Source organism: Flavobacteriales bacterium, assembly GCA_021739695.1.
Taxonomy (GTDB): domain Bacteria; phylum Bacteroidota; class Bacteroidia; order UBA10329; family UBA10329; genus UBA10329.
This window is the reverse complement of the sequence record JAIPBM010000026.1, coordinates 1-57671: the sequence shown is the minus strand read 5'-3', so window position 1 is coordinate 57671 and position 57671 is coordinate 1. Positions and strand designations below refer to the sequence as shown.

General features: G+C 45.3%; 46 protein-coding genes and 1 tRNA gene (1 of these 47 running past the window's edge). 16 read left to right on the top strand and 31 right to left on the bottom strand.

The features are described 5' to 3' along the window. Nucleotides 1-507, bottom strand: the 5' portion of a protein-coding gene (locus tag K9J17_14660; GenBank protein ID MCF8277972.1) for a CPBP family intramembrane metalloprotease. Its footprint begins 120 nt before the window's first position; the window shows 507 of its 627 coding nt (coding positions 1-507); its start codon is at nucleotides 505-507; the stop codon falls past the left edge of the window. Between the two features lie 122 nt (nucleotides 508-629). Here K9J17_14660 and K9J17_14655 point away from each other — a divergent pair, with 122 nt between their 5' ends. Beyond that, entirely contained in the window at nucleotides 630-2081 is a 1452-nt protein-coding gene (locus tag K9J17_14655) for a DUF5723 family protein (protein ID MCF8277971.1), read from the top strand. Between the two features lie 289 nt (nucleotides 2082-2370). Here K9J17_14655 and K9J17_14650 read toward each other — a convergent pair whose 3' ends face one another. From K9J17_14650 to K9J17_14635, 4 genes are all read right to left on the bottom strand, one after another. Next, on the bottom strand, nucleotides 2371-3105 hold the full coding sequence (locus K9J17_14650; GenBank protein MCF8277970.1) for a sulfite exporter TauE/SafE family protein: 735 nt from the start codon (nucleotides 3103-3105) through the stop codon (nucleotides 2371-2373). 233 nt (nucleotides 3106-3338) lie between these two features. Further along, on the bottom strand, nucleotides 3339-4295 hold the full coding sequence (locus tag K9J17_14645) for a multidrug transporter (GenBank protein ID MCF8277969.1): 957 nt from the start codon (nucleotides 4293-4295) through the stop codon (nucleotides 3339-3341). Between the two features lie 107 nt (nucleotides 4296-4402). Further along, entirely contained in the window at nucleotides 4403-5089 is a 687-nt protein-coding gene (locus K9J17_14640) for a hypothetical protein (protein MCF8277968.1), read from the bottom strand. Between the two features lie 37 nt (nucleotides 5090-5126). Then, nucleotides 5127-5804 (bottom strand): hypothetical protein, encoded by a 678-nt coding sequence (locus K9J17_14635; GenBank protein ID MCF8277967.1) that lies wholly within the window; start codon nucleotides 5802-5804, stop codon nucleotides 5127-5129. Nucleotides 5805-5995: 191 nt separating this feature from the next. On the opposite strand from K9J17_14635, the gene K9J17_14630 reads away from it, so the two are divergent. Next, the gene (locus K9J17_14630; GenBank protein MCF8277966.1) at nucleotides 5996-7804 is read left to right on the top strand and encodes a tetratricopeptide repeat protein; all 1809 of its coding nucleotides are present in this window, start codon (nucleotides 5996-5998) and stop codon (nucleotides 7802-7804) included. Nucleotides 7805-7810: 6 nt separating this feature from the next. On the opposite strand, the gene K9J17_14625 is transcribed toward K9J17_14630, so the two are convergent. From K9J17_14625 to K9J17_14605, 5 genes are all read right to left on the bottom strand, one after another. After that, nucleotides 7811-10120 carry a TonB-dependent receptor gene (locus K9J17_14625; GenBank protein MCF8277965.1) on the bottom strand — a complete coding sequence of 770 codons (2310 nt, stop codon included), beginning with the start codon at nucleotides 10118-10120 and terminating at the stop codon, nucleotides 7811-7813. 48 nt (nucleotides 10121-10168) lie between these two features. Continuing rightward, on the bottom strand, nucleotides 10169-10741 hold the full coding sequence (locus tag K9J17_14620) for a type 1 periplasmic binding fold superfamily protein (GenBank protein MCF8277964.1): 573 nt from the start codon (nucleotides 10739-10741) through the stop codon (nucleotides 10169-10171). An 83-nt stretch (nucleotides 10742-10824) separates the two neighbouring features. Then, the gene (locus tag K9J17_14615) at nucleotides 10825-11229 is read right to left on the bottom strand and encodes a hypothetical protein (GenBank protein ID MCF8277963.1); all 405 of its coding nucleotides are present in this window, start codon (nucleotides 11227-11229) and stop codon (nucleotides 10825-10827) included. A 9-nt stretch (nucleotides 11230-11238) separates the two neighbouring features. Further along, nucleotides 11239-12066, bottom strand: coding sequence for a UTP--glucose-1-phosphate uridylyltransferase (locus K9J17_14610; protein MCF8277962.1), 828 nt, complete (start codon nucleotides 12064-12066; stop codon nucleotides 11239-11241). Then, a complete protein-coding gene (locus tag K9J17_14605; protein MCF8277961.1) occupies nucleotides 12063-13070 on the bottom strand; it encodes a hypothetical protein in 1008 nt (335 codons plus the stop codon). Before K9J17_14605 ends, K9J17_14610 begins: the two co-directional genes overlap by 4 nt. A 93-nt stretch (nucleotides 13071-13163) precedes the next feature. Here K9J17_14605 and K9J17_14600 point away from each other — a divergent pair, with 93 nt between their 5' ends. Further along, nucleotides 13164-13736 carry a 1-acyl-sn-glycerol-3-phosphate acyltransferase gene (locus K9J17_14600; protein MCF8277960.1) on the top strand — a complete coding sequence of 191 codons (573 nt, stop codon included), beginning with the start codon at nucleotides 13164-13166 and terminating at the stop codon, nucleotides 13734-13736. A 12-nt stretch (nucleotides 13737-13748) separates the two neighbouring features. On the opposite strand, the gene K9J17_14595 is transcribed toward K9J17_14600, so the two are convergent. Next, nucleotides 13749-16118, bottom strand: coding sequence for a metallophosphoesterase (locus tag K9J17_14595; protein ID MCF8277959.1), 2370 nt, complete (start codon nucleotides 16116-16118; stop codon nucleotides 13749-13751). Nucleotides 16119-16261: 143 nt separating this feature from the next. Here K9J17_14595 and purT point away from each other — a divergent pair, with 143 nt between their 5' ends. Both purT and K9J17_14585 read left to right on the top strand, forming a co-directional pair. Beyond that, nucleotides 16262-17428 carry a formate-dependent phosphoribosylglycinamide formyltransferase gene (purT, locus tag K9J17_14590; GenBank protein MCF8277958.1) on the top strand — a complete coding sequence of 389 codons (1167 nt, stop codon included), beginning with the start codon at nucleotides 16262-16264 and terminating at the stop codon, nucleotides 17426-17428. 3 nt (nucleotides 17429-17431) lie between these two features. Beyond that, complete coding sequence (locus K9J17_14585; GenBank protein ID MCF8277957.1) at nucleotides 17432-18223, top strand: methyltransferase domain-containing protein; 792 nt, start codon at nucleotides 17432-17434, stop codon at nucleotides 18221-18223. A gap of 3 nt (nucleotides 18224-18226) precedes the next feature. Here K9J17_14585 and K9J17_14580 read toward each other — a convergent pair whose 3' ends face one another. Next, nucleotides 18227-19315 (bottom strand): GNAT family N-acetyltransferase, encoded by a 1089-nt coding sequence (locus K9J17_14580; GenBank protein MCF8277956.1) that lies wholly within the window; start codon nucleotides 19313-19315, stop codon nucleotides 18227-18229. Continuing rightward, nucleotides 19284-20135, bottom strand: coding sequence for a polysaccharide deacetylase family protein (locus K9J17_14575; protein MCF8277955.1), 852 nt, complete (start codon nucleotides 20133-20135; stop codon nucleotides 19284-19286). The genes K9J17_14580 and K9J17_14575 overlap by 32 nt, the downstream gene beginning before the upstream one ends. Before the next feature lie 76 nt (nucleotides 20136-20211). Here K9J17_14575 and K9J17_14570 point away from each other — a divergent pair, with 76 nt between their 5' ends. From K9J17_14570 to K9J17_14560, 3 genes are all read left to right on the top strand, one after another. Then, complete coding sequence (locus K9J17_14570; GenBank protein MCF8277954.1) at nucleotides 20212-21186, top strand: putative sulfate exporter family transporter; 975 nt, start codon at nucleotides 20212-20214, stop codon at nucleotides 21184-21186. A gap of 194 nt (nucleotides 21187-21380) precedes the next feature. After that, nucleotides 21381-21977: an FKBP-type peptidyl-prolyl cis-trans isomerase gene (locus K9J17_14565; GenBank protein MCF8277953.1), complete on the top strand. Its 597-nt coding sequence runs from the start codon at nucleotides 21381-21383 to the stop codon at nucleotides 21975-21977. 1 nt (nucleotide 21978) lies between these two features. After that, on the top strand, nucleotides 21979-22680 hold the full coding sequence (locus tag K9J17_14560) for an FKBP-type peptidyl-prolyl cis-trans isomerase (GenBank protein ID MCF8277952.1): 702 nt from the start codon (nucleotides 21979-21981) through the stop codon (nucleotides 22678-22680). Here K9J17_14560 and K9J17_14555 read toward each other — a convergent pair. From K9J17_14555 to K9J17_14525, 7 genes are all read right to left on the bottom strand, one after another. After that, a complete protein-coding gene (locus K9J17_14555) occupies nucleotides 22670-23779 on the bottom strand; it encodes a hypothetical protein (GenBank protein ID MCF8277951.1) in 1110 nt (369 codons plus the stop codon). The genes K9J17_14560 and K9J17_14555 overlap by 11 nt on opposite strands. A gap of 26 nt (nucleotides 23780-23805) precedes the next feature. Next, nucleotides 23806-24879, bottom strand: coding sequence for a M42 family metallopeptidase (locus K9J17_14550; protein MCF8277950.1), 1074 nt, complete (start codon nucleotides 24877-24879; stop codon nucleotides 23806-23808). Between the two features lie 174 nt (nucleotides 24880-25053). Further along, a tRNA-Lys gene (locus K9J17_14545) sits at nucleotides 25054-25126 on the bottom strand. A 112-nt stretch (nucleotides 25127-25238) separates the two neighbouring features. Further along, nucleotides 25239-26462: a bifunctional 3,4-dihydroxy-2-butanone-4-phosphate synthase/GTP cyclohydrolase II gene (locus K9J17_14540; GenBank protein ID MCF8277949.1), complete on the bottom strand. Its 1224-nt coding sequence runs from the start codon at nucleotides 26460-26462 to the stop codon at nucleotides 25239-25241. 47 nt (nucleotides 26463-26509) lie between these two features. Further along, nucleotides 26510-27781 carry a dihydroorotase gene (locus K9J17_14535; GenBank protein ID MCF8277948.1) on the bottom strand — a complete coding sequence of 424 codons (1272 nt, stop codon included), beginning with the start codon at nucleotides 27779-27781 and terminating at the stop codon, nucleotides 26510-26512. A 3-nt stretch (nucleotides 27782-27784) separates the two neighbouring features. Continuing rightward, complete coding sequence (locus K9J17_14530; protein ID MCF8277947.1) at nucleotides 27785-29815, bottom strand: BatA domain-containing protein; 2031 nt, start codon at nucleotides 29813-29815, stop codon at nucleotides 27785-27787. 111 nt (nucleotides 29816-29926) lie between these two features. Beyond that, complete coding sequence (locus K9J17_14525; protein MCF8277946.1) at nucleotides 29927-31996, bottom strand: HDIG domain-containing protein; 2070 nt, start codon at nucleotides 31994-31996, stop codon at nucleotides 29927-29929. A gap of 110 nt (nucleotides 31997-32106) precedes the next feature. Here K9J17_14525 and K9J17_14520 point away from each other — a divergent pair, with 110 nt between their 5' ends. Together K9J17_14520 and K9J17_14515 are read left to right on the top strand one after the other, a co-directional pair. Next, entirely contained in the window at nucleotides 32107-33285 is a 1179-nt protein-coding gene (locus K9J17_14520) for an acetyl-CoA C-acyltransferase (protein MCF8277945.1), read from the top strand. A gap of 95 nt (nucleotides 33286-33380) precedes the next feature. Then, nucleotides 33381-34097, top strand: a complete 717-nt coding sequence (locus K9J17_14515) for a C40 family peptidase (GenBank protein ID MCF8277944.1) — start codon at nucleotides 33381-33383, stop codon at nucleotides 34095-34097. Here K9J17_14515 and K9J17_14510 read toward each other — a convergent pair. Next, nucleotides 34094-34495, bottom strand: a complete 402-nt coding sequence (locus tag K9J17_14510; GenBank protein ID MCF8277943.1) for a hypothetical protein — start codon at nucleotides 34493-34495, stop codon at nucleotides 34094-34096. The genes K9J17_14515 and K9J17_14510 overlap by 4 nt on opposite strands. A 117-nt stretch (nucleotides 34496-34612) precedes the next feature. Between K9J17_14510 and K9J17_14505 the strand changes: the two genes are divergently transcribed. Then, a complete protein-coding gene (locus K9J17_14505) occupies nucleotides 34613-37438 on the top strand; it encodes a histidine kinase (protein MCF8277942.1) in 2826 nt (941 codons plus the stop codon). A gap of 116 nt (nucleotides 37439-37554) precedes the next feature. On the opposite strand, the gene K9J17_14500 is transcribed toward K9J17_14505, so the two are convergent. Next, nucleotides 37555-39075, bottom strand: coding sequence for a hypothetical protein (locus K9J17_14500; protein ID MCF8277941.1), 1521 nt, complete (start codon nucleotides 39073-39075; stop codon nucleotides 37555-37557). A 189-nt stretch (nucleotides 39076-39264) separates the two neighbouring features. On the opposite strand from K9J17_14500, the gene K9J17_14495 reads away from it, so the two are divergent. The 3 genes from K9J17_14495 (at nucleotide 39265) to K9J17_14485 (ending at nucleotide 44487) form a co-directional block, all read left to right on the top strand. Then, nucleotides 39265-40050 carry a LytTR family DNA-binding domain-containing protein gene (locus tag K9J17_14495; protein MCF8277940.1) on the top strand — a complete coding sequence of 262 codons (786 nt, stop codon included), beginning with the start codon at nucleotides 39265-39267 and terminating at the stop codon, nucleotides 40048-40050. 146 nt (nucleotides 40051-40196) lie between these two features. Next, on the top strand, nucleotides 40197-43031 hold the full coding sequence (locus tag K9J17_14490) for a T9SS type A sorting domain-containing protein (protein MCF8277939.1): 2835 nt from the start codon (nucleotides 40197-40199) through the stop codon (nucleotides 43029-43031). A 184-nt stretch (nucleotides 43032-43215) separates the two neighbouring features. After that, nucleotides 43216-44487 carry a DEAD/DEAH box helicase gene (locus tag K9J17_14485; GenBank protein ID MCF8277938.1) on the top strand — a complete coding sequence of 424 codons (1272 nt, stop codon included), beginning with the start codon at nucleotides 43216-43218 and terminating at the stop codon, nucleotides 44485-44487. 3 nt (nucleotides 44488-44490) lie between these two features. Here K9J17_14485 and K9J17_14480 read toward each other — a convergent pair whose 3' ends face one another. Then, the gene (locus K9J17_14480; protein ID MCF8277937.1) at nucleotides 44491-46278 is read right to left on the bottom strand and encodes an acyl-CoA dehydrogenase family protein; all 1788 of its coding nucleotides are present in this window, start codon (nucleotides 46276-46278) and stop codon (nucleotides 44491-44493) included. A 71-nt stretch (nucleotides 46279-46349) separates the two neighbouring features. Between K9J17_14480 and K9J17_14475 the strand changes: the two genes are divergently transcribed. Together K9J17_14475 and K9J17_14470 are read left to right on the top strand one after the other, a co-directional pair. After that, nucleotides 46350-47753, top strand: a complete 1404-nt coding sequence (locus K9J17_14475) for a hypothetical protein (protein ID MCF8277936.1) — start codon at nucleotides 46350-46352, stop codon at nucleotides 47751-47753. A 139-nt stretch (nucleotides 47754-47892) separates the two neighbouring features. Further along, complete coding sequence (locus tag K9J17_14470) at nucleotides 47893-49341, top strand: ankyrin repeat domain-containing protein (GenBank protein MCF8277935.1); 1449 nt, start codon at nucleotides 47893-47895, stop codon at nucleotides 49339-49341. An 82-nt stretch (nucleotides 49342-49423) separates the two neighbouring features. Here the strand turns inward: K9J17_14470 and K9J17_14465 are convergent, their stop codons facing one another. The 8 genes from K9J17_14465 to crtI form a co-directional block, all read right to left on the bottom strand. Further along, nucleotides 49424-51448 (bottom strand): hypothetical protein, encoded by a 2025-nt coding sequence (locus K9J17_14465; GenBank protein ID MCF8277934.1) that lies wholly within the window; start codon nucleotides 51446-51448, stop codon nucleotides 49424-49426. A gap of 278 nt (nucleotides 51449-51726) precedes the next feature. After that, nucleotides 51727-52152, bottom strand: a complete 426-nt coding sequence (locus K9J17_14460) for a hypothetical protein (GenBank protein ID MCF8277933.1) — start codon at nucleotides 52150-52152, stop codon at nucleotides 51727-51729. Then, nucleotides 52131-53378: a glycosyltransferase gene (locus tag K9J17_14455; protein MCF8277932.1), complete on the bottom strand. Its 1248-nt coding sequence runs from the start codon at nucleotides 53376-53378 to the stop codon at nucleotides 52131-52133. The genes K9J17_14460 and K9J17_14455 overlap by 22 nt, the downstream gene beginning before the upstream one ends. Beyond that, nucleotides 53375-54052, bottom strand: a complete 678-nt coding sequence (locus K9J17_14450) for a lycopene cyclase domain-containing protein (GenBank protein ID MCF8277931.1) — start codon at nucleotides 54050-54052, stop codon at nucleotides 53375-53377. The genes K9J17_14455 and K9J17_14450 overlap by 4 nt, the downstream gene beginning before the upstream one ends. A gap of 82 nt (nucleotides 54053-54134) precedes the next feature. Continuing rightward, nucleotides 54135-54599: a sterol desaturase family protein gene (locus tag K9J17_14445; GenBank protein ID MCF8277930.1), complete on the bottom strand. Its 465-nt coding sequence runs from the start codon at nucleotides 54597-54599 to the stop codon at nucleotides 54135-54137. 118 nt (nucleotides 54600-54717) lie between these two features. After that, a complete protein-coding gene (locus K9J17_14440; protein MCF8277929.1) occupies nucleotides 54718-55197 on the bottom strand; it encodes a hypothetical protein in 480 nt (159 codons plus the stop codon). 2 nt (nucleotides 55198-55199) lie between these two features. Further along, nucleotides 55200-56054, bottom strand: a complete 855-nt coding sequence (locus K9J17_14435; protein MCF8277928.1) for a phytoene/squalene synthase family protein — start codon at nucleotides 56052-56054, stop codon at nucleotides 55200-55202. 6 nt (nucleotides 56055-56060) lie between these two features. Further along, a complete protein-coding gene (gene crtI / locus K9J17_14430; GenBank protein MCF8277927.1) occupies nucleotides 56061-57542 on the bottom strand; it encodes a phytoene desaturase in 1482 nt (493 codons plus the stop codon). Nucleotides 57543-57671 lie beyond the last annotated feature (129 nt).

Genomic DNA, 57671 nt, shown 5'->3' with positions numbered 1-57671 from the left:
GAGACTATTAATTGCCAGTTCCAGCATTGGCTGCTGCTGAACGATGATCCACGAAGGTAAATGAAACAGCATGAAGCAAGTGGCCGAGATCGGAATGGACAACCATGCTGATCTCGTTTTGAGTTCCTGCCTCAGCACAATTCCACGAAAGAACACTTCTTCGGCAAAGGGAGAACCGATGACCCAATTGAGCCAAATGGCAGCAGCCGTTGGTAGCCTTGCTTCAACTGGAATCATGTGAGTGAAGCGATGAACGAGATAGAGCGCCAAGGCAAGCAATCCGCCAACAAGGATGGAGCGAATCAGATTCCCTTCCTTTCGGAACTCAGGATTGAACCAAAGGAACAGGGCAGAGGGAATGAGCAGTGCCGCTATTCGGGCAATTCCTCTGGAATAACTCTCCGTAGTGGAAATCTCAGGTTGATAAAGCATCACCACGCTCCAAGCCGTCCATAAAGCCATGGAAAGCAGGAAATACACGAAGTAATGCGTCCGCCTGAAAATCATCGTGTGTTCTTCAAAAGTTGAAGATATGTTGCAAACATGCTACATCATTAAATCAAATCGCAATTCTGTAATACTTTTTAATGCGCATCTGAGGTTCTTGTATCAACCAAAAACACCGAACCATGAATGCCAAGAACCTCCTTCAAGTTGCTTGCGTCTTAGGTGCAACAACTGCTTCGGCCCAAGAGCGCTTAGGGCTGGCCAACAGTAATTATGCAGGAACCACGGGAATGCCGCTCAATCCATCGAGTATGGTGGATAGCAAGGCGTGGTTAGATATCAATCTCGTAGGGGTAGATGTCTTTGCTTGGAACAACTTCGTCTATCTGAGTAAAGACAATTTCTATTTCTGGAAGAATGTTCCGCAGAATAATTACCCAACGCCACTTTATAGGATGAACGGAAAGGAGAAGCATGGCGTGGTCAACGCGCGTGTGGATGGACCTGGTTTCACCTTGAGTCAAGGCAAGAATGCTTTCGGATTCCATACTGCCGCACGCACCTTCGTTTCGTTCGAGGATTTCTTAGAGCCATCGGCAGTGTACGTGTACGAAGGCTTGGATTACAATCCGCAGCAGGGCATTACGTATTCGCAGCAAAAGATGGGTGCCTTTGCCACGGCTTGGGCGGAGATCGGTGCGAGTTATGGCCGCATCATCTATCAGCAAGGCAAGGACATGATAAATGTGGGCGGAACGGCCAACTACCTGATGGGAATTGGCCACATGAGCATGTATTTGGATGAATTGGACCATACAGTGGTCAACGATCAGGATTGGAACATCAGCAACCTCAATGGTCAGTATGCCATTACCGAACCTGGCTTTGCAAACGGACATGGGTTTTCGGTCGACCTAGGGGTGACCTACAAACGCATGTTGGAAGAAGTAGGCGATTACGCGCCACACACGGCACAATCAAACTGTGGAACCATCGATTACAGGTACAAGATAGGAGTGTCTGTTCTCGATCTGGGCGGCATCAGTTTCAATAAGAATTCGCTCATCCGCACCTTACAGAATGCGAGCACAACATGGACCGATTACCCGAACGCAGAGGTGAATGGCATCGGTGATATTGATGCTTTGATTGCATCGCAGTTTGCTTCAGATGCTGGAAGCATGCGAACGGGAACGCGTTATGGTGCAGCCTTGCCAAGTGCGGTTTCCGTTCAGTTCGATTACAATCTTGGGAAGAAATTCTATATCAATGCCACGTGGGTCCAAGGCTTCAAACTGAATACCACAACCACTGGAATCAGACGAAGCGTGATTGGCATTACCCCACGATTCGAGTCAAAATGGTTCGAAGCTTCGTTGCCGATTTCGCTCTACGATTACCGTTCGCCACAGCTCGGACTAGCATTCCGATTCTACAGCGTCACCATCGGTTCGGATAATATCCTGCCATTCTTCGTTCCGATGAACGTGAATTCTGGAAACATCTACGCCAGTGTGAAGATCACGCTATTCAAGAATCCTGCCTGCGGAAAGGGAAAAAGGAATTCGGGAAAAACGAAAAACGGTACCTACAAGCGAAAGGGAAGTGCGGTTGATTGCCCTGCGTTTATGTGAACAGTCTAGGTCATGCTGAACTTGATTCAGCATCTGTTTAGAACCTGAACCGAGCTTGCGAACTCACGACCTATGGGAGTAAACAAGTTCAGGGTGATGCTAGATCTGATTAGCGAATAACGAACTGTGATTGACGATTTATGCATTCAGCAAGTTCAAGCATACTGATTACCAATGGAGTGATGATCTTTAACGGTGACAATCGCAATTCGTTAATCGATAATCGTTCTTCGCCAATCCAAGGGGCTATAGCGCTCATGACAGAATTACACTGGAAGGGTCTTAATGCTTACACAAAGTCATAAATAACCTTCCCAAGAGTGATGACCCCGGTGATGAGAATCAGAATAAGAACGGTTGATTTGAATTGCTCCTGAGAAATACGTTCCAGAATCTTCTTGCCGATGTACGTTCCAAGAATACTCACCACCAGCAGGATGGGGATGAGGTAGAGGTCGTGAAAATGCACGTAGCCGTTGAGCGTGTAAACCACACTTCGGCTGGCATCAATGCCAAGGTCGATGATGGCAGATGTGGCAATGAAAACCTCTGTCTTCATATTAAAGGCTGCAAGGGTTATTCCACGGATGGCGCCACCAGTGCCGAGCACGCCAGCAACAAGCCCCGAAAGCACACCGCCACCAATGGAGTTGGCTACCGTTGGTTTTACCTCTAACTTTTTGAATATGAGAAATGTAAGGCTGGTTCCTATAAGAAATACTGCCAGTGCTATTTCAAGGATTTCGGATGCCAAAAACTTGCTGATATAAGCACCGATAATCACGAACAGTACTGCCGGAATGCCAAGTGAGAGTATCACTTTCTTGTCAAATCCTTTTCTAAAGAAGGCAATTTTGGTGATGTTGCTGGACACATGGAATATGGCCGTAATACCGAGTACGGAATGGAAATCGAGAAAGTAGCTGGCAATAGGCACGAAAAACAAGGACGAACCGAAACCGCCAACTGTGCCAAGAATTTCGGCTAGTAAGGCTAGGAAGATGAAAAGGGGTAGGTATTCAATAACCTCCAAAGGCTTCAGATTGTGTTCTGACGAAGGTACTTGAAGATTAGATTGAAAGATTTACGATTCTTGAAACGTACAAGCAATCTCGTCTGTCATGCTGCTTGTCCTAAGTTTTACCGAAGGAACTGAAGCATTTCTTTTAATCGAGCAATAAGATTCCTCGTTCCGCGGAATGACAAATGAGGGAGCCTCCGAATGACAAGTGTGCAGATTCTCGATTAACGAGCTTCTTAAAGCGAAAATCCATTCTCTGAAGGGATCGGTCCGGGAATGTCCGTATCGTTGATCATTTCGCGCATATCAATCTCAATACCACGCGAAATGGTCGTGATCGGCACATCGTTGTAGGTTCCTTCGAACGGGTTTTCAGAATAATCTCCGATCTTTTCCATCAGGAAGAAAATCCAAGTGACCAATCCTACAATGAACGGGCACACCCAGAATGCCGCACCACTCATATCGTGGAAAACATCCATAATTCCGAAAGGGAGCAATCCACAGAATACGAAGGTGAGCCAAAGGGCAGTAGAAGCATACTGACGGGGGAACGGAAAGTTCTTGATCCGTTCCGACTTGCCTTGTCCATCGTAGAAGTTTGAGATCAGATGTACCAGTTCCATGTGTCGGAAATCTTCATACAGACATTGGTCCTTCAAGTCTTGCAAACGCTTCGATTGCGTGACCAATATCTGCGTGGCAGTGTTTGCCTTGCCTTTGTACTGCTCAACCTCAGATGGCGGAAGAAACTTGAGTAATTCTCCATCAAGATTTTCTATGTATTCTTCGCAAATGTTGGGTGCAAATTTTCCTTGTATCCGATCTTCGGTATGTTCCCATTCTCGGCTCAATCGTAATTGATAACGAAGGGCAGTGAGCCAAGCAACGTGACGATAGATCAATTCCTTCTTGATCGCGTCAGCATTCTCTCCTTGCACAAAGGAAACCACCTGTGCACCAAAAGATCGGCTATCGTTTACAATTCCACCCCAAATTTTGCGTGCCTCCCAGGTTCGGTCGTAGGAGCTATTGTTTTTAAAGCCAAGATAGAACGCCACCGCAATACCGATAACACTTATCGGCTGCCATGGCAATGCAAAATGAATGTCGAATATGGCATGGGCAGTACATAGCGCCAAAGCATAAAAGAAACCTACAATGAATGGCCACTTTGACCACCTGAAGGTCATTGAGAAGCTGTAATTCCGTTTTACGTACATAGATGAATCTTTGCTAGTGCAATCAGCACTGCTTAACCGAACAAGTGTATGAAATGTTTAGAGAATTACTTGAAGCGCTACTTTGGTTCAACCAAGTAATTTCCAGAATCACCACAATCCGTAGGACATGGCAGTTGGCTTTTTAGAAAATTGGCTTCCAACGCAGTTAGTTTACCACCATCAAGCGCAGCGGCACAGATCATCATTGTGCTGCCTCCAGAAAGCTCTCCGGGGATAACCATGATACCGGTCATTCCGCTAACAGATATTCGCTCTTTGAGAACGGCTTTGCTGAAGAATACTTTTTGGTAATTGAGGCTTGAGTTGGTAATGTTCTTGACGCAACCCACTGCTTTGCTTTTTCCGATTCGCCTTGATGGACAGCTTTGATTCTCATCGTACGATTTTGCGTTCAAATATTTAGATGTTGAACCTATCTCTTTCCCATTCTGGTCTACGGCCACAGCGATGATGTCAGAATTCTGCTGGTCTGAACTTTCTTTTGCATTGTAGATTCGAATACCTACGCAGCTACTGGGAGAAAGCAGTGCTTCCAGGTCTTTGATTGAAATATAGGCTTGGTTGTATCCGCAGGTTTTGCTTACTGATGTGGCCTCGCTGATGGCATCCGATTTTTTTACCTGTATTGGGCTTTGCTCCGTTGGTTCTGGCGAAGAGTACATCGGAGTTTGTGCTTGTGCAATTCCGATGGAAATAGACACACTTGCCAACATGAGTATGCCGAAGTTGCGTAGTGTTTTCATTACTTGGATTGATTGGGTTAGTATTCGAAAAAGTGGTTTAACGATTCCAAAGGATGTAAGGATCTCCTCCGCAATCAACAGGGCATGGCAACGAACTTTGCAGGTAATTACCTCCCACGTCCTTAACCTCTTTGTTTTCATATTTAACGGCTCCAAAGGCCATGGTTCTAAGCGTGTCGTATCCGGACGAATAGATTCGAATACCCGTAGCTCCCGGAGTGTTTAAAAGTGCATTGATGCTTTCTACTCCAAGATATGCAGCATACGGTGTAAGGCCTGCTACGCCATCTCTCAAGTAGTAGACGCATTTTTTGGCTGAACTCAGATTCATCTTCACAAATTCATCAGGATAATGGTCATCCAAGGGTCTTGCCAAGTGGTATTTTCTTTCCAAGAAGTCACCGATTTCCTGTCCGTTCGATTTGATGGCAACTGCTATCACCGCTGCAAATCGTTGTTTCGGATTTTCCATTGAAACGTAAAACCGAATTCCCACGCAGTTTTTCACCTTCATCAGCTCCTGCAGGTCACTGGTTTGGATATAGGCGCTACTGAATCCGCAGGTAGGTAAGTAGGTCTTGGTTTGCTCCAAAGCATATTCGGGCGTCATATTCCTAGGGCTGTCCTTTACAGGGAATATGGTCTGTGCAGTAACGCTAAGGTTTAAGCTTATGGCAGTCGCCACCATTAGAAAGGAAAGGAGAGTCTTTTTCATTGGTTTTTATTGGTTTTGAAATGTAGTCATTGTTTATAAAATAAATTCGTTCAATGCCCCTATTTGATTGTTAAATTAACACTTGCTATCGGCAAATTCGGTGATTATTTAGCGATTTAAGATAGGAGGTAAGCCAGATCGTTCATGAGAATCTTTCTCATTTCGGGCTACATTTACTGTCCGCTAAGCTCATGATCAAAGCACTGTTGAATAAACTTACTTTGAGTTCGCATCATCTGGTCTTCTTGGTCAGTTGCTGCTGGTTATTGTTCGCGCAGCCAGGTTTGGTTTCTGCTCAGCAACATGTGGATGAAGAGCTGTCCGTCAATATTTCCGAGATCAAAACGCTACTTGCAGATGGGAAAAGTCAGCGAAAAGCTGGAGGATATGATGTCTCCTTCGAATCGCTTTCGAATGCACTTCATTTGAGTAAGCTTTCTGGTAACCGACCGCTAATTGCAAATTCATTAAGCGAATTAGGAGTCACTCGAATGTACCAGGGGAGATATTCGGATGCGCTTGAATTTTTTCATGAAGGCATGCTTATTCAGGAAGCAATGTCCGATTCTGCTGGCATGGCAGATAGCTACAATTACATTGCCTCTGTGCATCATGCTCAAACAGATTACTCGATTGCCATCAAATATTACAACAAGAGCCTTTCAATCCGCGAGCATTTGGGCGATTCCGTTGCATTAGGCGTACTCTACAACAATTTAGGAACGCTCTATGCCGATCAAGGCGATTTTGACCTTGGCTTACAATATCATACAATGAGTATGAGTATTTGGAAAGCAGTGAAAGACACCTCGTGGATAGCCGTTTCGTTACGGCACATTGGCGATTGCAGCGAGGGCCAAGGCAAGATTGAAGAAGCACTTGCATCTTATAAGGAAGGTTATCGCCTCAGCGTTCAAAAAGGCACACGGATGAACGTGATAAAAGCTTCCATGCCCATTGGCAATCTCTACCTGAAAATGAATGAGCCTGAAAAGGCGTTGGAGTGGTGCGATCGGGCCTATTCGCTTTCCTTAGAAGAAGGGAATAATTACGGTATTCAAGAAAGCTGTCTCTGTCTTTCCGAAATATTTGATGGCTTGAATAAACCAGACAAGGCGCTGGATTATTACCGAATGTCCATCAAAGCACGCGATTCTATTTACGGTCATGCAAGGACGAAGGAATTGACCCGATTGGAGATGAATTTTGTGTTTGAACGACAACAATTGGCCGATAGTCTCAAGTTTGTAAAAACGCAGATCATTCAAGAAAAACATATCCAGAACCAACGTATCGGTTTGGCTTCCATCGGATTTGTGCTGTTGATGATGGGAGCGTTGGCAGTTGTCATTTACCGCGGAAAGAGAAAGTCCGATCACCTGTTACTGAATATCCTTCCAGCGAAGATTGCGGAAGAGTTAAAAACATACGGAACGGCTAAGGCAAAAAGGCTTGATAATGTGACGGTGCTTTTCACCGATTTCAGCGGTTTCACCTCACTTTCAGAATTAATGAGTCCTGAAGAACTTGTGAACGAAATACACCAGTGCTTCAGTTATTTCGATCGAGTGATGGGCGAATTCGGAATAGAAAAGATCAAGACCATTGGCGATGCGTACATGGCGGCAAGTGGCGTTCCTAGTCCGAAAGAAACGCATGCACAGGATGCAGTTAGTGCTGCCATCAAGATTCAGAAATTCATGCTTGATCGCGAAGCGGAGAAAAAAGCCAAAGGCGAGCAATTTTTCCAGATGCGCGTGGGCATTCACACGGGAACGGTTGTGGCTGGTATTGTAGGCCAGAAAAAGTTCCAGTACGATATTTGGGGCGATGCGGTGAATGTGGCAGCCAGAATGGAAAGCAGTGGTGAAGTGGGGAAGGTGAACGTTTCGGAAACCACTTACCAGTTACTGAAAGATGATGCTCAATTCACCTTTGAAAGCCGTGGGAAAATAAAAGCAAAAGGCAAGGGAGAAATGGAGATGTATTTCGTGGTATAGTTCAGATCAGAACGAGCAGTTCAGCTGTAGATTCACATTCCACCCCGTTTCATCTGCAAAATAGCGCTGTCTGTTCATGTAATCGCGATAGGCGGTATTCAACAGGTTTTCGCCCGAAATAGAACAACGCAGTTTCGCTTTCTTCAATTTAAAAGTGGTGCCAATGTTGGCGCCCAGCAGAAAATATCCGTTCGGAACAGCCATGAAATCCTGATCGGTATTCAGGTGCGTTTGCTTAAAAATGTATCGGCCATTGATGCTGATGGAAGGATTTTTCATCGTTTCCCCGTCTTTGAACGAGTAGGACAGGGAGCCGAATAGGTTATTTGACGGCATATAGACCAAAGGCTTTTTATTTCGCACATCATCGCCCTGTAAAAACGAATATTTCGCCACAAGTCGGATGCTTTCGATGGGCTCATAAGAAACCAAGGCATCCAGTCCAGCAATCGTTGCATCTGTTTGCTGATAGGTGAACAATGGAAACGCTCCGCGGATGGTCAATCTGAATTCATCTTCTGGCTGTAGGTAGATGAAATTGCTGATGTACTGAAAGTATCCGAGCACTTGCACGAACAGTTTTTTCTTCAAATTCCAATCGGCAGAAAGCACGGCTTTCGTAGAACGTTCGTTCTTGAGATTTCTGTTTCCTTCCTCAATTCCGCTAACGCCTTGATGCAAGCCTGCGCTATAAAGCTCATTCACTTCTGGCGATCGGAGCACGTGCCCAAGGTTTAGATTCAATTTTACCTGCGGAAGAATCCTGTATCGGACTCCTGCCGCCAAACTGTAATTGTTGAATGTGTGATAGTGCCGCTCAATCTCTCTTGGAAGGGAAGTGGAGATGGCCACTACTTGCAGATGGTTCAGGTCGTAGCGGGCACCAACTTCATACAGCATCCGTCTTTTTTCTTCTTGAAATATGGCAAAGACGCCAGTTTTATACGCTCGATAATCTGGAATTAGTGGAAGTATTCCAGTTTCAGAGCTGTTGGTATTATCAGTCATCCTAAGTTGAACGCCTGTTTTCAATTGTCTTCCGTGATCGAAGAAGTGCTTGTAAACACCTTCGAGGTATTGATCCCATTGCAACAGGCTGAGCGCAGGAAGTGTGCTGCGGTCTGCTCTTCGCACGTCAAACTCTTTCCGATTATTCACCTGTCCGCCATAGGTAAGGCTGAGACTTTGATGTTCGTTGAAAATATGCTGACTTTCCAGCTTCAGTAAGTGATGCTGAACGGTTTGCCGAGGTTCGCTGATGGCGTACGAGAAATGATCTTTTGTAAAGAAAGGAACGTCCTTTCCAATGGCTTCTTCAAGGTCGCTTAGGTTGCCAATATTGGAACCTCGCAGAATAGCAATTTCAGTGTTGAAAAGGCTATAGTACAGCTTCATTTCCCACTTCGGACTAAAGCGCTTTTCAAGTTGCGCAGCCACGTTGTATTCCCTTTTTCCTGTATTGGTCAAGTAATAGTCCGGTGCTTTTCTGTCACCAATGACCTTGGTTGTAGCTGAAACGCGCCAAGCAGCCCATTTGCTGTGCTTCTGCAAACGGGCGTTGAGCGTATGTCCCAAACCATTGCTCTGAAAAATGTAATTCACATCGCCATGCAAATGTGGGTCGTTGCCAATGGCGTCTGGTTCCACCAATATCACACCACCCAACGAACCGCCAGGATAGGCAAGGGCAGAGGCGCCTTTTACCACAGAAATGTGTTCGGCCACGTAGGGATCAATTTCAGGTGCATGATCATTTCCCCATTGTTGACCACTTTGCGCAATTCCATTGTTCAAAATGGCTACGCGATTTCCCGAGAGTCCGTGGACCACAGGTTTTGATACGCCCGAACCTGTTTTGATGCTACTCACTCCCGTCATTTGCTCCAGCATTTGAGAAAAATCCTTGTTGGCTTCTTCCTTAATGGTGTTCTGGTCGATGGTTGAACTGGCGGCCGTTTCGTTCTGCGATCGGTGGTCATGCACCATTACTTCATCCACCAATTCGCTATGGTGGTGCATGCTTATTTGAACGACCGTGTCTTTAGAAAGAGAGACGTAAACTGTATGCGTTTCGCAACCGATATGGTTGAAACGTAGGTGATAATCGCCTTTGCACAGATTACTCAACTTAAACGTTCCTGTGCTGTCTGATGCCACTCCAGACTGTATTTCTTCCACGTAAATGGTTCCATAAGCCATCGGAATGCCTGTGCTTTCATCCACCAGTTTCCCAGAGATGGAAAGCGAGCATTTCTGAGCATTTACCCAAAAGGGAAGAAGGAAAAACAAGAAAAGGAAAAACGTAAAGTGTTTCATTGGAAGAAATGACCTCCGTTCGGTTTAAACCGAACGGAGGTCAGGAATTTACTGAACCACTACATTGAATGTGACTTCAATATCCGTTTCGCCACCAGCATTTTCAATAAGTCCGAGATCAACTCCAGCGGCATCCTTATCTGGTTGGTGCCTAAGGGTAATTGTGAGGTTGAGCCCAGACTGGCTGTCAGGTGTTTGAAACGTTGTGATCAAACCGATCGGATTCCCATTGGCATCGGAGTCAGCATAATCAAATCCACCCGTTAGAAAGAAAGAGGAGAACTGATAGAAGAACTGGTGGTCCTCCGCTTCCTCTTCCACTTCTTCTGTGATATTTTCGGCAGGTGTCTCTGCCTCATTCAGTAGCGTGACAACGCCATAGTAGGTAGTGTTTGCGTTCAGCGTTCCGTTTACGATAACGGGTGCATCACCACCATCACCGTCTAGGTCGGTAAACCTGAATTCAACAGCAGTACCACCTCCTTCGGGAGTAAGCGTGTAAATAAGTGTGGTGATCAGTTCCTCTTCGTTTGGAATTACTGGATCTTCCTTCTCACAAGCGGTGAATAATAGAATGGAAAATAGGGGCAAGGCCCACAATATGTTTTTTGTGTTCTTCATGATTTTGAATAAAAAGTTGAATCCGAAAACCTTTTGGCAATCGGCAAAATGTAGCCTGAATTAGCTACAGAAACTTGAAATGATCATGAACGTGCGGGCGGGCCGCGAGGTGCATAGGCCAGCGAATGATTGTAACCAAAAACCTTTATGCTGGCGGGCTTATTGAATGCAATTTGAGTAGGCTTCTCTAAAGCCTTTACAAGCGGTGGATTGAAGTGAAATCTGGAAACAGTGACCTTACAGAGATCACATTCCGTTTCATCCTGAGTTATGTGGCTTTTATGATGGCAATCGGCTGCTACTTCGCCATGATAGATGGCTCTGTGGCAAGCGTCTGCTTCAGCAGCTGCTGTATGTAATTCCGAATGGTCGTGATGATGAACTGCTTGATGGAAACTCTCAAACGAAACGACATTCAAGAAGTATCCGAACAAGAGTAAAGTAGCAGCAAAGCCTCTTACAAAACCGTATGTTGGTCGCAAAATCACGATGCTAAGTTAGTCACAATCGAATTCGGTCAAAGAAAGATTGGCAAGCAACAATCCTTTCGGATCACCAACATCAAATCGATCACCTTTCAATTCTACACCATTCAAGCCATCTGAAACTAACAGTTGCTGCATGGCATCGGTCAATTGAATTTCATTATTGATTCCCGCTTGAGTTTGTTCCAAATATTGGAAGATGCGTGGCGTGAATATGTATCGCGCACAGAAGGCCAAGTTCGAATCTGTTTGACTTTGGTCGGGTTTTTCCATCAGTTTTCTGCCATGGAAAATGCCATCCTCAAATTCGCCACCTTCAAAGATGCCATAACGATGAATGAGGCATTCTTCCACTTGCTGAACACCGACAACAGAACGTTCGTAAGTGTTGAATGCATCCAAAAGCTTTGATGTAAACGAAGTGCAGTCATCTGTATGAATGATGCTATCACCTAGTAGCACGGCAAAAGGTTCGTTTCCAACTGCATCTTTTGCACACAGAACAGCATGTCCTAATCCCAACTGCTCGTTTTGATAAACCGTGGTGATCTTCACCATGTTCCAAATGCGCTCCAGCTCATGCAATTCCTTGTGTTTGCCTTGCTTCAAGAGTTGAGCTTCCAACTTTTTATTCGGACGGAAGTAATCGACCACAGCTTCTTTGCCTTCGCTTATTACGAGTATCACTTCTTCAATTCCTGCTTTTGCTGCTTCATGTACCACATGCTCAATCACCGGTCTGCCGCAAACTGGCAACAATTCTTTTGGAACGATTGAAGTAATGGGAAGCATTCGTGTACCGAATCCTGCAGCAGGAATCACCGCCTTTCTCACTTTCATTCTTCGTAAACGATTTCGGGGAGAAGTATGTTCACGCCATTCTCACTGAAGTCTGCTTTTAATCGTTCAAGCATGGCCTGATCGGTATACATTCCGATGATGGCACCACCCGAACCGCAGAATTTCGCACTAGCTCCGCTTTGTCTTGCAAGCATGACCAGATCAACTTGTTTTGCCTGCAAATGCGTTAGGTTATTCCTTATGTCGAAGTTGGCGTTGATGCATCGGTTCATCGTTGCAAGATCATCTGCTTCCAAAGCCTGCTTAAACTCTAAGGTCAGGTTTTTCCAAGCTTCTACTGCTTCCAACATCTGCGTATCGCCATTGTTGAATCGCTCGCGGAGGTTGCTGTGCGTTTTTTCAGAACCTTCGGCCAAGGTGTTGGAATAAGCGATGTAAACCTTTGTCAATGGCCGTTTCAGTTTCTCGTATTTCCCGTAAGGATTGGCATTGAAATGTCCGGCATCAAAATCCATGAAGACCGGATAATTGTATGCCTGCGCCACACGGTCTTGCAATCCTGCAGGAATTCCTAGTTCTTCCGTTTCAACCTGCCAAGCCAAATTGGCCAAAAGCCATGGCTGCATTTTCACTCCGTACCAACTTCCTAAAGCTCTGAGGCAAGCAGAAATGATGGCACTTGAACCTGAAAGTCCCAGCAATACGGGAATGTTAGTAGTATAACTGAGTTTGAAGCCTCTATCGTGCAGGTGAATATTCTCCTTTTCGCAGTGCTTCATAAATACCAGTAAGGTGGCTTTAAGCAAGCGAAGACCACCGTAGTAACCCATGGTACTGACCGTAGAACGGAATGAGTCGAGGTTTTTCCATTTCAGGTGATCCACCAACCCAGGGGCGACCTCAATATGGTCGTGCTCATCCATCTGCACCTGCGCGCGAAAGTCGCTGAAAACGAATGCGATTGTCATTCCTCCAAAACCATCAGAAGGATTTCCGATGAGTGCTGCCCGTGGATAAGCTATGCCAATAACGCCTTGTGCCATATGGCAAAATTAACATATCGTTTGTGCTGGAATCAAGCGAATATCATGATGAACCAGATGCTGCTTACCTTTGGCCAAAATCAACATTTCGCCATGGGACGATTCTTTTATTGGTTGGCAAACCTGCTTTGGTACAGAATAGGTGGTTGGAAAGTCGTGTCGAGAATTCCAGTAGGATTGAAGAAAGCAGTCATTGCGGCTGCTCCTCACACGGCAAACGAAGACTTTCCTGTAGGAACTGGTGCTTGGTATGCTGAGAACAAATCGGCAAGTTTCATTGCTAAAAAAGAATTGTTCGATGGTCCGATGGGCTTCATTTTCAAATCAATGGGTGGAATTCCCATCGACCGATCGAAGAGTAAGAATATGGTAGATCAGGCCGCAGATTTTTTTAAAGACCGAGATGAATTGTTTCTAGTGATTGCACCAGAAGGCACGCGCGCTTGGAAACCGAGATGGAAAACAGGATTCTATTATATTGCAAAAACAGCAGGTGTTCCCATCATTCTTGCTTACATGGATTTCGCCAAGCACGAAGTTGGCATGGGGGAGCTGTTCTATCCAACAGATGATGAAGCTGCTGATTTTAAATACATCGAAGATTTCTATTCAAAGGTCACGGCTAAGTATCCAGCGAAGTACAATCCGAAAATGACGGAGGAATAACCCAATTTCGGGTTAATTCACCACCAATATACCGGATGATTGCCACGTACCATCTGTAACACGATAGAGATAGAATCCACTTGCTAATCTACTTGCAGAGACTTTGAATTTGCCAGTATTTGAATTGGTGCTGTAAACCATACGTCCTGCACGGTCATAAACTTCCAACTGATAATTGGCATTTCTACTCGGCTTAAGCACTTCGATAGTAGCTTCTTCTGAGAACGGATTCGGATAGACCGAAACGCCCCAGTTGTAAACGTGCTCTGAAATGCCCACAGGAACGTACTCGGCACAGGCACCCGGATTCAGGTTTAGTTTTACAAAGAGTTCATCAAAGTAGCTGTCGTTGTCCGTACCCAATCCATTACGGGTTCCCATTAGGATGAATTTCACAAAGCGTGTTCCTACTGGTACCGTGATCGATTCGATTTTAAGGGTCCAAGTGGCGTTCTGATGCCCTGTGGTTGCAGAGGTGGCAAGCAAGTTGGCAGATGCACCATAGCATTCCAATTTGAACTCTGGTCTATCGGTACCATTGTAGTCTCTCAGGTAGCCTCCGAAATTTACCAGCACATTGCCGCCATCGATGTCGGTGGCATAAGCCGAAATATCCACATATTGATGCCCCTCGCCATAAGCATTGGCATCGCAAACGCCACCGACCGCAAACAATTTCAATCCTGCGTAAGCATCAACGCCCCCGCATTCGCTGCTGTTAATTGATTCAAACGCTCCTTGATCTTCCACCCAACTTGTCAGGCCATCCTCCGCATCGCCATTCACCAATAGGTTAGGAGTGAGGCTCGAATTGGTGGTCTGAAACATGTTGGCGTCCGACCATTCGCTCCATGCTAGACTTCTATCACGGTAGCGCACTTGCCAATAATAGGTGCTATTCTCTTCCAGCACATTCACCTCTTGGTCAACCATGTTGTTGCCCGCCATCAGGTCCACATCATAGTACCAGTTTTCGTGCTGATACCATTCATCGTAAATGATATTTGAAAAGGCCGCATCGGTAGCAATACGCCATTGCGTTGCCCCGTGTAGGTCGCCATCTGGGTCAACGAATTCGCTTCCGAGAAAAATAATGCAATCGGGCGCCAACACATCTTGATCACCAGGAAAAATGCCCGTTGGTTTATCGGGCGAAGGATTGTTGAATTTGATTCGAACGCTGTCTTTAAGCACGTTGGTCACCAAGCCATCTTCGTAGCTGCCATGGCTCAGTCGGGTAAGAAGGAATTGTGGGTCTGCGCCAGCTTCCACTTCTACAAGTATATAGCCGAAATCATCATCGCTGCGCGAAAATTCAGGATAATCGAATTGTGCAAATTCACCCCAATTATCGATGGCGCCACCAGCAGTGGCAACGTTTACCATTAAATGGTTGTGATCTTTGCTCTGTCCACGTGAATAACCATGCGTGTGACCGAAAAAATGAGTGGTGGGTTTCCCGGTGTTACTACTGAAATCCTGTAAAAGGGTAATCACATCTCCTGTATAATCCAGTTCTCCATCTATCCAAAGTTCCGATTTGAACGGGTGATGGATCTGTGCAAACACAAAGTCAATATCGCTGTCGGTAGCTGCATCGTCCAGCACGGTCTCTAGCCAATCGAGTTGCTCTTGTACTCGGTATCCCGAGTTCGATTCTAAGCCGATCAACCGAACATTTGAATAATCCTTGTACCACCAATGTTCAGGATAATCATTGGACATGGTGCCGTTCATCGGCAGGTTGAAATACTTGAAGAAAGTGGGTGTATTCGATTCGTGATTGCCAGGAACAGGGTAGAGCGGGACATAGCTCAATAAGTTTTCAGCTGGCTGAAAAAATGTGGATGCCCAAGTCTGATACAACGGCCCAAAATCAACCAAGTCGCCAGGAATCATGAAATAGCCAATGTCCTCCGCAAGGTCGTTGCCGAACTTAGTGTTGATGTATGGAATCAGGTTGTCGTTCACAATATCACCAAATACTGAGGGATGTGAAATATCCTGTTGCATGTCGCTCATTGCAACAATATTGAATGAAGCTTCGGATGATTTTAGCGGTGGTGTTTTAAAGAAATAAACACTGCTCTGTAGACTTCCAGTAACCGTTTTGTAATAGTATTTGGTCGCAGGTTGTAAACCGGTCAGTTCCACATCATGAATCTTTGATAGACCAAATCCTGTGATGGATGAGCCAGTCGCGGTGCTACCTAAAGCATTTGAGACCCCATATTCTACTGTACTGGTACCACTTGTGCTGGATTCCCACATGATATGGATTGAGTTCGGTTCAGCATTTTGCAGGTATGGTTTTACAACCATGTTTTGCGCAAATAGGAAAATTGGAAATAGCGAAAAGGAGATTAGTAGCGAAAGCCTCATGCAATTGATTTTGCCCAAAGTTAAGCGAATGTTAATTCCACGTTATGGATTCGAAGATTTCTGTTCACAGCTTGAGTGTGGTGAGCAGCATTAGTTAGACGCCTACGTGACGTCTGTACATATATTCGCGTCAAATTTGAATGATGCGTAAAAAGATACTCTTACTCGGAAGCGGTGAATTAGGAAAGGAATTCGTGATTGCACTTCAGCGTTACGGGCAATACGTGATTGCGGTTGATAGCTACGAAGGCGCTCCGGCCATGCAGGTTGCGCACGAGTTTGAGGTGATTGATATGTTGGATGGAAATGCGTTGGATGCTATTGTTGCTAAGCATCAGCCCGATCTTGTTATTCCAGAAATTGAAGCCATTCGCACAGAGCGACTTTACGATTACGAAAAGACAGGCATTCAGGTGGTTCCAAGTGCAAAGGCAGCCAATTTCACCATGAACAGAAAAGCCATTCGCGATCTTGCGGCTAAACAACTCAATCTGAAAACGGCCAATTATCGCTATGCAACTTCTGCGGATGAATTGAAAGCGGCTGTAGCTGAAGTGGGCATTCCATGTGTAGTAAAACCGTTGATGTCTTCATCGGGAAAAGGTCAATCATCCATTAGAACGGAAGAGGAGATTCAAAAAGCGTGGGATTATGCGCTTTCCGGCTCTCGGGGCGATCTGGTGGAAGTGATTGTCGAAGAGTTCATTCCATTTGAATCAGAAATCACCCTATTAACGGTTACGCAGAAGAATGGGCCAACCTTGTTCTGCCCCGCCATTGGGCACCGACAAGAACGAGGAGATTATCAGGAAAGTTGGCAACCAGCTACCCTAAGTGATGCTGCATTGAAAACAGCGCAGGATATGGCCGATAAGGTTACCGAAGCGTTAACTGGTGCAGGTATTTGGGGAGTTGAGTTCTTCATTTCGGGCGATACGGTCTGGTTCTCTGAACTTTCACCACGACCACATGATACTGGTATGGTGACGTTGGCTGGTTCGCAGAATTTTTCGGAATTCGAGTTGCATGCACGGGCTGTGCTTGGACTTACTATTCCAGAAATCACCTTGGAACGTGTAGCTGCCAGTGCAGTTGTTTTGGCGAGTGATACGAATCCAGATCAACCGCTTGTGTCGGGTTTGGATGAAGCAGCTAAATTTCCTCAAACAGATTTCCGTGTTTTTGGCAAACCCAACACGCGACCATACAGAAGAATGGCCGTTGGATTGGCTTACGATGGTTTGGATGGGTCAACGGATGCGGTGCGAAAAGTGGCTAAGCAAGTGGCAGATTGCATCAAAATAAACTGACCATTGAACTATAAACTGCTCTTTCCAACGTTTCGCAGGCGTTTCAAGTTTGTGAATGAACAACTCGGTCTTTTCGGTCGGAGTGAAGGTGAAGCGCTGAATGTTGGAACAGGCGAGGGCGACTACGATCACATGGTTTCGCAGCACGTAAAACGATTGATCTCTTGCGATATCAACCAAGATGACCTCGATTTTGCCAAGCAATTCAATGCTGATGTTCCGAATGTGAACTACGAAATTCAAGACGCCATGAACTTGAGCTATCAGGACAATCGTTTTGAACTATTGGTCTGTTTGGAAGTGATTGAGCACGTTCCCGATTCAGTTCAATTGGTGAAAGAATGGGCGCGTGTGCTAGCGCCAAACGGCACTGCCATTGTTTCATTTCCTTCCAATCATTTTCCATTCACTTACGACCCGATAAATCGGATTTTGCAACGCTTCGGAACCTATGTTCCTATTGGTGCTTATGGTTATGGGCATTGGAAGTTGATCGATCCGACCGAATTTGAACAATGGATTGAAGCTGCAGGATTTGAAATTATGCAAAAAGCACCTCTTTCAAGCTACTTTTCTAGCGCGTTCGAATTCTATTATCCAAGTATCATCCAATCCTTGCTGAAGCCAAATTCAGGTAATGCTGTTGGAGGAAAGAAGAAGAAACTCGCAGTCCGACCTTCTAGAAAAGATTCTTGGTTAGGAGGCGCAACTGACATGCTCATTTCAATCGATAAGCTGCTTTTTGGCTGGAGCAGTTCTTCTGTGAATATTGGCTACGTCCTTCGGAAGAAGTAAAGTCTAAAAAACGTCCCAATCGCCCAGTGTGAGCAACCAGTTGTCTTTCGTTTGAATTGGTTTTGCATCTAAGTTGCTGCAACTTCTGCTTAACAGGTTCAATACACGCGGATTCACTTTTTCTGGAATGGCAACAAAGCCGATCTTTTTAAGCGAAGAAAGGGCCGGAGCAATGGCCGAAACGAATATGAGATTGTATGCCGCGCCCGTTAATGATTGGTCTTTCCTGACTTGATCAATAAGATATGTGAGTGATTGTTCTTTCCCGTTGATATGTGCAAAATCCATAATGAGTAAGGACGGATTTCCAAGCATTTCATCTTCTTTCACTACTACAACGGCTGACAGTTTTCCGTCTTCGCGAAGTGCCAGCATGTGATGTTTTCCACGGGCAGACCGAAGATATCGCCAATCTAGCCAGGCTTTGTCTCTGATCAAATGTGCAGGAAATGAAGCTGCGTATTGTTCGAAAAGCGCCTCAACTTCGTCAGTCACTTCCGTGATTTTCTCCACAAATGCATTCTTGATCCGGATGTTTTTAGAGAATAGGTTGATGGTTGCATCTGCAAAAAATCCAATCACCTTTTCGAGCCCCAAAAGATTGATCTTACTTCGGATAATTCCCGAAGAACGCACCGGTCGCAAGTAAGTAGGAACAGAACTTACCACTTCAAAATCATTGTACTTCAGAAAGGTGTGGATGCTTTTATCGTTCGGAAACGTGTAGATCAGATCAACATCAGACTTGTCGAGGTCTTCATTGGCAAATTCAGCGAGTTTTCGAAAAAGTCCAACGCCACGGTAATTCGGGTTTACGGCCACATCCTGAATGTTGCCGATCAATTTCAATTCTCCGTTAACACGGCAACTATAAACAGGAACATGGTAATAGCCAATGATGCGATTGTCATCCCAAGCGGCATAAACGTAGCTCTTACCAGTTGGAAGCTGTTTGTATTGCCAATCCCAATATGTCTGGTTGTAAATTTCAACGTTGTGCGCTCCGACTTCCGTCAGAATATGTCGAATTTCCTGAAGCAGCAGCGCTTGCTGTTCGGGTTCAATCCTTGAGAATCTCAATGCTATACTCATTGATCTCTCTTTTCGATTTGTACGCTTTCACAACGTTGCTTACCGTGTCAAATTCAAACTGGCCGAGCAGTTTATCGGTAAACGGAATGGTTTTACTTAAACGTGTGTAATGCGTGATTTTCGCTTTTCGTTCCATTTCCACCACAGGATGATGTGGGTCGTATTCCCACGGATGAATGTAGAACATGTTAGCCTTCCCGTCCTTTGCTCGCTGCTTCAGTCCGTTGCTAGTAAGCATGTAAGGGAAAAGACGGAAATACGCACCACCGATGCCGAGGTTTTTCGTGAGCATTTTGAAGGTGGAAACAGGAAACTCTGTCATTCCATTCTCCTTGATCACAAAAATTTCATCTGGAGTTGTAGAAATGCCATAACGCCATGTTTTTACGGGCGAAATCGAACAATCTATGGTGTAGCCTTCTTCTTTAAGAATATCCAAAGCCCACAAGGATTTGTTGGTGACCGAAAAGAACGGTGCGCGATAGGCGACCACTTCAGTTCCTGAAATATCCTCTAGAACCTTTTTGGTCCTTCTTATTTCTTCGCGGAAAGCTTCTGGACTCAGGTCATAAACCTTCTCGTGCGAGTAGCCGTGCGAGGCCATTTCGTGGCCAGCATCTGTTATCTGTTTAATGAGTTCTGGATATTTTTCACCTATCCAACCCAAAGTGAAAAACGTGCCTTTGGTGTTGTGCTTGTCCAAAAGCGCTAATAAAGGGTCCAAACCTTTTCTAATTCGCTCCGTGTGTTGGTTCCACGAACTGAATGGAAGTTCAATTCCCTGATACCAATCTTCCAGATCTACGCTGAATGCATTCATGTGGGAAAGTTATAGAATTACTCACGTAATCAACCTCGATTGACAATTCAGTTCTACTAGATTTGACGCTTCTTAGATGCAGAATTTCAAAACAAAGATTCCTGGATTGCTTGCGTCTTTAGCGATTGCGGTGATGGCCGTGATTGCTTCAACCGTTGTTTCTTCGGTCGGTGCAATATTGATGGCGCTCATTCTCGGAGCGGTAATTGGCAACTTAGGACTTAATACGCGTGTACTGAATTCAGGCTTGAAGTTCGTAGAGAAAACGATTCTGGAACTGGCAATCGTGCTTATCGGTTTTGGATTTGATGGGAAACACCTTTCCGAACTACGAGTTGAATTGATGATTTCATTGGTTGTGGTAGTTACGATGGTGCTTTTTCTTTCTATTCTCTTGGGTAGACTTTTTAAGGTCGATAAGAAACTGAGCATACTTCTTGGAGTTGGCAATGCCATTTGCGGTTCGGCTGCCATTGCAGCAATAGCACCCTTCTTGAAGTCTGATGAAAAGGATATCGGATTATCGCTTGGAGTTATCAATCTACTTGGGGTTATCGGATTAGCTCTTCTTCCAGGTCTTTCTTATTTGCTTTGCTTCTCGGATTTTGAGACCGGAGTTTTGATCGGTGGAACCTTACAGGCTATTGGTCATGTGGCTGCTTCCTCGTTTTCCATGGGAGACACGATAGGATCATGGGCCATGGTAGTAAAAATGGGTCGCGTGTTTTTGCTGATTCCATTGTTGGTCGTCATGTATTTCATTGGGCGCAAAAAATCGGAAGTCGTTGGCAGATTCCCTTGGTTCATACTGGCATTTGCTGCTGCCGTTTACGTAGCACAAACGGGCTTTTTTCCAGATTCATTTATGAAAGGATTAGCTGCAGCAGGAGATTTTGCACTTGCTTTAGCTATGGCTGCAATCGGAATCGGAATTAGGGTAAAGCCGTTGCTCAACGTCAGTGCAAAGGGAATTGCCTTAGGAACTGCATTGTTCGGACTTCAGATATTAATGATTGTTGGCTTGGTCTATTCTCTTCGTCAGTTGGGCTGAGTTCAAAATCGATTTCGGTTCAATTCCGACCTACCGATCGGCAGAATTTGCGTTGAACGCATGTGCGCGGCTAAATCAGGGAATTTGCTAAACGGAAATCACATAACCTTCGGTGATTCACTTAAAAGAAAGTAATATTGCAGCCTCTTAGGAAAAGTTGAATTTACCTTCAACTTTGGGTTAAAAATCAAAGAATGATATCAGAAAAAGAGCGGTTGGGTTACGCGCTAGGGCTGAACATAGCTAAAAACCTTCAGGAAACAGGATTCGAAGACTTCGATTATGGAGCTTTTCGCGATGCCTTGGAAGATCATTACACAAGAAGTGAATTGAAGCTTTCTGTGCCAGAAGTAAATGATACGTTGAAGAATGCAATGGCCAAAATACAGGCCGAAAAACATGGTCCAGTATTGGAAGAAGGTTTGAAGTTTTTGGAAGAGAACGCCAAGCGTGATGAAGTGAATGTTACTGCCAGCGGGTTGCAATATCGTGTCATGCAATCTGGTTCTGGAAAATCTCCAAAACCAACCGATCAGGTAACCACGCATTACCACGGAAAATTGATTGACGGAACCGTTTTCGATAGTTCTGTGAACAGAAATTCCCCAGCTACGTTTCCTGTCAATGGCGTAATTGCAGGATGGCAAGAAGCTTTGCCAATGATGAAAGAGGGCGATAAATGGGAACTTTTCATTCCTTATAATTTGGCCTATGGCGAAAATGGCGCTGGAGGAAGCATTCCTCCGTTTGCCACATTGATTTTTGAAGTTGAACTTATAACCGTTAATTGATATGAAAAATTGGATTGGATTACTTGCTGTTGCTGCTTTCATGAGCGCTTGCAACACTCAAAACTCAGATAAGGATGTAAAGCTTACAACCTTCGAAGACTCAATCAGCTTCGCTATTGGTACCGATGTCGGGTTGGACATTAAAAATGGCGTCAAAGCACAGGAAATGGACAGCATGCTTAATGCAGAGTTAATCATTGCTGGATTTAGAAATGCCTACATGAATGATAGTGCCCGATTCAGTAAAGAAGATTCGCAAAAGATCATTTCTGCCTTTTTGCAAAAGAAGCAAGATGAAATGGCAGGTAAGAATTTGGCTGCTGGCCAAGCTTTCTTAGGCGAAAATCAAGGAAAAGCAGGAGTTGTGACAACTGAAAGTGGACTTCAATACATTGTATTGAAAGAAGGAGAAGGAACAGCTCCAACCTTGGCAGATCAGGTAATGGTTCATTACACTGGAAAATTGCTGAACGGAGAGGTTTTCGACAGCTCGTACGAGAGAAATGAGCCAGTTACCTTTTATGTAAGAAGCGTTATTCCTGGTTGGACTGAAGCTATGCAATTGATGAAGCCAGGTGCTGAATACAAACTTTTCATTCCTTCAAACTTGGCCTATGGCGAACAAGGAAATCCACGCGGTGGAATTGAACCGAATTCAGTGTTGATCTTCGATGTGAAATTGATCGAAGTGATCAAGCCGTAAGACTTCGATTAAGTACAGAATTTTCTATTAGTAAGGCCCTATTTAGGGCCTTACTTGTATAACGGAGGTGGAACATCGGATTGTCAGCCAGTTTTTGCGCTATTGCGTTTTCAAAAGCGGTGATCATTCCGGCATGGAAGAAAAAGAAACCATGATCATTCAACGCATCTTCGATGCTTGTCTTTGCTGCTGGAATTTCCATCCCAAGTTTCATGGCTGCGTTTTCTAGCAGAATGCGATTCATTCCAGTCGCGGTAGCAATTCTCTGCAGAATATCTGCTTTAACCTTCGCTTCCAATCTCAACCTGTATTGTTCTGGAAGCATTGGTATCAATCGAGAAACATGATAGAGAATCAATTCCGTAGTCGGATAATTCGGAGCAGAGTAGAAGGGAAGCGAACTGTGCTCGTCATTCGATATTACTTCTAAAATGAATTGAAGCGTATCTCGATCATATTCGTTCAGTTCAGGTTCACTGAAGTGCTTTAGGATCACTCGCATCAAGTTACTGAGCACACAGATATCAAACTCGATGTACATCTCCTTCCCAAAAAAAGTAGAGTAACATTTTAAGTTCCGATATTTTGGTAACGGATTGTAAGCCTTTTTGTACGCCAGATTCGCATGCTGTTTCAGTTTCTCCCGTAGCTGCGAAACGCGACTTTTGTCGGCATTTTCGGTTAAGAAAACCAAAGCTGTGTCATCTACATCATCCGGGATCTGAAAATGCCGATAACGATGCATCAACACACCGTTCGGAAAATGCCTGCTTGGTTTGGTCTGCCAGAAATTGTAAGTATCCAGCCCATCTTTGTTCTTGAAAAGCTGAAAATTAGCTTTCGCGGCTGTTATTATCCTGTCGGTAATGTTTCTTTCCGATTCAGAAAGCGCGCTTTCAGCACCTTGCAGTAAATGAACAATGGAAGCAGTGAAAAACAGATTATCGTCTTCCCGCTTGTACGGAAGGAAAGGATGATAACGCTGAGATGGAAATATCCCATCCGAATAGATGGAATTGCCTGTCGATTGAAGTCGTTCAAGCTCAAGAAGTTGAGCTTCCACCGAAAATGATTTCCCTGTTCTCTCCACGTTGGACATGCAGGGCGCAAGTTAGCCTGTTTAGGCTACTTCATGGTATATCTGAAATCGTGTCCGCTCTCTAATTGTAGTAGCGTTTCGTAAATCAATTTGATCACGTTGTCCACGTCATCCTTATGTACCGATTCAACTGTTGTGTGCATGTATTTCAAAGGAAGAGAAATCAGAGCAGAAGCAACTCCTTCGCCAGAGTATGCAAACGCATCAGTATCTGTACCAGTGGCACGCGTAGCAGCAGCACGCTGGAACGGGATTTTCTTATTCTCTGCGGTATCGATGATCATGTTCAGCAAGTTGTTCTGAACAGCTGGTCCGTAAGTCAAAACGGGGCCTTTTCCTGCGGTAAGGTCGCCTTGGGATTTCTTCTCATACATTGGAGTTTGCGTGTCGTGGCACACATCCGTAATGATGGCCACATCAGGCTTTATTCTGCGAGAGATCATTTCAGCACCGCGTAATCCGATCTCTTCTTGAACGGCATTAACGATGTAGAGACCAAACGGTAGTTTCTTCTTTTTCTCTTTCAGTAATCTTGCTACTTCAGCAATGATGAAGCCGCCTACACGGTTATCTAACGCACGACCAACGATGTATCGGTCATTTAGCATCGTCATTTCATCCACAAACGTGACGACCGAACCAACATGAATTCCTTTCTCCTCAACTTCTTCTTTTGAGTTGCAACCTGTGTCAATGAATATGTTGGAAAGGCTTGGCGATTCTTCTTTCTGCGGGTTTCTAACGTGAATGGCTGGCCATCCAAAAACGCCTTTTACGATTCCTTTCTTGGTGTGGATGTTCACACGCATAGAAGGTGCTATCTGATGATCAGAACCACCATTTCTGCGAACGTAGATCAAACCTTCCTTAGAGATGTAGTTCACAAACCACGAAATTTCATCAGCGTGCGCCTCAATAACTACTTTGTATTCAGCCTTTGGATTGATGATGCCGACCACTGAGCCATATACATCGGTGTAAAACTCATCGATGTAGGGTCGGAGATAGTCTAGCCAGATCTGTTGACCCGAAGATTCGAATCCGGTTGGTGAAGCATTGTTCAAATATGTTCTCAGAAAATCAAGGCTTTGGCTACGCATATCTATTAGTTTGTTCTACGGAATTCCCACAAATATAAAGTTCGATGTTAGAAAAAGAAATTTCATTGCATCCTAACTTTATTGAATGACATTTCTATGACGCTTTTTTTTGGTGGACCACAAAAGTTGGTCAAAAAAAAACTCCTATGCCAATAAGCAAAGGAGTTTAGAAAGTGACCCGACTGGGGCTCGAACCCAGGACCCTAACATTAAAAGTGTTATGCTCTACCAGCTGAGCTATCGAGTCTAATTGCCTTTTTTAAAGCGGTGGCAAATATATACCCTTGGGTTTGGAAATACAACCCAATTTAACGATTCGTTAAAATTGTTCTGTATCCCTTTGTTTATAGGGCTTTCAGCTACTTTTCAACCTTTATTGAATGCCCCATTTTATCGCGTTTGGTCTGTAGATAAAAGCGATTATGGTCATTTGCTTCTATCTCAATCGCAACAGAATCGACAATTTCCAGACCGTAACCGAGCAATCCGGTGCGCTTTTTCGGATTGTTGCTCATCAATTTCATCTTGGTCACACCAAGATCGCGAAGTATCTGCGCTCCAATTCCGTAATCACGCTGATCCATTTCAAATCCGAGAGCAAGGTTGGCTTCCACGGTGTCCATTCCTTTTTCTTGCAATTCGTAGGCTTTGAGTTTGTTCAGAAGTCCGATTCCGCGTCCTTCTTGATTCATGTAAACCACAACACCTTTTCCAGCTTCTTCCACCATTTTCATGGCAGCATGCAGTTGCGGACCGCAATCACATCGGCATGAACCGAAAATATCGCCTGTAACACAAGAGGAATGAACACGAACAAGAATTGCCTCGTCATCTTCCCACGTTCCTTTTACCAATGCAAGGTGCATCTGATCGTTGGTGGTCTGTCTGTACGCTACAAGTTTGAAATCACCCCATTCGGTCGGCATTTCTACTCCGATCTGACGTTCGATCAGTGATTCATGCTTCACACGATATTCAATCAGATCTTTAATAGAAACGAGTTTGAGATTGAATTTCTTTGCAATCTCAACCAATTGAGGAAGACGCGCCATGGTGCCGTCTTCGTTCATGATCTCCACAATAACGCCAGCAGCCTCAAAACCTGCCAAACGCGCAAGGTCGATGGACGCTTCCGTGTGTCCAGCTCTACGCAGTACGCCACCTTTTTTGGCTTTCAATGGAAAGATATGCCCAGGTTTTCCTAATTCTTCCGGGCGAGTTTCTGGGTTGATGAGTGCTTTTACAGTCTGAGCACGGTCGCTGGCAGAAATACCTGTGGTACAACCATGACCGATAAGGTCAACTGAAACTGTGAATGGCGTTTCGTAAGCTGCATTGTTGTTCTGAACCATCAGTTCTAGTCCAAGTTCTACGCAGCGATCTTCCACCAACGGGGCACAGATCAATCCGCGCCCATGGGTTGCCATGAAATTGATCATTTCGGGGGTGACCGAACGTGCGGCAGCTACAAAATCTCCTTCGTTTTCGCGGTCTGCATCGTCAACAACAATAACGATCTTTCCGTCTTTAATGTCTTGAATAGCAGATTCAATGCTATCAAGTTGTATGTCTAAGTCAGTCATTTTCTGAAATTGGGCGCAAAGGTACTCAATCGAAACACCTTATCTTGTTAACTGTTCAGGTACAATTGCCCGTTATTGATAATGGCAACAGGAAGTCCGGTCAGTTCTTTGCCGATAAGTGGCGAATTCTTGGAGAGACTTTTAATGTCTTTCTTCTCGTAAACCCATTTTAGAGAAGGGGTGAAAACGGTCAGTTCGGCCACGCTACCTTCATTGATAGTTGGTGATTTCAAATTCAGCACTTTCCTTGGGCCAGAAGTGAAGCGTTCGATGATGGCTTCTAGATCCATTGTTCCCGAAAGCGCTTCGAGCACAACAGAAAATGCAGTTTCAAGGGCAATGATTCCTGGTTCTGCTTTGCTGAATTCAGAGAATTTCGCTTCGATCTCGTGCGGTTCATGGTCGGAAATGATGGCATCCAGCGTTCCATCTTTCAAACCTGCTTTCAGCGCATCAATGTGCTCTTGATCGCGGAACGGAGGGACAACTTTGTAGTTCGAGTTAAAATCTGCCGTGGAATCATCGCGTATGGCTAAATGGTGCGCAGGAACGCTAGCCGTTACCTTCAATCCTTTCGCTTTTGCTTGCCGAATAAGACTGACCGAACCTTTGGTTGTGATGTGCGAAAAGTGAACAGGCACGTTCGCATATTCAGCCAAATAGATGTCTCGCGTTACCATCAACTCTTCTGCTAATGCAGGAATTCCCATCATTCCGATGCTTGTGTTAGCAATGCCTTCGTGCATTTGCCCGCCTGCAGCCAATTTCGCATCCTGACAAAAACTGTACATGGTCAGATCCAAATTTCGTCCGTAGAGAAAAGCAAGATTCTGAAGTTTTGAATTGCCGATGGAGTGTTTTCCGTTGCTCACGGCAACTGCTCCAGAAGTTTGCATATCAAACATTTCTGCCAGTTCTTCACCTTTCAGCCCTTTGGTCACGGCTCCAATTGGTAATGCGTTCACCGCGTGTCCGGCAGCCTTATTCAAAAGGTAACGAATGGCCGATTTGTCATCAACCGCAGGCAATGCCTCAGGAGAAATGGCGACTCCTGTAAATCCACCTTGTGCGGCAGCATTCAATCCAGAATCAATGTCTTCCTTGTATTCTCTGCCTGGATCGCCAAACGTGGCGTAGAGGTCAATCCATCCCGTTGAAACATGAAGGTCATCTCCTTCGATGATCTCTTCAATTCCTTCAGGATCAAGGTCTTTGCCAATGGTTGTAATTACTCCATCGGTTATCAGAATGTCTAATACTTTTCCGTTGTGTTCAGAGTTCGGGTCCACAATTTTGGTGGCGCGTAAGAGTATTTGCATGATCTATAGAATTCTTATCAATACCGTTTCAAACAGAAGGCAAAGCAGCGCCAATATCAAGAACAATCGCCAAAGCTGTTTGCCATCGTGAAGTTCTTGAACCTGGTTGGCCAGCGTTTCTGCGCTGCCTTCCACAATTTTCAAATGCGTTATTCCAAGATCGCTGGCCAATGCTTCCAGCTCATCAATAGAAAGAAAATCCATGTCACTTTCCGTTCTATCGAAATTGAAACTGATGGCTTGAATGGTGTCAGCTTTTTCTGAGCGCAGCAGATATTGACCATCTTGCTTGATCTGATCATGGACATAAAGCCCATTTCCTTCGGCACGCGCAACCCTTTCTGGAATAAAGGCCACTTTTCCATCCGTACTCGTAATTTCCATGATTTCTGAACTCTCCAGTCTTGAATTCGTACTTATCAGATCGTTTGCTCCGATCACTTCTGCGCTTACGCTATTCAAAACGCTATTCAGGGCGATATTGTAAAAGGTTGGAACAAACAGTGCGTGGCGCTGGAGATTGGTCCATGAATCCTTCAATGGCGTTGTAAGCACATAGCTGTATCCTTTACCTTTGCTATAGGCAGTTAGCAGCGCTTGGCCATCTTGCAAGGTCATCAGCCTTTCGGCAGAAGAAGTGATGCTTGATAAACTTCGGAAATGTTTGCTAGTGGCCGGAAGATCAATCCGTTCTTCCCATTCGGTGAAAACATTTTTAAAAACCTGACTCTTAAGATTTACACCTTCTACCTTCAGTTTAGAACTGTCTAAACCAGAAAGCTGATCGGCACCAATGGCCAAAAGAAGCTCGTTGGTTGAGTTCATCTCAGGTTTTTCGGATGGAATGAACAGTAGACTTCCGCCATCGGCAACAAATTTCATCAGTTCTTGGATCATTCCAGACGAGAAGGAGGAAAGCTCGTTGCAAATGAGCAGATCGGTTGTTTTCAGTAGGGCATAATCCAATCCGCCATCAGAAACCTGAGTGGTACGGAAGTTAGGTTCTGAATCGAACAATTTGCTGATTGAGTTAGAGGCCGATTTGCCGTTTATGCTCAGCACGTTGATCTGATTGGTCAAATTGAACGACAGGTAATAGTGATCATCGTAGGTGATCGGATAATCTTGAATGGAAACTTCTGCAAACTGAACACCAGTGTTTGCATTGGTGAAAGACAGCTGAACGATCTCAAAACTTTGGGCAGAAATATTCGCAGTTCCAACCGCACGCTGCACACCATTCAAGTTCAATTTAACAGATAGGTTTTCAACTTCTGCATCGCCTGCATTTCTCACTCGCACATTCAAATTATCTGGCTGTAGCGGAAGTCGTGATGGAGAGTCGAACCAACAGCTATCGATGTAAAGATTCGTTTCAATCTGTGGGTTTGTTGGAACGATGTAAACGTTTAATAATGAATCGGATATAGATTTTTTTGGCGAGGCCGTATTTCGTTGCAGGTCGGAAATGAAGTACAGACTTGATGGTTCTTCGGCATCAAAAACACTACTTGTCCGCGAAACAACATCATCAAAAGATCTTGGTTGAGGAGATGATTGAATGGAGGCAACTTCGTTCTTGAATTCCTCGAAGGAAAGATTTCGGAAATGACCAGGGTCAAAGTCATTCGTTAACACCCGAAGTTCCGCACCATTCGCGTAAGCAGAACCGATCTCTATCGCCTTAGCTTTCGCCTCTTCCAGCAGGTTTCCAGCCTCGCCTTCGGAATTCATACTGAACGAATTATCGATGTAAACGACCACTGAATTGGCATTCTTCTCATTGCCCGTTCCGGTTGGAATAAAGGGCCGAGCAAATGCCATAACCAAAAAAGCTATGGCCAAAATGCGCGAAAGAAGAATGAGCAGATTCTTGAGTTTGTTCCTGCTTTTGGTCTCAATCTCCACATCTTTCAGAAAGCGGATGTCAGAGAAATAGATTTTCTTGAATCGCCTGAAATTGAATAAATGGATAATGATCGGAACCGAAATCGCAGCGAGTGCAAAAAGGAATTCGGGATAGGCGAAACTCATTAAAGCGCGAAGGTAATAGAAAAGCCCCCTTGAACTCCCAAAGGGGGAAACATGTGTAAAAAGTTTTTGGTGGCGAAATCCTCCCGTTTGGGGAGTTAGAGGGGCTATCCCTTAACTTGGGTATTCCACACGAACGTGATAAATGTTCAAGAGCTTTTTCTTGAAGATGCTGCGCACCTCCGAGATATCGCGGAGCGTGATGTTGGCCCGATCAAATTGTCCTTCGCTGAATTGGCGATCAATAATGCCATCTACCAGTTTGGCCACCGATTCGGTCGTGTATTCTGAAAGGCTGCGCGATGCGGCTTCAATACTATCTGCCATCATCAGAACAGCCATTTCCTTGGTGAAGGGTTTTGGTCCGGGATAACTGAAATGCTCCTTGTCCAATTCGCCTTCGGGGAAATTATGGAGGTACGAACGGTAGAAATACTGGACGGTTGAAGTGCCGTGATGTGTTCGGATGAAATCGATCAATTGCTCTGGAAGATTATTGTTTTTGGCCAATTCAATGCCTTTGATCACGTGGTTGATGATGATCTTGGCGCTTTCCTCGAAGGAAAGATCATCGTGCGGATTGACGCCCGTCACCTGATTCTCGATAAAGTACATGGGCGCATAAAGCTTTCCAATGTCGTGATACAAAGCGCCAGTTCTAACTAGAAGGGCGTTACCACCGATCTCGTAAATGGCAGTTTCGGCCAAACTGGCCACTTGTAATGAATGCTGAAATGTGCCAGGCGCTTCTGAAGCCATTTGGCGCAAAAGTGCATGGTTGGTGTTGTTCAGTTCGAGCAGCGTTACATCTGAAATGAACCCGAACAATTTTTCAAAAAGATAGATGAGCGGGTAGGCGAGAAGCGTCAGTCCAACGCTTCCTCCAAACCAAATGAACATGGTAAGGTCGATGTTCTTCACATCGCCTTCCTGCATCACAGCAATACTGAAATAGCTTGCGCTGAAGGTGACGAAAACGATGAGCATGGAAACAAACAGCTGCGAACGGTTCTGTAGACTGATGAGCGAGAAAATGGCAATGATGCCCGCAATCAGTTCTAAGAACATGAACTCGAATCCATTTGGTGCTTGAAACCCGATGATGATCAGCGTTACGATGTGCGCAAAAAGAGCAATCCGACTATCGAAGAAACTCCGAACGATGACCGGTACCAGACAGAATGGAACCAAGTACAGGTTCACATTCGGGATGCGCTGAACCAAACTGGAAGTGATCACCATTCCAACGATCAACATCAACAGAAAGCTCACTTGCGAATTGTTCTGCGCCAGATCGGTTCGGTATTTCACCAAAAAGATGAAGAACATGACCAGCACGATGGAAACCATGATGAGCTGACCAAGAAGAATGAGATAGAAACTCTCCGATGACCCTAATCTTGATTGGTATTCATTGCGCAACGATTCCAAGACAAGGAAATTCTCTCCATCAACCATGTCGCCTCTGCTGATCACCATCAGCCCTTTCGGAATCATTCCACGCGTGTCAGAAATAGATTTAAGTTCCTCATCCAGCACACGTTCTGTGGTCAATTCATCGTAGATCACATTCTGAACCAGAATTTCGGAAAGCACTTTTGCCAGAAGGTCGGTTTCTAAGCCATTTCGCTTGTCTAGGTCGGTCCTAATTTTGGAATAGGCTGTTTGAACGGTGTGAAACTGATCGAGTTGAACCACCGATGCCGTGTTTCCTTTAAGTAGATAGACCACACGTCCATTGGCCACGCCATCAAAAGCATCGGTCTTTCTAAGGATTCCTTTGGTGTAAATACTGTTCAGAACCAGTTTACCTGCCTGCAGGTTCTTGTCCAATTTGCTCAGTTGCCGTGCTTTGGATGAATCAGGGTTGAACTCAGCCGCGAACCGCTTTTCGAATTCCTGCATTGCCCGTTCTTCCGCCTGCTCGTCAAGGCTCAGGTATATTTTTGAATGGTCTTTGAGCTGTTTGATCTCTGCATCCAGTTCATCTTTAGGTTTCTCAATGGCAAAGTCGAAGGGTGCTACCAGATCTTCGTGGCTCCATGGCCTTCCTTTCTGATACTCGTATTTGAACTTACCTTCTTTAGGAAGCAGAAAAACGATGAACAGTCCTGCTACAACGAACAAAAGCACACGCTGCAGGCGCTCGTGATTGTTGCGTATGTCTGAAAAGAAACTGTTCATTTGAGAGCCACTAATCTAAGCGAATTATTGCGGTTGTGGTAGGTCGGGTAGATGTCATTCCGTGTGGAGCAGAAATCACTACTTTCGCACGAAATCAGAAGTTTATAAGGATGAAAGAAGTATATATCGTATCGGCAGTACGAACGCCAATGGGAAGTTTCAATGGAAAGCTTTCTTCTGTGCCAGCTCCAAGATTGGGTGCTGTGGCTATTAAAGGAGCAGTTGCTGCTGCTGGTGTTGACCCAAAAGAAGTTCAAGAAGTATTTATGGGAAACGTGCTTTCGGCAGGTTTAGGACAAGCTCCAGCTCGTCAGGCCTCCATGTTTGCAGGTATTCCTGATTCGGTGCCGTGTACTACAGTGAATAAAGTGTGTGCTTCAGGTATGAAAGCCATCATGTTGGGTGCGCAGAGCATCATGCTTGGAGAAAACGATGTGGTTGTGGCTGGAGGAATGGAGAACATGAGTGCTGTGCCGCATTATCTTCCAGGATCCAGAACAGGAACGAAATACGGAAACATCACCATGATCGATGGTTTGGCACACGATGGTCTTTGGGACGTGTATAACGATTACGCCATGGGAATGGCCGCTGAGCTTTGCGCCAAAGAATGCAACATCAGCCGCGAAGACCAAGATGCGTACGCCATCCAAAGCTACAAGCGCTCAGCTGCTGCTTGGCAAGCTGGTGCTTTTAAGAATGAAATTGTTGGAGTGGAAGTTCCACAAAGAAGAGGCGATGCGTTGGTGATCGATACGGATGAAGAATTCACGAATGTTTTCATGGATAAGATCGCAGGCCTTCGCCCGGCATTCACCAAAGAAGGAACAGTAACAGCTGCCAATGCTTCTACCATGAATGATGGTGCTGCTGCGGTGGTTTTGATGAGTAAAGAGAAAGCAGATGCATTGGGCATTAAACCATTGGCCAAGATCACTTCATTTGCCGATGCTGCTCAAGCACCTGAATGGTTCACGACCACACCTTCCAAAGCTATTCCAAAAGCATTGGACAAAGCAGGTTGGTCAACTTCAGATGTAGATCTGTTCGAGATCAACGAAGCATTCTCAGTTGTGGCTTTGGCCAATAATGAGATCATGAAACTTGATGCAAGTAAAGTGAACGTGAATGGTGGTGCTGTTTCCTTGGGTCATCCACTTGGATGTTCAGGAGCACGAATCATCGTTACACTTGTTCATGCATTGAAGAACAAAGGATTGAAGAAAGGCGCTGCTGGCATCTGCAATGGTGGTGGCGGTGCTAGTGCTCTAACCGTAGAAATCATCTAGATCGTTATTCGCAAATCATTTCATAAGTGGCCACATACGGCATCTGTAATCTAAGCGTCATCCCTTGCAGGGAGGAGCCATCAGACAAAAGTCAGATGGTGACTCAGTTGCTTTTTGGGGAGAGTTTTGAGGTTATCGGTAAACGCAATCAATGGCGCAAGGTGCGTAATGGGCTTGACGGATACGAAAGCTGGATAGACGAGAAGCAGTTTGTAGAGATAGACAAGAATGCATTCGATGCCCTGAACAGGAACATTCCGGTCTGTGCTTCAGATATCGTTCAATTGGTGAAACACGAACAATCAGGTTCGATGGTTCCGATTGTGGCCGGAAGTTCACTTCCAAATTATCTTCAAGGTCATATTGCGTTTGGCAATGAATCGTATGAGTTTGATGGAGAGATCAATCATCCAGACCCAGATGAAGCACGTAAGCAATTGGTAGAATTTGCGATGGTCTATCGCAATGCACCTTATCTCTGGGGCGGTCGTTCGCCTTTCGGTATTGATTGTTCCGGACTGATGCAGGTCTTGTATAAAATGGTGGGAATTCCGCTACAACGAGATGCCTACCAACAGGCCGAAGAAGGCTATACGCTCAGCTTTGTAGAAGAAGCGGAACTAGGCGACCTTGCTTTCTTCGATAATGACGAAGGAAAGATCATCCATGTAGGTATGATGGTCGGACAGAATGCCATTATCCATGCTGCTGGTAAGGTTCGAGTAGATAAACTCGACCATCAAGGCATCTTCAATGTGGATACAGGTAAATACACGCACAAACTGCGCTTGATACGAAGGGTGCTGGATTAGATCGCTCGCATCCGATTGTTCTTCGGATTGTGTTCGATCTCGCATAGTCCTAATTCCTCCATCAATGGCGGCATGTACATGCCAAAACGTCCACGGAAGTTCTTCTTCAATCCATACCACCCGCCAATAGGATTATCGGCCGAACGAGCCCAATGCTCCACCGTTCCTGGATTGGTTGCTGGTTTCTCGTCTTTGCTGCCCATCTCCATCCAATCGCCATGTTCCTTTAGCATTTGATGCAGGTCGTTGATGGCGCGGGCATCATAATGCAGTATGGTGGAACCCACTTTGCAGACGATGATCTCCACACCATCTTTTTCGTCTATCCACATTTGATATTCCGATGTTCCGGGTGGGGTTTTCAAATTCCACGGATTGTCTTTTGTTCTTTTTTCCATGATGCAGTTTTTTCAAAGATGCAATGAGTTTCTTAAAGATAGGAGGAAGGTGGTGTTAAATTATTCGATTCATTCGATGGTGAAAAGTGTGTGAGATTGAATCCTTTCTTTGCCCCTGTGAAATTCCTGCTGTCATTTCTTTTTTCGCTTCCGCTATGGCTATGTGCACAGCAACCCTCGCATTATGTGTTGGGCGAGGAAGAATTGGAGGGCGTGGATGTTTATGATATGCTTCATGCTGCGGATGGCAGTTACATGCTGGCCACCAGCAGCGGCCTCATGCAATTTGATGGGTATAGATTTGAACGGTTAGACTGTCCCGACATGCTGCTCAGTTCGGTATTCAACCTCGTGGAGGATACTGACGGGACCGTTTACTGTAATAACCTCAGCGGACAAGTGTTCTACGTGGCTCGCGATTCATGTGGGCTGTTGCTATCCTTGCCAGATAGCATGGTGTCTGCCGATATGAGCATGGAGATGGACGACCGCAATCGTCTCATCATTGCCTCCAAGTATCTGATGGCGGCTTCGGTATCGGGTATCGACCGACTTTCTGAAGCCAACTTCTTCGGCCCTTTGGCAACCATGCCCAATGGTAGCCTGATGACCTATTCATCTGTGCATCGAGCTTTTCTGAATTTGAAGAACGGACAATTGGAAGAATATGAACATCCACTGTCTATCCCTACGGGGTCTGAAATACCAGGCATTATCTGTCAAGGAGATAGAATCTATGTCTATCAGACCAATGAATGCCTGCTATACACCGTAGATGGGCACTTGCTTCTGGACCCTTCGTTGGTCTTAGGTAAACCGAATCTATTTAAGCTTTATAGCAGTTCAGATGGCCTGTGGTTTGCATCCGGCTCGCAGGGTGTGTTACATGCTGATCAACAATTGGAAGTGGGTAATGGCGGAAAGTTCCTTTTTCCCCGTACTATGATATCCACCGTGCTGGAAGACAGGGAAGGAAACATTTTGCTAGGCACATTCGGCAAAGGCATAATGGTTATTCCTAACATGAATACCCTCGACCTGACCATGTCTCAGTTGCAGGAAGACATTATTTCTGTAGCTGGGTCAGAAGACGGAACCTTATATTTCGGTACGCGTTCGGGCAAGCTCCTTGAACGGAATCCCGCAGGCTCATTAAACGTGATCCGTGATGCACAGGTAAAAAGCATGGAAGCGCTGTTCTCTATTGCAGGTCGATACGTTTTAATTGGAGAGACCAACGCGGTGCTTTTAGACCGTACTAAGGTGTCGGAGAGCACCCTGAGCGTTGGCTCGCTGAAAGACATTGCATTGGCCGATACAGATAGAGTCCTGATTGCGTCTAATGCAGGTGCTTACTGGGTACGGATTGCGTCAAGAGAGGTGGAGAAGATAACTGATCTACAGCTTCGCCATTACTGCATTGGCTACGACCCAAGCACCGAGAGTATCTATTCAGGCACTTCCAAAGGCCTTATGATACGGCACCCAAATGGGGCCGTAGACACGAAAAAGCTTCGCGGAAAGGATGTGATCGTACGCGATTTCCTTTCTAGAGATGGAAAGGTGTTTGCGGCAACCGCTGAGAATGGCTTGCTGGTCTTCAAGAACGATTCGCTGGAGGGAGAGTGGGGCAAAAGTACTGGTCTGGTATCCGATAGGCTGACACAATTGGCCATCTATAAGCAATGGTTGGTTGTAGCCACCGCTAACGGTATTCAGTTGCTAGATGTTGATGGGAAAGTGATACGTACCATCAATCAGGCAGATGGGCTGAACGCCATCAAGATACTCGACATGCACGTGAATGGCGATGAACTGTGGGTGGTGCATTCCAGCGGAGTGCAAATGGTGATGCTGGATGCGTTTCAAGCGTTCAGCTATCAACCAACAGTATCACTGAAAAGCGTCATCGTTAATGACAGTCTGAACGTTTCGCTCGCGCAGCACGATTTCAGTCCTGAACAACAACAATTCACCTTTGAGCTAAGCACCAATAGTTTGCGCTACCGCAACGAGATCAGCTATGAATACCGATTGGAGGGAGCGGAAACCAAGTGGCGAACAGCCAGTTATTCCGACAATATCATCGAGTACCGTTCGCTGTCTTCGGGAACGTATACGTTCCGTGTCAAGGCCATTTGCAGAGATAATGTGAGCGAAGAAGTGGCCTACACTTTTACCATTGCCACACCGTTTTACAAGGCGTGGTGGTTCTACGCCTTGGTGCTGATTACTGTAGTCCTGTTACTGGTTCTTTGGTTTAGACGAAGGTTGCGCAGGCGGCAGCTATTGGCCGAACAACAGAACGAACTGAACGCGAGCAAGCTCACTGCCATTCAATCGCAAATGAACCCGCATTTCATCTTCAATTCGCTTAATTCCATTCAAAGTCTGGTGCTGAAAGGCGATGTAGATAACTCCTACACCTACATCACCAAGTTCGCGAATCTCGTTAGGCGCACACTCAATTACTCCGACAAGGAATTCATTGATTTCAGTGAAGAGATCAAACTCATTGAGCTCTATCTGACCTTAGAACAACTGCGTTTCAAAGAGGATTTTCAATTCACCATCAATACTAATGGCATTGAAGATGTGATGATGCCGCCAATGCTCATTCAGCCCTTTATTGAGAACGCGCTGCTCCATGGTCTTCTACATCGAAATGGTGCTAAGCGTATAAACTTAGACTTTGAACTGAGCGATGTGCTCGTTTGTACCATCACCGACAATGGTGTGGGTCGTGCCAAGGCAAAGGCCATCAAAGAACGTCAGCGCTCAGAGCACGAATCGTTCTCTGTCAATGCCATCCGCACCCGATTTGAGATTCTCGGTCGCTACCACAAGGGTGCGCTAGGTTTTACCTACCAAGACCTGATGGAAAACGGTGAAGCGATGGGAACGCGAGTCGTACTTCGAATACCTATTAAGCGGAAGTTTTGATTGCCTACAGAACAACAGAGGCATTCTGAAAGGAACGTTCAGAGAAACTGGTCTACCGATTCGTGTCTCGTCTTAGGAATAGTGTAAAACACAAGCGAAGCGATAAATGACATGCGTTACTTATTCAGCCCGCTCAACTGATCAGGAACACTTTCAGGGAGTTCAAATTTGCCAACTTCAAGGAAGATGTCCTCCGGATTCTCCATTAGATAAAAACGGTCATTTACTCGCTCTATCCTAGTATCCCATCCAGCCACATTTTGCATGTCGTACAAGGGCCAAAGACTTCCAGTCAAGGCAATAGGGCAGTCCTCATCTAAATAACAGGAATTCACACCATCTACAAAGCGCTGAACCCGATCTTCCATTAGGAAGTGACGGAAGTTCATGTCCTCGTTTCCCAAATAGTTCAATTGCCAGAAAACCTGCCATTCTGAAACAAAGGCATTCTTAATTCCACGGTCTTCTAAGGTAGTTTTCAATTCTGTGATGGCCGCCATATCGTTAACTTCAGGTGCCAGCCAAAAACTCACATATCTATCATAACCTGTAGTTGTCGGAACAAGAGAAATGAGAAGTAGCGCTAGGATTACTACCTGCGTACGGATTCTCATCAAAGAGCCATGTTGAACTGCAATCACCACAAGAATGATCATCCATCCTGTATAGAATGGGATAAAATACCTTCCGCCAGCAATACCAAAGATGACAGCTGAAATGGCAGATAATGATGCGCCTATAAGGAGAAGCAACAGCGATTTACGATATGAAGTTGGGCCTTTGAAGATGGAATAACCAAGAATCATACACATGAAGCCGAAAAATATCATGGCCCCGGTTTTTACCAAAACAGGTATCTCGTAAATGTCAGAATAGGAGAAATATCCAGTGAAGTGAGACCAGAATCCCTTAAAGAAATAACTGGAAATCGTATCAAGGTTAAGGCTTCCGAGACCTGGAGGTTTCCAACTGATAGTGTTTTGGTATGCGGGCAATCGAAGTAAGACCAACACGATAAGTCCGGTAGCCAGTGTTAGAATGAAATCCTTGCGGTTCATTTTAAATGCTCGTTGGATGAGCAAAGGAATGAGCACAAGTAGAAAAATGGGCTGTGACACAAAAATCACCGCAGAAATAATAGAAACCGCCATCCAATTCTTACGGTTCCATTGGTCGGATAATATAAGTTGCTCTACAACCAAGGTCAATCCAACAAATGCTGTTATATAACCTCCCCTAAGTTTTGTTCCCCATACTTGCCACGTTGGAAACGTTACGAGGATCAAAGACAAAAGAAGGAAGGAAATAAGCGGAAGCTGCTTCTTACGCAGAACACGAAGCAAGCGCTGGATACCCAGAGAGAACAACAGCATTCCACCAAGCTTAAGGCTTGCAAGGCCACTTCCTAGGAAAGGAATGAATATGGCTGCTGAGAACACCTCAAAAAGTGAAAAACCATATTGTTGCCCATAGAAATATATTGGGATGCCATTTCCGTTGATAAGATCACGGGCCATGATGCCCAAAACTGCCTCATCACCATCAAAGTATACATGATTGCTGAGCAAATAGGGTAATCGTGCCAAAAGCACGAGTGCGAAGGAAAACAACCATTCAACCAAGAATGACCTCTCCAAGAGTGAGTAAAGCTTGTTACTTGAAGTATGAATCAAGGTCTATATTTAGGTTCGAATATAGAACATGCTTTCAATAGTAGCAGAAACGTGGATTGATCTTGTCAGTCAACGTCCTGTGTTCAGAACTGCTTCATGATGCATGGAGAAAGACCACATGGCCATTGCTAAACAAATCGGTTCGTTGATGAAATGGAGAGGCAAGCAGCAGCATATCTGTTTACATTCGCCTCAATGAGCCAGCAGATCACAGCCATTATAGTCGATGACGAAGAAAGCGCACGCAGCATCCTGGCCAATCTGCTTTCGCGATTCTGCCCGAGCATCAACGTGTTGGGCAGCTATTCGAATGTAGAATCAGCGGTGCACAGCATGAATGCGCTCAAGCCGCAGCTTGTATTCCTCGATATTGAGATGCCCAATTACTCAGGCTTCGAGATCGTGAACTTCTTCGAGAAGGTCGATTTTGAGATGGTCTTCATTACGGCTTCCGACAAGTACGCTATCCGCGCCTTCGAAGTATCTGCGGTTGACTACCTGCTCAAACCCATCGACATTGACCGCTTGAAGGAAGCGGTGCAACGGGTTGAAAAACGGATAGGGCAGGGCAGCAGTTTTGACCAGGAACTGCTTACCGAAGCACTTCAAAGCAAAACGGTCAGTCGCATCTCCGTTTCCATCAAAGGCTATCAGACCATTTTGGAAGTGAAGGATATTGTGGCGATTGAAGCTAACGAATCGTACAGTCATATTCATACGGTTGACGGTAGTCAGCATCTGGTAAGCAAGAATCTGAAGCACTTCGAAACCCTCTTGGCCGACAATCCCAACTTCTTCCGAAGCCACAAATCGTGGATGGTGAACTTGGACATGATGGAGAAGTATCAGCGTAGCTCAGGCGACATCCTTCTTAAAGGCGGTCTCGTAGCCAAACTTTCCAAGTATCGGAAGGAGGAGTTTGAAAGTGCCGTTAAATAGATCACTGCAAGGGTAGTCTGAAATCTGGTGTCTCACATTTATCGTCTATCCTCTGTTAATGAACCCGATTGTCCATTCCTAAACGATAATTCCACCAAGCTTTTGTGTAGGATACGTTTGTGGCTCATCACAAATTCTACCTATACATGGAAAAAATCCTATCTATTCTCGTTCTTACCTTTTTGGTAGCTCAATTCGAAGCCAAAGCACAATGTACCGTAGCGGTTCAGAGCATATCCGAAAACTTTGATGGTTACACTGGCAGCGACCTTCCGGCCTGCTGGAACCGACAGAACAATTGCAACGTGGTGGGTAATCAATTACGCTTGCGCACCGTGAACCAGCCCGAGGCAATGGCCATTTTACCAAAGACGGTCAATGCGCGAGGGGTACTCAGTTTTACTTCGCGCTACATCTACCCTTGGGGGCCTGCTGCAACCATTGAAGTAGGGGTTGTAGATGATCCTGCAAATCCCAGTTCGTTTATAACGCTTGCCAGTTATTCTGCCAATTCGCAGACATTAACGCCTTTCACCTTCGATCTATCGGGATATACAGGTTCATATCAATACATCGCTATGCGAATAGCAACCAACTCGGCCTGGGAGGTTTATTTTGAGGATCTTACCTACGTAAGTGGATGCGAGAGTAACGCTGTTACTGCTATTGGGCAGAACATCAACGTTCAGCTTAGTACAACTGGAGAAGCTACCGTTGATCCAGCCGATGTGGACAATGGTTCTACTTCCGATTGTGGTACACCCACATTCAGCTTAAGTCAAAGTACGTTCTCCTGTTCAGACATTGGTGTAAATCAGGTAACGCTAACAGCTACTGACGTTTCTGGAAATACATCTAACACCATAGTAGAGGTTACCGTGCTTGGTGCAATTACAGACGAAACGGTTTCTGTATCACAGAGCAACCTGTGTTCAAATGGTGCTGCAACGGTTTCTACTGGCGGCTCCATGCTCAATATCAATTACTCGTTAAGGAACGATGCAGACAATTCTGTGGTTGCCGGACCGATTACAGGAACAGGCAACGCACTCAACTTCAATACAGGTACCCTATCATCAACCACAACATTCAATGTGGTTGCAGAAACCATTGGTTCAACTACTTCATCGGCAGTTGATCTGGATGGAAGCAACGATTACATCAACGTGCCAGTAACCTCATTTCTTAATTACGAGCAAGGATTCACATTTGAAGCCACGCTGAAAGCCAACTCAGGAGGCTCAAGAGCCATTTTTTCAGCAGGAACCGCCAGCACGAGCGACATTGAGGTTTACGTACAAGCTGGAGGAAACAGATTGATTGTGGTCTATAACCGAAATAGCCCCGGCTATACCTTGGCTGCAAAAGAATATCCTGTGCCACCACTCAACACATGGTTTCATTTGGCAGTAAGCTATGATGGAAGCACTACAAAAGTTTATTACGATGGTGTAGAGAAGACCGCTTTGGCAACAACTGCGGGTTCTCCGTTACACAAGACCACTGGCTCACAGTTCGATTTCGGTTTCATGCGAAGCAACATCAATAACAATTGGGGATTTGCCACACATTTAGGTGCATTTGATGAGATTCGTTTGTGGGATGATGCACGCAGCATTGGTGAGATTCAAGGCTTAATGAACGAATGCTCGAATGGAACAGGTTCAGGTCTCGTTGCGGTCTATCCATTCAATGATGGTTCAGGTCTGGTTGCAAACGACATCGTTGGAGGAAACCATGGCACTTTGGTCAACATGGATGCCACAACCGATTGGGTTGCTGGGTCTTTCGCCTGCAACAACCCATCTGATCCGGCATGTGCCTTTGAAATGACGCAGACCGTTACTGTAACGGTTGGCGATGCCATTGATCCGGTTCCTGATTCCCAATCATTGAGCACACTCACCGCTCAGTGCGAGGTCACTTCATTGACTGCTCCAACAGCTACGGACAACTGTGCTGGTACCATTACAGGAACGCACAACGCCAGTTTGCCTATCAGTTCAAACACGACCATCACTTGGACGTATGACGATGGCAACGGCAATAGCATTACGCAAACACAAGACGTGGTTGTGAACGACAATACTGCCCCAGTGGCAGACGCAGGTTCTTTGGCTGATGTAACGGCTCAGTGCGAGGTGACTTCATTGATTGCTCCAACAGCTACAGATAACTGTGCTGGAGCAGTCACCGGAACGCACAACGCAAGTCTGCCATTAAGCGCTAGTGCAACCATTACTTGGACCTATGATGATGGCAACGGAAACACCGCGACTCAAACACAGGAAGCGGTGATCAACGACAACACAGATCCAGTTCCGACCGTGGTTTCATTGCCTACAATCACTGAATATTGCGAAGTAGCAAGTGTGGTAGACCCAACAGCCAACGACAACTGTGCTGGTGCCCTCACTGGCACGGCCACCTTGAACCTGCCTATTACCGCAAGCACAACCATTACTTGGACCTACGATGATGGTAATGGAAACACCGTCACGCAAATGCAGGATATTGTGATCTCTGATATTGATGTGGCAACTACTCAAAATGGAGCAACGCTTTCAGCAGACCAAACTGGTGCAACGTATCAGTGGATTGATTGCGATAACAGCAACGCCCCCATTGCGAACGAAACTGATCAGGATTTTACGCCATCTGCAAGTGGAAACTACGCGGTGGAAGTAACCGTCAATGGCTGTACCGAGACCTCAATCTGTGTGAATATGATGGTAACAGGTATCAATGAAGCGAACACAGCCAATCTCCGCATCTTCCCAATTCCAGCTACCGATGTATTGAACATCCTTACTAACGAGACGATTGAGAACCTTGCAGTGTATGCCATGGATGGAAAACTAATAAGCCGCTACGCGCAGAATACGAAGGCAATCGATGTTTCTCAGCTGGCCACCGGAATGTATCTGCTTGTTACGAGAACAGAAGCAGGCGTTTCCCAAACTCGATTTGTAAAAGACTGAGGTATACCATAAAACCCGAAAGGAGTGATGTCCTCTTGGGTTTGATGGGTTTATTGAGAAAGGCCACCTTATGGGCGGCCTTTTTTCGTCTGCACCAACTCTCATTTATAGGAGTACCTTTGCGGCAACAAACAGAAATGGCATTGAACAATTGATGGCTGTTTCGCAACTATCAATTATACATATGTCATTTAAAGACCTCGGGCTATCCCAAGCCCTTCTCAACGCAATTGAGAAAAAGGGATACACAACACCATCACCTATTCAAGAAAAGTGCATTCCAGTAGTATTGGAAGGGAAAGACGTTTTGGCATCTGCCCAAACAGGAACAGGAAAAACCGCAGGATTTGCCTTACCGATCCTTCAGTTACTTTCTGAAGAAAATCAGAAACACAATCGCCCTGTTCGGGCGCTGATATTGACCCCGACCCGCGAATTGGCGGCACAGGTATTGGAAGATGTGAACGATTTTGGCAAGGCCGTAGATATGCGCGCTGCAGTCATTTTCGGTGGCGTAAGCCAAGTGCCACAAGTGAAAGCCTTGCGCGCTGGAGTTGATGTGCTGGTAGCCACGCCAGGCCGTCTGTTAGATCTTGTCGATCAGCGATTGCTTTCGCTAAAAAATGTGGAGATTTTGGTGTTGGATGAGGCCGATCGAATGCTCGATATGGGTTTTCTTCGCGACATCAAACGGATATTGGCACTGCTGCCAGAAAGACGGCAGAACCTTTTATTCTCAGCTACCTTTAGCAAAGACATCCGCAAACTGGCCGAAAGTTTCCTTCATCATCCAGTAACGGTTTCGGCAACGCCTGCCAATACTACGGTAGAGAAGATCACGCAACGTACCATTCGTGTTGATAAGGAACGGAAGACGTCACTTACCATCAAGCTCATTTCAGAAGGCAATTGGCAACAGGTCCTCATTTTTACCCGAACCAAACACGGAGCCAACCGATTGAGTGAGAAGCTGGATAAGGCCAACATCAGCTCGGCTGCCATCCATGGCAATAAGACTCAGAATGCCCGTACTGCTGCTTTGGCAGGTTTTAAAACAGGGAAAATCCGTGTGTTGGTAGCTACCGATATTGCTGCGCGAGGTTTGGATATTCCATTGCTTCCGCACGTGATCAACTACGAATTACCTAACATTCCAGAAGATTATGTTCACCGTATTGGAAGAACGGGCAGGGCAGGAGCCAGTGGCGAAGCGATTTCGCTGGTTGGTGGCGATGAAGTTGATTATGTGACAGCCATAGAGAAACTCTTGGGCGAAAAGCTGTCAAGGAACATCATTCCCGGTTACGAACCTTTAGACCCAGAAACGGCTCCAGAGAAGATTCAGAAAGGGCAGCGCCCCCCACGAAATCAGAACCAGCCAAGCAGCAAACCAAAGCCAAATGGTGCTGGAAGTGCCAAGCCTAAGAACAATAAGTGGCGAGGAGGAAGAAGGTAATCGCTAAATCGAGTACTTCTTCTCCGCAATCATATACTTCACAATCGTTCTGCGAAGGTCCTTCGGATTCACATCGTAGCTCTTAAGCAGTTTACGGACAATGAAGTTGTTTTTCGTTTTCTCCGAACCTGTTGCAAAACTGGTGATGGCATCTTTGGCAGCCTTACGAACGCGTTCTAACGATTCGTACAAGTAAACCTGAACGGCAGCACGTTGAGCAGCTAGTTTTTCCTTATCGCCACCCATCGATTCTAGTTTACGAAGCTTCAATACGGCTGAATCGCAAATGAACGCATCGGCCAAGATATCAGCCAGATTCATCACAATTTCTTGTTCATCAACCATCTTCTTACCTAGCTTTTTGCCAGCGGTAGAAGAGATGAAAAGGAACACATCCTTTATTGCCTGTACTATACGGGCTTCTTCGTCTGCACCCGATTTTGTGCCAGAGAAAACAGAAGAGATAACTCTACTTTGAACTTGTTTTCCAGCTCCGATCAGGTCAATCTCTTTGGTTTTCAACGCACGTTTGGTCAACTCTGCTACCGAAAGCATACGGTTGATCTCGTTGGTTCCTTCATAGATACGCGTGATTCGCGCATCGCGATAGCCCATTTCAATTCCAGCTTCGGCAGAATAACCCATTCCGCCATAGATCTGAAGTGCTTCATCAATCACGAAATCGGCATTCTCAGAACCTTTCACCTTTAGAATGGCACACTCGATAGCGTATTCTCGAATAGATTCGAGTTTCGATTCTTGAACAGGCATTCCTGCAGCCTGAAGTTCTTTTCTTTTCAGGTCGATGTTGCGACCGATGCGGAAAACACCAGCATCCACACAGAAAATGCGTGAAGCCATTTCGCCCAGTTTGTGTTGCATGGCACCGAATTCCACAATTGCAGTTTCGAACTGTTTACGTTCAATCGCATAGCTCAACGCTTGATCTAATGCGAATTTGCTTCCGCCATTTGTTCCAGCAGCTAGTTTGATCCTTCCTGTGTTCAAGATGTTCAAAGCCATAGCAAATCCGCCTTCGCGCTCTCCCAACAGATTCTCAACTGGAATTGGTGTATTCTCGAAGAAAACCTGAACCGTAGACGAACCTTTGATACCCAATTTCTTCTCTTCGGCACCGATTGTAATTCCTCCGAAATCCTTCTCAACTATAAATGCAGAAAGCTTCTGATCAGCGTCAATTTTGGCGAACACAATGAAAATGTCGGCAAAACCACCGTTGGTGATCCACATTTTTTGGCCGTTCATGATATAGTGTGTGCCCTCAGCATTCAAAATTGCTTTGGTCTTGCCCGAATTGGCATCTGAACCAGCTGTTGGTTCGGTAAGGCAATAGCTTGCTTTCAATTTGGCCGAAGCAACGCCTGGCAGGTATTTGTCCTGCTGTGCTTTTGTTCCGTAATAAACGATAGGAAGTGAACCGATGGAAGTCTGTGCACCAATTGTGGTTGCAAACGAAAGTCCCATGGCAATGGCCTCCGAAAAGATCAAACCTGTGTTGAAATCCAAGGCCATGCCGCCATGTTCTTCAGAAATGGCCACACCGCAAAGACCCAACTCAGCCGCTTTCTCCAATTGACCAACAATTTCTGCACGGTCTTTATCTGCTTCAAATTCGCGACCTCGTTCTTTGATCTTATTTTGAATCTCCTGAATACAGAAGTCCTTTACCATTTCTCCGATCATCACCTGTTCTTCGGTGAATTCCTCTCGGATGAAAATATCGTTTGGATTGCCTTTTTCAATAAGAAAAGTACCGCCTTCGAGTGCCATGGATTGAATGTTTGCTGCAAATTTAGAAATAAAGCAATGCGTGCATTGCAAATGACAAATCTCACTTTCAGTTGATCACGATCAAGTTCGGATTCGATTCGAATTGTTTTCTTCGTGGCATGACTACAACGGCCACCGATATTCCAACGCTCGAAGAACTTAGAGAAGTTTTTGATAAGCGCAGACCTTATTTCCACATCAAGAATGGCCGTTCGGAAGATGGTCTATTCAAGTTCGATGTGAAGGAATCGTTGGTTGCATCGGAAGATACCTTCGAAGACGATCTTCTTCTGCTTTCCTTTCCGATTGCCTACATGGATCAAATTGCTCCGATCCTGCATCATTTCAATCTGAATACCAGTAAAGAGAATTTCTTGGAGCAATGCCGCGAGGTAATTGCTGTTGCAGAGAACCATCAGGATGAGAAGGGTGGAGGAAAGATGAGCTTTCAGAGCTTGTTCTACAATATTCCTGAGTCCATACAGTCGGTGAATTACGATGCGATCATCGTGCTATCTATTCACGTTTACGGAAAACAAGAAGAGAATAAGGATTACCGAATTGTAGGCTATATCCACGCCAATGAGTTCGATTTTGCTCCTTACGAAGATGAGACAAAGATTGAACACGGCTATTATTACAACATGCTACGCGTTACAGAACACGCGGAAAATGGCGTAAAAATCTATCGTAGAAAGAAGATCTTCTCATTGATGTTCTCCATTCTTCATCACTTGGTTTATCAGAATGGTGTGAACTTCTGTTTTGCATGCATGGGCAAGGAAAACCAAAGCATCAAAGAAGCGTTGCATCGAAATAGCGCATTGCATGGCGAGTATTACGAGCGTTTGCCTTTTACAATGTATTCCAAGATCAACCGACTTTACGGTAATAAGAAGGAGTACGAAAAGTTGGTGGATATAACCAAGAATGAGCCACTAATGCGCAAGTATTATGTTCAGATGCATCAGAAGATGAAGAACTTTCTGTTCTACAATCATCTTAGATTCGAAGATTTTCAAAAGCTGATGTTGAGCATGAAAGCGTATTCACCTACCAGCGGTGTATATGCGCATTTGGATTCAAGTGGAAACATCATTGCGGCCAGTAGTGCCATGAATTGGGGCGAGTTTCTCACCTTCCAGATTGTAAATCCAAAGGGTGTGTTCATCCTTGCTCAGAAGTCGGGCATCATGAAGAATTTCTTCAAACCTTCCATGGGAATTGGAAAACCTGAGGATTATAAGAAGGTTCTGAAGGGCCTTTGCTACAAATACTGGAAAGAGGCTGGAGTAGGTGTTACCGTGATTTCAACTTCAGAAGGAGATGAATATTACGACATTAATAAAAGCCTACTTGATGATCAGTATGCTTACTTCATTATCTGTAACGATGAGAAGAAGTTGCAACAGTTTAAGAAGCGTTCAGAAGTGAACGGACACCCGATGTTGTTCTTGGATCAGCCAATTATTTAGTGAATAATGATTAGCGAACGGTAACGAGTTGAGACTTATGGTGGTGTGTTGTTTCACGTCAGCTTGATTTACGACAATTCGCGTAGTAGCTGTTTTTCAATTGATTCTACTTTTATTGAATCAACCAAAACAAATAGTTATGAAAAAATTGTCCGTTTATCTTTTCTCAATTTTCATTTCATCACACTCAGTTTTTGCAGGAGATCTGGAAGACCTGTTCACCGCTTCTATGCAATGCGATGTGGCAGGAGTTCAGAGAGCACTTGACGCAGGTGTGGATGTAAACTCCATCAATCCTGCAAGCAACCAAAACGCACTGGCCGCTGCGTTCTTCTGTCCAGAAGTGACGAAGTTACTGTTAGCAAAAGGTTGCGACCCAAATGGAGGTTCGTATCCGGCCATTATCAGCGCAGCCAATTGCTATTCAACCGAAGTAATGAAGATTCTTTTGGAAGGCGGAGCTGACCCAAATGCGGTTGGAACAATCGACCCAGGTCTTCATCTGAGAACCTTGGCTGCCAAAGAGCGGGAAAAAGGTAAGAAGGCGAATAAAGCCATGATCGATGCTTGGGAAGCTGCGGCAAATACGGTTCCTCCATCACGGGTTACGGCTTTGCAACAAACGTTGCAGCAAACCAATTGCGTGCCTTGCTTAGAAATGCTGTTAAAGGCTGGTGCTGACATCAACAACACAGAAGTGGATGGTGGATTGATTCATACGCTGGCGGTTTTTAGTATGGATAAAGACATGCGGAAAGATGGGTTTACGAAAGGTGCTCCCGTGATGGAAACTATGGGAATGAAAGTTCCAGCGTTCTACGGTAACCTGACGGATGACTTGAACGGTACTCCTGCAAAAATGCTTGATCTATTGTTGGGGGCTGGAGCAGATGTGAATGCTAAACGAACGGATGGAGTGAGCGCACTGATGGTTGCAATGAGACTCCATAAATTAGATCTGTCCAAAGAAATGGTAAGAAAAGGAGCAGACGTGGTTTCTGAGTCGGTAGCAGAAATGGGCAAACGCAAAGTGAAGTCTTACCCGATTTGTGCCGCAGCTGAGTTTGCAGATGTTGAGTTGATGCAGATGATCTTGGATAAGAAACCAAACATTGATGTTTCTGTAGAGACGATTGCTTTGGGTGTGACCATGGACTCAAATTATGGTGGTAACGTAACATTTGGTGGCGATGGTTATACGCCACTTATCATCGCAATCATGTCGGGACACACGGATGTAGCCAAGCTTCTTTTGGATGCTGGAGCGAGTGTGAAGATTGGTTCAAGCGGAATTGCTGTGCTTAAATCGGTGGCGTTTTTTCTTAATTGTCTGACCGAGATCAGCAATAAGACACCTATTTATTGGGCTGTAGAACAAGATGACCTTGATTTGGTTGAGAAGATTGCTGAGAAGATGGAGTGGAAGTTCAATCCAGATTTCACCATTAAGCAGTATGGTCCAAAGGATGCAATAGGAAGCTTGATCGTACAATGCGCTAGTTTCAAGAAGAAGCAAAGTCCTTCTATTTATGCCACTACCGTTGGAAATTCAAAGGCTTACGGGTTACTTTCAGCCAAGGGATTATAAATCCAAATGGCACAATTTCAAAAGCCTCGAACAGTAATGTTCGGGGCTTTTTTATTCCCATAGTGAGAAGGGATTGATATCCCTATTGATATTCCGCAAATCCTTCCGAGCAACTCTCGTAAGGTCCATCAATTAGACCGGCATACATTTCTGTGGGCCATTCGCCAACTACAAAGCTATTGGAGCTTATGACGTAAATGGCACTTTGACCGTTAGGATGTGTTGCGCAGAGCCAATAATCCGTGTAGAATAAATAATTGAAGCAGTCAAAGAACTGAACCGTTGGGCCATAGACATAAAAGATATCAGTGTTCGCACCGACCGTGCACTGCACCGACCACGTATAGGTGTATTGCTCAGAACCGCTCGGAACTACCGTTATATCGGTCTGATAGTTGGTTGACAAGGTCAATTCGGCAGGGAAATAAGTTCCTGCTACGATGCTGTCATAGGCGGTGCAACCATTGGCATCTGTAACGGTAACGCTGTATGAGGCACCCGTTGAAAACGATATAGACGAAGATGTCTCACTTGTATTCCAGAGGTAGGTATAAGGCTGAGTGCCTCCATTCATCCAAGCAGACAAAGTATGCAAATTGGAGAGGATGTTGACATTGAAATTGTTGCACCCGATAGAAGCACTGGCCGATGCATCGCAACCATCGGCATCGGTAACGGTTACGCTGTAGCTTTGATTGGGAACAGCGGTAATGGAGTTGCCGGTTGCACCCGTGCTCCACAGATAACTGTATGGCGCGCTACCGCCAGTGGGGTTGGCCGTAAGTGTAGTGCCCGATTCAGAAACTGTAACAGCAAGGTCGCTTCCATTACAACCTAACGATGAGCTTACAGATGCATCGCAGCCATCTGCATCGGTCACTGTTACGCTGTAACTTTGGTTCGGAACAGCAGTAATGGAGGTGCCGGTTGCACCCGTACTCCACAGATAGCTGTAAGGTGCGTTACCGCCAGTGGGGTTGGCGGTAAGTGTAGTGCCCGACTCCGAAATGGAAACAGCAAGGTCGCTACCGCTACAATCGGCTTCTACGGTCACGGATCCGACCGCTGCACATCCGTTCTCATCTACTACACCCACGTTGTAGGTGCCAGGCTCGGAAACAATGATGGTGGAGAAGGTGGCTTCTGTATAGCTGCTTCCCGTTGACCATGTAAAGACATAGGGGCCTCCCGTGCCGCCAGAGGCAATGCCAACCAGTTCGTTGCCGGGATCCACGCCTACGATCAGCGTCACACCATTGGTAAGACAAGGGTTTTCCAGGGGGGTAAGTTCCGGCTCAGGGTCAGGATTGGGATTGGGTACAGGCGTGCCTGTAGGATAGGGTACTTCCTGCGGTAGTTGGTCAGATGCGTTAGCATTGTTCATGGCCCAAAGTGCTGCGCCAACTATGGCCATTCCGAATACCACTGTTGAACCGGCAGCGGCCACGCCAGCAGCCACAACTCCCAGACCAGTTCCTACAAGGCTGCTGCCGCCAATGGCGCCAACCGCTACAGCTACTTCGGCCACAGCTACACCGGTAGCTACTCCGGCAAGCAGACCCACAAAACCGCCATCCTCAATTTCGGCCAATCGTGCCTGATAAATGGGGTCCTCGCTCAGACCACCGTTGGTCATAGAGAACTCCCCAGAATAGATGAGTTCGCTACTGCCATTACTCCAGTTCATGTTGTAAAAACTCATGATCATGCTGGTGTCACCAGCCGGATAATCAAAGGTCAACATGGTCGGTAATCGAGTTCCGTTCACTTCCAGTATGGCCTTGTCAAAACTGTTGTCGCTAGGGTTGATGATCAGATTTACCACTGTATCGCTACCGCTTCTCTGTACACGTATCGTGTGCACCTGATCCGGAATGCCACTTGAATTGTAGTTGCCATAAAAATCGACCACATCGCCCGTATTGGGATCGGTGTACTGAGCCTGAAGCACATTGGCCGTAGCGTTCGGTTGGCCACTTTGATTGGCAAACACAATGAAGTCGGATGTTGGACCGACAGGTGGTTCTTCGTCTTTCTCGCAACCGATCATGCTTGGAAGCACGACAATAAGTAACATAATGATGAAGGCATTCGGTCTTCTGAACATGTTCGGTTGATATGGAGGTGAATGCGTTAAAAGTAACGGAATATTTATATTCTATTCATATAACCGAACAATTGAACCTGCTTCTGACATTGTTACTGGTTATCGGGGTTATTAGTAATGAGGTTAATGACAGTCCGCTTTCCTGCAACTTGTCCATCTGGTCTGTCATGCTGACGAAGGACGCATCTCCTTGGGTATGAGATTTTGCTACGCTGCACTTCGTTTCTTGTGCCCTGCCCCGAATTCCTAACTCCTCATTCCTAATTCCTAATTGCCAATTACTGAATATACAATTGCTTGATCCTCTTCTTAGGCCCGGGGCAGAATTCGGTGTGGCAGTTCATGCACTGATCAACCATTTTATTAAAGCGGAATACAGAAACTGAATCAGCGGCTTCCAAGGCTTTGATGGATTCGATGTAGTTTTTTGCAAAGGCATCGAATACGGGACCACGGACAGTGGCGTCTGTTGGGACGGCAGAGTGTATGTCCTTATATTTCTTGAGTCCTGATAGCTGACGGCCTTCAATAACCAGTTGTTTCAAACTGTCCGATTCTTCGAACATATCGCGCATCAGAAGTGCCAACTCACTATCCCCATTTGGGTTAAGTGGTTTTTGTCTTTTGCACTCCTTTTGTTCACATCCTATCAGCGTTGAAAGGAGAAGAAAGGAAGCAGCCGCTAAGATTGTTCTGATATCCATTTTACTATTGATTGAGTACCATTTTCGTTCTTCATTTTGTTTCCCAAATTCGCAGCACGAAGTTCGAAACTGTTTGAACTCAGGATTTTGAGCACTGCTTTCGATAGATTTTTCGGTGTTGTATTTCGCCTCAAAAGTGTCTTGTCGGCAACTTCTGCTTTTTCAAGTTGATCACCCCAGTAAGATTGATCAAACCCATGCGCCACTACCACTGAAGGTTTGCCCGATAAGAGCGAAGTCTGCGTGGTTCCTGCGCCTCCGTGATCAACAATCACGGAGCACAACGGAAAAATCTCTGAATGTGGAACGCTGCCGATGCAGTAAATTTCCGGGTTCGTTGGTTTCGGGAATCGTTCCCAATCGGATTGAATGATGGTTCGTTTGCCGCTAAGTTTTGCTGCTTCTATCAGCAGCTTAGTGGAGGCTTCCAGATCAAATGCCATGCAAGAACCGAAGGTCATGAATACGGGTGGTTCACCTGCTTCTAGAAAGTCTTTCAGGTCTTCCGGTATTCTCCATTCAGAACCCGAATTTGGTAGGTTCAGGAATCCGGTCATTTGGATGTTTTCCGTCCAGTCTTTTGGGCGAGAAGTGATGAATTGACTTGCTGCAACAATCGTCAGCAGGTCGGAAGTGAAGAGCTCTTTTTGGAGGCTTTTGATTCGCGGCAAGCCTTCACGTTCACGAATCTTATTGGCTGTTTTAAACCAAGTTTGAGTGGCCACAAATCCACCAATTGCCCACAATATGGAGTTGATGGTTGGTCCTAAGTTTATCCCAACGGGTGAGACGTACTTTGACTTCACAATCAACGGTGTAAGAACCAATGAAATACGTGGAACGTTATGCTTTTGACTGGCAGTGAGAAGCGTGTGGCAAACAGCATGACCAATGACCATATCACTTTGCATGCACAGCTTTTCAGATGCTGTGTACATCGCTTCTGAGAATGGATCGAAAAAAAGCTTCAGCAGTTTGGTGTATTCTCTGAAAGAACCAGGTTTTGCGGCTATGGCGTATGGGTTTGTATTCTGAGGTCTTGGTAAACCGCCATCTGCTTTAATGAGTTCAATTCCTTCAGTTTGCGGATGATTAGAGTAATCCTTTCCATCAATACTTGTATACGCGATGATGACCTGATGACCAGCAGCTTTCAAAGCAACGGCCAATGCTAAGAATGGAAAGAAATCGCCATCGGTGCCCCACGTTTGAAGACCGATTTTCATCTTTTGAAATATTCAAAAAGTGAAATATTCGAAGCAATCAGCAAAAAGCCATACATGGAATCTTCAACAGGAATTGTCAGCAATCGGATGCCAAGATTTTCATCATCATTATACCACACGACCGGATTTTCCAATCCTGTTCCTGTGAGAATTCCATTGACGATGAAAAAAGGAATGAGAATAACGAGATAGGCAAAGACCAGTCTGCTCCAATAAGGTTTCTTCAACAGTACAAGATGGGCCAACAGAAAAACAAGGGTGAACACCGATGTCCAAAAAGTGTAGGCTTTATCGCTGTACTTGAATGCCAAAGCAACCAACATGTAAGCAAGAATGGTTGCTCCGTGTCTGGCATATTTCCCAAGCACATCGCGCTTTATAAAATGGTTCAGAACCTCGTAGGTGAACACGCAGCAGTACGGTATGCAAAAGAAGAACAGCACTTCTTCCAAAGGCAGATTGTAAAGTTTAATGCCTGTGAGGTATTGTTGGTTAAATCCCCAAACGCCTTGAGCGGTAAAAATGCTATCCCAAACCAAAAAGAAAATGGCAGGAAGAAGTAGAGCAGGGAAGAGCGCTTTCCACTTTTTGTAAAACTGCAATTTGCTTTCGAACGAGAATGCCAGTGGAACGGCAACTGAACAAAGATTTACGAGCAGATACGTGTACTTCACTTCGTTCAATTATAAATTGGAAATGAACAATGAAGAATTCGAAATTCTAAATCCGAAGCACGAAACAAGCTGATCGATCTGGTCACTGGTCGCTATTCACTGGTCGCTTAAAAAAATTCAAAGGAACGATCAGCATTCCGAAACATTCGCCATCTTCTTTTTCCTTGTGCTTATGATGAGCGAAATGTGCGCGTGCCAATCCTTGAAAGTACCAATGTTTGATCTTGTCGCGATTGCCCCAACGGTTGTGAATGATCACTTCGTGAACGGTGACATACGCAATGCCGTAGAACAGAATTCCCAGTCCGATATAAAAGCGAAAATCAAAGCCATTCATCACACCAAACATCATATTCAGCCAACTTGGAATGGCGAAGATGAGTGCAAACCAATCGTTTTTCTGAAAGAACTTGCCCGTTGGTTGATGATGGTCTACATGCAGTTCCCAAGCAAAGGTGTGCATCACGTATTTATGTGCAAACCACGCCACAAACTCCATTGCCCAAAAGGCAGCCACGACCCATAGTATATTGATGATTATTTGCATCTTCTATTTGATGAGCTAATATGCTAGTGAGTGCAATATGCGAATGAACGAATTCAAATTATCGCGCAAGCCAATTTCTGCCATTACGCTAATTCGCATATTGCTCTAATTCAAAAAGTCAAAGTTTCCCTTCTTCTTCCGCATGTTTAATAAATCCGCGGACGCGTTTTTTAAATTCTTCGCTCGGTGCTTTATCTAGGTTAGCGAGCACAAAGGTTTTGTCGTTTTCCTTATCGCCACCATAGCCTAAAAAGGCGGGCATGTATGTTTGAATGGTCAGTCGGAGAAAGCGCAGTTCAATGTTTTGAGGGTCGTTGGCAATGGATTTCTCCAAGTTGTCTTTTCCGTCCCCGAAAAAGCCCATTTTTTTAAAAACATTCGGATCGTGGCGAGCCATTCCAAGCTCTACAGCGCCTTTGTATCCCAGTAAGAGGTTGCTCTTGCTCACATCGGCCTTTTCGAACAAACCATAGAAATGCGTGCAAACCGTGTCTGTTTTGAACACATCGCCAATATTCTTGCGAATGTCCATCAGCAGATCATCCTGCGCAAATGCAGAAATGGAAAGAAGAAGCAACGCTATAAGGAGCGTTCTCATGATTAAATTAAATTGAAACTGTGTCGAACGTAGGAACCGAACAACAACGATGCCTTTCGTGGTTTAGATATGCTGATGCGTTCGTGCAATATCCGAGTCGAAGGCGTTTTGGAGATTTTGTTGAACAAGGCTGTGTAATAGATGTATGCCAAGTAAACGCCAAATCGCGCCTTTTTAGGTAAGTTCAAAATGCCTTCGTACCCAGCATCAAAATCGGCCTGAATGTCAGCTTCAATGGCCTGTTTGGTTGCGTCATCCAACTTGGAAACATCGATGCCAGGAAAGTAAGAACGGCCCAGTTCATTGTAATCAGCCTTCAGGTCGCGTAGGAAATTGATCTTCTGAAACGCTGAACCCAACTTCATGGCCGGGGCTTTCAGGTTTTCATACATCTCTGCTTCTCCCTCGGTGAAAACTTTGAGACACATGAGACCAACCACTTCGGCCGAACCCAAAATGTATTCTTCGTATTTCTCTTGCGTATATTCTTCTTTCCGTAGGTCCATTTCCATACTTGCAAGGAAACGGTCGATCAATTCGCGGTCAATTCCGTACTGATTCACTACAAATTGAAAGCTGTTCAGAATTGGATTAAGCGATATTTTCTCGTCAATAGCGCGATAGGTTTCTTCCTTGAATCGCTCCAAGAGGTGCGCTTTCGGAAAGTCATGAAAACTGTCTACGATCTCATCTGCAAACCGAACGAAACCATAAATACCATGGATTGGTTTTTCAAAATCCTTGTGAAGAAAACGAATGGCAAGCGAAAAAGAAGTGCTGTAGGTGTTCGTAACCGTGCGACTGCATCGGTGAGACACACGGTCAAAAAGCACTTTCTGGGGTTCGTTCTTGCTCAATTTTCCTTATCGCTTTTTACCAAACTCTTTCTCAATTTGAGCAGCTACCACCTGACCTGAGATGAGCGATGGTGGCACGCCTGGTCCGGGAGTGGTCAATTGTCCTGCAAAGAAAAGATTTTTCAGGCGTTTGTTACGTAATGATGGTTTGAAAATAGCCGTTTGTAGTAGGGTGTTGGCCAATCCGAAGGCATTACCCTTGTAGCCGTTGTAGTCAGTCATATAATCGCGGTGTGCATAACTGCGCTTGTAAACCACGTGTTTTTTGATGCTTTCGCCCGTGATATCTTCCATCCGATCCATCACCAGATTGAAATAATGCTCGCGTGTGCTTTCATCATCATTCAGGTCTACCGCAACCGGGATAAGAATGAACAGGTTTTCGCAGCCTTCTGGCGCAACCGTTTTATCTGTTTTGGAAGGTGCGCAAACGTAGAACAGCGGATTGCTCGGCCATTCTTTCGTGTCGTATATTTCGCCCAAATGCTTGTCGAAATCGGTATCGAAAAAGAGCGTGTGGTGGAGTAGGTGGGCCACTTCTTTTTTCACTCCTACATAAAAGATCATGCACGATGGAGACAGTTGACGGCTGTCCCAATACTTCTCATCGTAGTTGCGATATTGCTTTTCGAGCAAATCCTGTTCCACATGGTGGTAATCGGCACTGGCCACCAAAATGTCTGAAGTAACTTCTTTGTCGTGAATACGGATACCTCGTACGCGATCGTGTTTGGTAAGAATCTGCTTCACGTTCGCATCTGTTTCAATTTTCACACCTTGTTCGAGGCAGATGCTTTCCATCGCTTCGATGATCTTGTACATGCCACCTTGCGGATACCACGTTCCTAAACTCCAATCGGCATAGTTCATCAGCGAATACATGGCAGGCGTTTCGCTTGGTTTGGCACCAAGGAATAGCACTGGGAATTCGAGTATCTGAATCAGTTTCGGGTTCTTGAAATGCTGCCGAATGTGCTTGCTGATGGATTGGAACATGTTCAATCGCAATGCACTCATCATCAATCGGGGATCCATGAATTCAGTCACGAAAAGCCCTGGTTTGAACACGAATTCGCCCATGCCAACCTTGTACTTGTACTGTGCTTCCTTCAGGAATTTCTTGAGTTTATCTGCCGCTCCTTTTTCAATGGATTCTACGAGTTCGTAGATCTCATCAAGTGAAGAAGGGATATCCACAAAATCGTCCTTGCCGAAATAGACACGATAGGAGGGACTTAGTCTATCCAATTGGTAGAAATCGGAAGCTGTGTGACCGAAACGTTGATAGAAATTCTCAAACACTTCTGGCATCCAATACCAGCTCGGTCCCATATCAAACACAAAACCATCTGCCGAATATTGTCTGGCGCGACCGCCAATGCTGTGGTTCTTCTCGTAAATGGTCACATCATGCCCATTTTGCGCGCAGCAGGCAGCTGAAGCCAATCCTGCAAAACCACTGCCTATGATGCTGATTTTCTTTGTCACGCGGCAAAGTTAGCCGATGTGCCGTGGTTTGTCCCTAGTTGCTCAATGACAGTTGTCAGCCTTCTATACACAGCCAAACTGCTAAGCGCCTACCCGTACACATGCACGCCACACTAGCGTGCTACCGCC

Coding starts and splice junctions, on each gene's coding strand:
- K9J17_14530 (MCF8277947.1), bottom strand. CDS start 29,815: ATGAGTTTCGCCTATCCCGAATTCCTTTTTGCACTCGCTGCGATTTCG.
- K9J17_14575 (MCF8277955.1), bottom strand. CDS start 20,135: ATGAATGCATTCAGCGTAGATCTGGAAGATTGGTATCAGGGAATTGAA.
- K9J17_14515 (MCF8277944.1), top strand. CDS start 33,381: ATGGTGACTCAGTTGCTTTTTGGGGAGAGTTTTGAGGTTATCGGTAAA.
- K9J17_14550 (MCF8277950.1), bottom strand. CDS start 24,879: ATGCGTAGCCAAAGCCTTGATTTTCTGAGAACATATTTGAACAATGCT.
- K9J17_14540 (MCF8277949.1), bottom strand. CDS start 26,462: ATGACTGACTTAGACATACAACTTGATAGCATTGAATCTGCTATTCAA.
- K9J17_14605 (MCF8277961.1), bottom strand. CDS start 13,070: ATGGCACAAGGCGTTATTGGCATAGCTTATCCACGGGCAGCACTCATC.
- K9J17_14510 (MCF8277943.1), bottom strand. CDS start 34,495: ATGGAAAAAAGAACAAAAGACAATCCGTGGAATTTGAAAACCCCACCC.
- K9J17_14445 (MCF8277930.1), bottom strand. CDS start 54,599: ATGCAAATAATCATCAATATACTATGGGTCGTGGCTGCCTTTTGGGCA.
- K9J17_14640 (MCF8277968.1), bottom strand. CDS start 5,089: ATGAAAACACTACGCAACTTCGGCATACTCATGTTGGCAAGTGTGTCT.
- K9J17_14555 (MCF8277951.1), bottom strand. CDS start 23,779: ATGTCCAACGTGGAGAGAACAGGGAAATCATTTTCGGTGGAAGCTCAA.
- K9J17_14455 (MCF8277932.1), bottom strand. CDS start 53,378: ATGAAAATCGGTCTTCAAACGTGGGGCACCGATGGCGATTTCTTTCCA.
- K9J17_14560 (MCF8277952.1), top strand. CDS start 21,979: ATGAAAAATTGGATTGGATTACTTGCTGTTGCTGCTTTCATGAGCGCT.
- K9J17_14595 (MCF8277959.1), bottom strand. CDS start 16,118: ATGAGGCTTTCGCTACTAATCTCCTTTTCGCTATTTCCAATTTTCCTA.
- K9J17_14440 (MCF8277929.1), bottom strand. CDS start 55,197: ATGAGAACGCTCCTTATAGCGTTGCTTCTTCTTTCCATTTCTGCATTT.
- K9J17_14520 (MCF8277945.1), top strand. CDS start 32,107: ATGAAAGAAGTATATATCGTATCGGCAGTACGAACGCCAATGGGAAGT.
- K9J17_14495 (MCF8277940.1), top strand. CDS start 39,265: ATGGAGAGGCAAGCAGCAGCATATCTGTTTACATTCGCCTCAATGAGC.
- K9J17_14480 (MCF8277937.1), bottom strand. CDS start 46,278: ATGGCACTCGAAGGCGGTACTTTTCTTATTGAAAAAGGCAATCCAAAC.
- purT (MCF8277958.1), top strand. CDS start 16,262: ATGCGTAAAAAGATACTCTTACTCGGAAGCGGTGAATTAGGAAAGGAA.
- K9J17_14485 (MCF8277938.1), top strand. CDS start 43,216: ATGTCATTTAAAGACCTCGGGCTATCCCAAGCCCTTCTCAACGCAATT.
- K9J17_14625 (MCF8277965.1), bottom strand. CDS start 10,120: ATGAAACACTTTACGTTTTTCCTTTTCTTGTTTTTCCTTCTTCCCTTT.
- K9J17_14470 (MCF8277935.1), top strand. CDS start 47,893: ATGAAAAAATTGTCCGTTTATCTTTTCTCAATTTTCATTTCATCACAC.
- K9J17_14620 (MCF8277964.1), bottom strand. CDS start 10,741: ATGAAGAACACAAAAAACATATTGTGGGCCTTGCCCCTATTTTCCATT.
- K9J17_14610 (MCF8277962.1), bottom strand. CDS start 12,066: ATGAAAGTGAGAAAGGCGGTGATTCCTGCTGCAGGATTCGGTACACGA.
- K9J17_14525 (MCF8277946.1), bottom strand. CDS start 31,996: ATGAACAGTTTCTTTTCAGACATACGCAACAATCACGAGCGCCTGCAG.
- K9J17_14645 (MCF8277969.1), bottom strand. CDS start 4,295: ATGACCTTCAGGTGGTCAAAGTGGCCATTCATTGTAGGTTTCTTTTAT.
- K9J17_14580 (MCF8277956.1), bottom strand. CDS start 19,315: ATGAGTATAGCATTGAGATTCTCAAGGATTGAACCCGAACAGCAAGCG.
- K9J17_14570 (MCF8277954.1), top strand. CDS start 20,212: ATGCAGAATTTCAAAACAAAGATTCCTGGATTGCTTGCGTCTTTAGCG.
- K9J17_14600 (MCF8277960.1), top strand. CDS start 13,164: ATGGGACGATTCTTTTATTGGTTGGCAAACCTGCTTTGGTACAGAATA.
- K9J17_14465 (MCF8277934.1), bottom strand. CDS start 51,448: ATGTTCAGAAGACCGAATGCCTTCATCATTATGTTACTTATTGTCGTG.
- K9J17_14565 (MCF8277953.1), top strand. CDS start 21,381: ATGATATCAGAAAAAGAGCGGTTGGGTTACGCGCTAGGGCTGAACATA.
- K9J17_14655 (MCF8277971.1), top strand. CDS start 630: ATGAATGCCAAGAACCTCCTTCAAGTTGCTTGCGTCTTAGGTGCAACA.
- K9J17_14535 (MCF8277948.1), bottom strand. CDS start 27,781: ATGCAAATACTCTTACGCGCCACCAAAATTGTGGACCCGAACTCTGAA.
- K9J17_14630 (MCF8277966.1), top strand. CDS start 5,996: ATGATCAAAGCACTGTTGAATAAACTTACTTTGAGTTCGCATCATCTG.
- K9J17_14490 (MCF8277939.1), top strand. CDS start 40,197: ATGGAAAAAATCCTATCTATTCTCGTTCTTACCTTTTTGGTAGCTCAA.
- K9J17_14635 (MCF8277967.1), bottom strand. CDS start 5,804: ATGAAAAAGACTCTCCTTTCCTTTCTAATGGTGGCGACTGCCATAAGC.
- K9J17_14460 (MCF8277933.1), bottom strand. CDS start 52,152: ATGGATATCAGAACAATCTTAGCGGCTGCTTCCTTTCTTCTCCTTTCA.